Source organism: Mycolicibacterium tusciae, from assembly GCF_002086795.1.
Lineage (GTDB): Bacteria > Actinomycetota > Actinomycetes > Mycobacteriales > Mycobacteriaceae > Mycobacterium > Mycobacterium tusciae.
Genome location: NZ_MVIM01000022.1, coordinates 1 through 56,980, shown reverse-complemented (window position 1 = coordinate 56,980; position 56,980 = coordinate 1). Strand labels below are relative to the sequence as shown.

54 protein-coding genes and 1 pseudogene (1 of these 55 cut by a window edge) are annotated in these 56,980 nt (G+C 66.4%); 35 read left to right on the top strand and 20 right to left on the bottom strand.

Annotated features, from left to right (window positions below):
- Together BST47_RS27195 and BST47_RS27190 are read left to right on the top strand one after the other, a co-directional pair.
- Window positions 1–104: the 3' end of a type II toxin-antitoxin system Rv0910 family toxin gene (locus BST47_RS27195; RefSeq protein WP_083128937.1), read on the top strand. Its footprint begins 328 nt before the window's first position; the window shows 104 of its 432 coding nt (coding positions 329–432); its start codon lies off the left edge, out of view; its stop codon occupies window positions 102–104.
- Window positions 105–324: 220 nt separating this feature from the next.
- Window positions 325–588, top strand: a complete 264-nt coding sequence (locus BST47_RS27190) for a hypothetical protein (protein WP_234809891.1) — start codon at window positions 325–327, stop codon at window positions 586–588.
- Here BST47_RS27190 and BST47_RS27185 read toward each other — a convergent pair.
- The gene (locus BST47_RS27185) at window positions 585–1,433 is read right to left on the bottom strand and encodes an alpha/beta fold hydrolase (protein ID WP_083128935.1); all 849 of its coding nucleotides are present in this window, start codon (window positions 1,431–1,433) and stop codon (window positions 585–587) included. The genes BST47_RS27190 and BST47_RS27185 overlap by 4 nt on opposite strands.
- A 14-nt stretch (window positions 1,434–1,447) precedes the next feature.
- The gene (locus BST47_RS27180; protein WP_083128934.1) at window positions 1,448–2,095 is read right to left on the bottom strand and encodes a UdgX family uracil-DNA binding protein; all 648 of its coding nucleotides are present in this window, start codon (window positions 2,093–2,095) and stop codon (window positions 1,448–1,450) included.
- 212 nt (window positions 2,096–2,307) lie between these two features.
- Between BST47_RS27180 and BST47_RS31350 the strand changes: the two genes are divergently transcribed.
- Window positions 2,308–2,754 (top strand): universal stress protein, encoded by a 447-nt coding sequence (locus BST47_RS31350; RefSeq protein ID WP_107529106.1) that lies wholly within the window; start codon window positions 2,308–2,310, stop codon window positions 2,752–2,754.
- Here BST47_RS31350 and lnt read toward each other — a convergent pair.
- Together lnt and BST47_RS27165 are read right to left on the bottom strand one after the other, a co-directional pair.
- Window positions 2,720–4,132 (bottom strand): annotated as a pseudogene (gene lnt, locus BST47_RS27170) (apolipoprotein N-acyltransferase); the annotation flags it as partial. The gene BST47_RS31350 and the pseudogene lnt sit on opposite strands and share 35 nt — an antisense overlap.
- Before the next feature lie 35 nt (window positions 4,133–4,167).
- A complete protein-coding gene (locus BST47_RS27165; RefSeq protein ID WP_083128931.1) occupies window positions 4,168–5,052 on the bottom strand; it encodes a fructose bisphosphate aldolase in 885 nt (294 codons plus the stop codon).
- Between the two features lie 125 nt (window positions 5,053–5,177).
- Here BST47_RS27165 and BST47_RS27160 point away from each other — a divergent pair, with 125 nt between their 5' ends.
- Window positions 5,178–6,485 carry a cytochrome P450 gene (locus BST47_RS27160; RefSeq protein WP_083128930.1) on the top strand — a complete coding sequence of 436 codons (1,308 nt, stop codon included), beginning with the start codon at window positions 5,178–5,180 and terminating at the stop codon, window positions 6,483–6,485.
- Between the two features lie 79 nt (window positions 6,486–6,564).
- On the opposite strand, the gene BST47_RS27155 is transcribed toward BST47_RS27160, so the two are convergent.
- Window positions 6,565–7,236 carry an MBL fold metallo-hydrolase gene (locus tag BST47_RS27155; protein ID WP_083128975.1) on the bottom strand — a complete coding sequence of 224 codons (672 nt, stop codon included), beginning with the start codon at window positions 7,234–7,236 and terminating at the stop codon, window positions 6,565–6,567.
- Between the two features lie 97 nt (window positions 7,237–7,333).
- On the opposite strand from BST47_RS27155, the gene uvrA reads away from it, so the two are divergent.
- Window positions 7,334–10,237: an excinuclease ABC subunit UvrA gene (gene uvrA, locus BST47_RS27150; RefSeq protein ID WP_083128929.1), complete on the top strand. Its 2,904-nt coding sequence runs from the start codon at window positions 7,334–7,336 to the stop codon at window positions 10,235–10,237.
- Here uvrA and BST47_RS27145 read toward each other — a convergent pair.
- Entirely contained in the window at window positions 10,227–11,402 is a 1,176-nt protein-coding gene (locus BST47_RS27145; RefSeq protein ID WP_083128928.1) for a winged helix DNA-binding domain-containing protein, read from the bottom strand. The two genes, uvrA and BST47_RS27145, sit on opposite strands and share 11 nt — an antisense overlap.
- A gap of 116 nt (window positions 11,403–11,518) precedes the next feature.
- On the opposite strand from BST47_RS27145, the gene BST47_RS27140 reads away from it, so the two are divergent.
- From BST47_RS27140 to BST47_RS27130, 3 genes are all read left to right on the top strand, one after another.
- Window positions 11,519–12,004, top strand: a complete 486-nt coding sequence (locus BST47_RS27140) for a lipoprotein LpqH (RefSeq protein WP_083128974.1) — start codon at window positions 11,519–11,521, stop codon at window positions 12,002–12,004.
- 62 nt (window positions 12,005–12,066) lie between these two features.
- Complete coding sequence (locus BST47_RS27135; RefSeq protein WP_083128927.1) at window positions 12,067–13,689, top strand: hypothetical protein; 1,623 nt, start codon at window positions 12,067–12,069, stop codon at window positions 13,687–13,689.
- A complete protein-coding gene (locus tag BST47_RS27130; protein ID WP_083128926.1) occupies window positions 13,671–14,906 on the top strand; it encodes a CHAT domain-containing protein in 1,236 nt (411 codons plus the stop codon). Before BST47_RS27135 ends, BST47_RS27130 begins: the two co-directional genes overlap by 19 nt.
- Here BST47_RS27130 and BST47_RS27125 read toward each other — a convergent pair whose 3' ends face one another.
- Entirely contained in the window at window positions 14,907–15,368 is a 462-nt protein-coding gene (locus tag BST47_RS27125; protein ID WP_083128925.1) for a hypothetical protein, read from the bottom strand.
- A 72-nt stretch (window positions 15,369–15,440) separates the two neighbouring features.
- Between BST47_RS27125 and BST47_RS27120 the strand changes: the two genes are divergently transcribed.
- Together BST47_RS27120 and BST47_RS27115 are read left to right on the top strand one after the other, a co-directional pair.
- Entirely contained in the window at window positions 15,441–16,751 is a 1,311-nt protein-coding gene (locus BST47_RS27120; protein WP_083128924.1) for a hypothetical protein, read from the top strand.
- Window positions 16,748–17,836, top strand: a complete 1,089-nt coding sequence (locus BST47_RS27115; RefSeq protein ID WP_083128923.1) for a hypothetical protein — start codon at window positions 16,748–16,750, stop codon at window positions 17,834–17,836. Before BST47_RS27120 ends, BST47_RS27115 begins: the two co-directional genes overlap by 4 nt.
- On the opposite strand, the gene BST47_RS27110 is transcribed toward BST47_RS27115, so the two are convergent.
- Together BST47_RS27110 and BST47_RS27105 are read right to left on the bottom strand one after the other, a co-directional pair.
- Complete coding sequence (locus BST47_RS27110; protein WP_207568710.1) at window positions 17,830–18,156, bottom strand: hypothetical protein; 327 nt, start codon at window positions 18,154–18,156, stop codon at window positions 17,830–17,832. The two genes, BST47_RS27115 and BST47_RS27110, sit on opposite strands and share 7 nt — an antisense overlap.
- A gap of 17 nt (window positions 18,157–18,173) precedes the next feature.
- Entirely contained in the window at window positions 18,174–19,523 is a 1,350-nt protein-coding gene (locus BST47_RS27105; protein WP_234809889.1) for an alpha/beta hydrolase, read from the bottom strand.
- 99 nt (window positions 19,524–19,622) lie between these two features.
- Here BST47_RS27105 and BST47_RS27100 point away from each other — a divergent pair, with 99 nt between their 5' ends.
- Together BST47_RS27100 and BST47_RS27095 are read left to right on the top strand one after the other, a co-directional pair.
- Complete coding sequence (locus BST47_RS27100) at window positions 19,623–20,279, top strand: response regulator transcription factor (RefSeq protein ID WP_083128921.1); 657 nt, start codon at window positions 19,623–19,625, stop codon at window positions 20,277–20,279.
- The gene (locus BST47_RS27095; protein ID WP_083128920.1) at window positions 20,276–21,439 is read left to right on the top strand and encodes a sensor histidine kinase; all 1,164 of its coding nucleotides are present in this window, start codon (window positions 20,276–20,278) and stop codon (window positions 21,437–21,439) included. The genes BST47_RS27100 and BST47_RS27095 overlap by 4 nt, the downstream gene beginning before the upstream one ends.
- On the opposite strand, the gene BST47_RS27090 is transcribed toward BST47_RS27095, so the two are convergent.
- From BST47_RS27090 to BST47_RS27080, 3 genes are all read right to left on the bottom strand, one after another.
- Complete coding sequence (locus BST47_RS27090) at window positions 21,433–21,798, bottom strand: hemophore-related protein (protein ID WP_083128919.1); 366 nt, start codon at window positions 21,796–21,798, stop codon at window positions 21,433–21,435. The two genes, BST47_RS27095 and BST47_RS27090, sit on opposite strands and share 7 nt — an antisense overlap.
- Before the next feature lie 330 nt (window positions 21,799–22,128).
- Window positions 22,129–25,461: a bifunctional lysylphosphatidylglycerol synthetase/lysine--tRNA ligase LysX gene (lysX, locus tag BST47_RS27085; RefSeq protein ID WP_083128918.1), complete on the bottom strand. Its 3,333-nt coding sequence runs from the start codon at window positions 25,459–25,461 to the stop codon at window positions 22,129–22,131.
- 45 nt (window positions 25,462–25,506) lie between these two features.
- Window positions 25,507–25,869 (bottom strand): DUF1844 domain-containing protein, encoded by a 363-nt coding sequence (locus tag BST47_RS27080; RefSeq protein WP_083128917.1) that lies wholly within the window; start codon window positions 25,867–25,869, stop codon window positions 25,507–25,509.
- Between the two features lie 181 nt (window positions 25,870–26,050).
- Here BST47_RS27080 and infC point away from each other — a divergent pair, with 181 nt between their 5' ends.
- The 4 genes from infC to BST47_RS27060 are packed head-to-tail and all read left to right on the top strand — an operon-like array spanning window position 26,051 to window position 28,118.
- Entirely contained in the window at window positions 26,051–26,692 is a 642-nt protein-coding gene (infC, locus tag BST47_RS27075; RefSeq protein WP_083128916.1) for a translation initiation factor IF-3, read from the top strand.
- An 11-nt stretch (window positions 26,693–26,703) separates the two neighbouring features.
- Window positions 26,704–26,898 carry a 50S ribosomal protein L35 gene (rpmI, locus tag BST47_RS27070; RefSeq protein ID WP_083128915.1) on the top strand — a complete coding sequence of 65 codons (195 nt, stop codon included), beginning with the start codon at window positions 26,704–26,706 and terminating at the stop codon, window positions 26,896–26,898.
- Window positions 26,899–26,949: 51 nt separating this feature from the next.
- Window positions 26,950–27,339 carry a 50S ribosomal protein L20 gene (gene rplT, locus BST47_RS27065; protein WP_083128914.1) on the top strand — a complete coding sequence of 130 codons (390 nt, stop codon included), beginning with the start codon at window positions 26,950–26,952 and terminating at the stop codon, window positions 27,337–27,339.
- Between the two features lie 23 nt (window positions 27,340–27,362).
- The gene (locus tag BST47_RS27060; RefSeq protein WP_083128913.1) at window positions 27,363–28,118 is read left to right on the top strand and encodes a TrmH family RNA methyltransferase; all 756 of its coding nucleotides are present in this window, start codon (window positions 27,363–27,365) and stop codon (window positions 28,116–28,118) included.
- Window positions 28,119–28,171: 53 nt separating this feature from the next.
- On the opposite strand, the gene BST47_RS27055 is transcribed toward BST47_RS27060, so the two are convergent.
- Window positions 28,172–28,951 (bottom strand): SDR family NAD(P)-dependent oxidoreductase, encoded by a 780-nt coding sequence (locus BST47_RS27055; protein ID WP_083128912.1) that lies wholly within the window; start codon window positions 28,949–28,951, stop codon window positions 28,172–28,174.
- Between the two features lie 55 nt (window positions 28,952–29,006).
- On the opposite strand from BST47_RS27055, the gene BST47_RS27050 reads away from it, so the two are divergent.
- Complete coding sequence (locus tag BST47_RS27050; protein ID WP_083128911.1) at window positions 29,007–29,351, top strand: hypothetical protein; 345 nt, start codon at window positions 29,007–29,009, stop codon at window positions 29,349–29,351.
- Here the strand turns inward: BST47_RS27050 and BST47_RS27045 are convergent.
- Together BST47_RS27045 and BST47_RS27040 are read right to left on the bottom strand one after the other, a co-directional pair.
- Complete coding sequence (locus tag BST47_RS27045; protein ID WP_083128910.1) at window positions 29,348–30,589, bottom strand: acyl-CoA dehydrogenase family protein; 1,242 nt, start codon at window positions 30,587–30,589, stop codon at window positions 29,348–29,350. The two genes, BST47_RS27050 and BST47_RS27045, sit on opposite strands and share 4 nt — an antisense overlap.
- A gap of 4 nt (window positions 30,590–30,593) precedes the next feature.
- Window positions 30,594–31,640 carry an oxygenase MpaB family protein gene (locus tag BST47_RS27040; RefSeq protein ID WP_083128909.1) on the bottom strand — a complete coding sequence of 349 codons (1,047 nt, stop codon included), beginning with the start codon at window positions 31,638–31,640 and terminating at the stop codon, window positions 30,594–30,596.
- A 164-nt stretch (window positions 31,641–31,804) separates the two neighbouring features.
- Here BST47_RS27040 and BST47_RS27035 point away from each other — a divergent pair, with 164 nt between their 5' ends.
- The 13 genes from BST47_RS27035 to argH are packed head-to-tail and all read left to right on the top strand — an operon-like array spanning window position 31,805 to window position 45,908.
- Window positions 31,805–32,677, top strand: a complete 873-nt coding sequence (locus tag BST47_RS27035) for an adenylate/guanylate cyclase domain-containing protein (protein ID WP_083128908.1) — start codon at window positions 31,805–31,807, stop codon at window positions 32,675–32,677.
- 28 nt (window positions 32,678–32,705) lie between these two features.
- Window positions 32,706–33,749, top strand: a complete 1,044-nt coding sequence (gene pheS / locus BST47_RS27030) for a phenylalanine--tRNA ligase subunit alpha (RefSeq protein ID WP_083128907.1) — start codon at window positions 32,706–32,708, stop codon at window positions 33,747–33,749.
- On the top strand, window positions 33,749–36,235 hold the full coding sequence (gene pheT / locus BST47_RS27025; protein ID WP_083128906.1) for a phenylalanine--tRNA ligase subunit beta: 2,487 nt from the start codon (window positions 33,749–33,751) through the stop codon (window positions 36,233–36,235). The genes pheS and pheT overlap by 1 nt, the downstream gene beginning before the upstream one ends.
- Window positions 36,236–36,276: 41 nt before the next feature.
- Complete coding sequence (locus tag BST47_RS27020; protein ID WP_083128905.1) at window positions 36,277–36,645, top strand: SpoIIAA family protein; 369 nt, start codon at window positions 36,277–36,279, stop codon at window positions 36,643–36,645.
- Window positions 36,646–36,675: 30 nt separating this feature from the next.
- Entirely contained in the window at window positions 36,676–37,560 is an 885-nt protein-coding gene (locus BST47_RS27015) for a hypothetical protein (RefSeq protein ID WP_083128904.1), read from the top strand.
- An 18-nt stretch (window positions 37,561–37,578) separates the two neighbouring features.
- The gene (gene argC / locus BST47_RS27010; protein WP_083128903.1) at window positions 37,579–38,613 is read left to right on the top strand and encodes an N-acetyl-gamma-glutamyl-phosphate reductase; all 1,035 of its coding nucleotides are present in this window, start codon (window positions 37,579–37,581) and stop codon (window positions 38,611–38,613) included.
- On the top strand, window positions 38,610–39,824 hold the full coding sequence (gene argJ, locus BST47_RS27005) for a bifunctional glutamate N-acetyltransferase/amino-acid acetyltransferase ArgJ (RefSeq protein WP_083128902.1): 1,215 nt from the start codon (window positions 38,610–38,612) through the stop codon (window positions 39,822–39,824). The genes argC and argJ overlap by 4 nt, the downstream gene beginning before the upstream one ends.
- Window positions 39,821–40,693: an acetylglutamate kinase gene (argB, locus tag BST47_RS27000; RefSeq protein WP_083128901.1), complete on the top strand. Its 873-nt coding sequence runs from the start codon at window positions 39,821–39,823 to the stop codon at window positions 40,691–40,693. Before argJ ends, argB begins: the two co-directional genes overlap by 4 nt.
- Window positions 40,690–41,868 (top strand): acetylornithine transaminase, encoded by a 1,179-nt coding sequence (locus BST47_RS26995; protein WP_083128900.1) that lies wholly within the window; start codon window positions 40,690–40,692, stop codon window positions 41,866–41,868. Before argB ends, BST47_RS26995 begins: the two co-directional genes overlap by 4 nt.
- Complete coding sequence (gene argF / locus BST47_RS26990; RefSeq protein WP_083128899.1) at window positions 41,865–42,788, top strand: ornithine carbamoyltransferase; 924 nt, start codon at window positions 41,865–41,867, stop codon at window positions 42,786–42,788. The genes BST47_RS26995 and argF overlap by 4 nt, the downstream gene beginning before the upstream one ends.
- Window positions 42,785–43,276 carry an arginine repressor gene (locus BST47_RS26985; protein ID WP_083128898.1) on the top strand — a complete coding sequence of 164 codons (492 nt, stop codon included), beginning with the start codon at window positions 42,785–42,787 and terminating at the stop codon, window positions 43,274–43,276. The genes argF and BST47_RS26985 overlap by 4 nt, the downstream gene beginning before the upstream one ends.
- A 2-nt stretch (window positions 43,277–43,278) precedes the next feature.
- On the top strand, window positions 43,279–44,493 hold the full coding sequence (locus BST47_RS26980; RefSeq protein WP_083128897.1) for an argininosuccinate synthase: 1,215 nt from the start codon (window positions 43,279–43,281) through the stop codon (window positions 44,491–44,493).
- 2 nt (window positions 44,494–44,495) lie between these two features.
- Entirely contained in the window at window positions 44,496–45,908 is a 1,413-nt protein-coding gene (gene argH, locus BST47_RS26975) for an argininosuccinate lyase (RefSeq protein WP_083128896.1), read from the top strand.
- Here the strand turns inward: argH and BST47_RS26970 are convergent.
- Window positions 45,905–47,653, bottom strand: a complete 1,749-nt coding sequence (locus tag BST47_RS26970; protein WP_083128895.1) for an ABC-F family ATP-binding cassette domain-containing protein — start codon at window positions 47,651–47,653, stop codon at window positions 45,905–45,907. The two genes, argH and BST47_RS26970, sit on opposite strands and share 4 nt — an antisense overlap.
- A gap of 136 nt (window positions 47,654–47,789) precedes the next feature.
- On the opposite strand from BST47_RS26970, the gene BST47_RS26965 reads away from it, so the two are divergent.
- From BST47_RS26965 to BST47_RS26955, 3 genes are all read left to right on the top strand, one after another.
- Window positions 47,790–50,753, top strand: coding sequence for an acyl-CoA synthetase (locus BST47_RS26965; protein WP_207568709.1), 2,964 nt, complete (start codon window positions 47,790–47,792; stop codon window positions 50,751–50,753).
- A gap of 101 nt (window positions 50,754–50,854) precedes the next feature.
- Complete coding sequence (locus tag BST47_RS26960) at window positions 50,855–51,427, top strand: hypothetical protein (RefSeq protein WP_083128972.1); 573 nt, start codon at window positions 50,855–50,857, stop codon at window positions 51,425–51,427.
- Window positions 51,428–51,436: 9 nt separating this feature from the next.
- Entirely contained in the window at window positions 51,437–51,652 is a 216-nt protein-coding gene (locus tag BST47_RS26955; protein ID WP_083128893.1) for a Trm112 family protein, read from the top strand.
- On the opposite strand, the gene BST47_RS26950 is transcribed toward BST47_RS26955, so the two are convergent.
- The 3 genes from BST47_RS26950 to BST47_RS26940 are packed head-to-tail and all read right to left on the bottom strand — an operon-like array spanning window position 51,635 to window position 53,780.
- On the bottom strand, window positions 51,635–52,249 hold the full coding sequence (locus BST47_RS26950; RefSeq protein WP_083128892.1) for a TetR/AcrR family transcriptional regulator: 615 nt from the start codon (window positions 52,247–52,249) through the stop codon (window positions 51,635–51,637). The genes BST47_RS26955 and BST47_RS26950 overlap by 18 nt on opposite strands.
- A 5-nt stretch (window positions 52,250–52,254) precedes the next feature.
- Window positions 52,255–53,082, bottom strand: coding sequence for an ABC transporter permease (locus BST47_RS26945; RefSeq protein ID WP_083128891.1), 828 nt, complete (start codon window positions 53,080–53,082; stop codon window positions 52,255–52,257).
- Complete coding sequence (locus tag BST47_RS26940) at window positions 53,025–53,780, bottom strand: ABC transporter ATP-binding protein (protein WP_083128890.1); 756 nt, start codon at window positions 53,778–53,780, stop codon at window positions 53,025–53,027. The genes BST47_RS26945 and BST47_RS26940 overlap by 58 nt, the downstream gene beginning before the upstream one ends.
- 23 nt (window positions 53,781–53,803) lie before the next feature.
- On the opposite strand from BST47_RS26940, the gene BST47_RS26935 reads away from it, so the two are divergent.
- Complete coding sequence (locus BST47_RS26935; protein ID WP_083128889.1) at window positions 53,804–54,451, top strand: DNA-3-methyladenine glycosylase; 648 nt, start codon at window positions 53,804–53,806, stop codon at window positions 54,449–54,451.
- A 10-nt stretch (window positions 54,452–54,461) separates the two neighbouring features.
- Here BST47_RS26935 and BST47_RS26930 read toward each other — a convergent pair whose 3' ends face one another.
- Window positions 54,462–55,142, bottom strand: coding sequence for a class I SAM-dependent methyltransferase (locus BST47_RS26930; protein ID WP_083128888.1), 681 nt, complete (start codon window positions 55,140–55,142; stop codon window positions 54,462–54,464).
- Between the two features lie 157 nt (window positions 55,143–55,299).
- Here BST47_RS26930 and tyrS point away from each other — a divergent pair, with 157 nt between their 5' ends.
- The gene (gene tyrS / locus BST47_RS26925; protein ID WP_083128971.1) at window positions 55,300–56,586 is read left to right on the top strand and encodes a tyrosine--tRNA ligase; all 1,287 of its coding nucleotides are present in this window, start codon (window positions 55,300–55,302) and stop codon (window positions 56,584–56,586) included.
- Window positions 56,587–56,980 lie beyond the last annotated feature (394 nt).

The window sequence follows — 56,980 nt, the reverse complement described above, 5'->3', positions numbered from 1 at the left end:
TGGGCGGTGCGCCGCTGTTCGGGCCCATCGGAATGGCGGCGGTGCGGGCGGTGAAGGGCGACCTCGAACGGTCGATACGCAAGTTCGAATCGCTGTACGCCTGAATCTTTGCAGAAAGAATTTACCGCCCCGTCGCTCGCAAACCTGCTCAACCAATAACGCTGCGGCAGAATCACGTTCAGCGTACTCGGTAACACGGCGCCTCACGATTTGCTGAAAGTTTCGGCAGGCGGGGACCGACAGGGGCACCCGAACGGCAATCCGTACAGCGGTTAAGATCGTGTCGGGTCGGATAGCTGATAATGCAGAGGTTTGATCGTGAAGATGAAGAAGATCGGCGCCAGTGTGGCGTTCGTCGGGGCAATGGGGTTCACAGCAGCGGGGCTGAGTGCCGCCGTCGCCAATGCCGAACCGGCGGTACCGAATTCGTCGGGAATCACGTTGAAAATCGACAAGCCGCGCTGGCACGACCGACGCGACGATTACCGCGAATGGCGTGACGCACGATGGGACGGTCCTCACTACTACGGACCCTGCGGATGGGTACCACCGAACGTTTCGGGATGGGTGCCGCCCGCCGTCTGCTAGCGACGCAGCGAGTCGAATATCTCCCGGTAGTGCAGGTGTGCGACGAAGTGTCCGCCGTCGCGAATGTTCAGGGTCGCGTTCGGGATTCGTGATGCGAGGCGCTGCGGCCAACTCGGGTTGACCAGTTCGTCGTCAGTGCCCGCCCAGATGTCGACGGGTACGTCGAGGTCTTCGGGTGCAAACCCCCAGGGTCGCATCCATGCGCGGTACTCCTCGACGGCGCCTGCCGGTTGGCACATCGCTTCGCGCGACATTCTCGAGAATGTCCGGAACCCCTCGCCGCGGATGACGGCGCCGTCGGCCTGCCCCAAGTCGTGCGCGGCGAGGCGTCCGTACAGCACGGGGGCGAGCCGTGGCGCAAGCCCCATGATTCGAAACCACTGTCGCGCCAGCCACGGCGCACGCTCAGACATGCGGGTGAGGTATCGGTCCATCGCGGGCAGCTGGTCGAACACGCCGGATCCGGTCAGCGGCAGTGCCCCTGCGATGATCGCCACCCGGGTCACCCGGTGACGCAGGGCGTGTCCGACCGCCGCCGCGTACTGTCCGCCCATCGACCAGCCCATCACGGCGAACCGCTCCACCCCGAGTCGGTCGACCAATTCTTCGACATCGGATGCCCAGCTCAATGTGGTGCGCCCGGGATCGGGATCTGAGCGCCCGACACCGGGCCGGTCCGGTGAGATCAGCCGAATCCCGGCCGCTGCGGCGATGTCATCTGCCGATTCGACGTCGAGGCGGCAGGCAAGGCCACCGTGTGCGTTGACGACCGGGAAACCGTCGTGGATCCCGTACTCGGCGTAGGCCAGCAACCGCCCGTCCCGCAGCCGAGCCGTGGTCTCCATGCACTGATGATGTCCTAGGAGGCCAGCAGGTCGGCTGCGAATCGCAGATCCGACACCAGCGCGTCGAACGCCTCCTCGCGGTCCTCGGGACGGCCGCGCAGCACCGACGACGGGTGTGCGGTCGCCACGATCTGCGGATCGAACGCGACATCGTCGGAGTCGGGTAGGTGCAACACTTCGCCGCGATGGGCGGTGAGTCGAAATCCGCTGCCCATCAGCGATTGTGCGGCCGTCGCGCCGAGCAGCATCAGCACCTTGGGCTGCACGGCCATCAGCTCGGCGACCAGCCACGGCCGGCAGGCCACCACCTCGGTTCGACTCGGTGTCTTGTGGATGCGTCGCTTGCCCCGCTCGGGGAGCGTGAATTTGAAGTGTTTCACCGCATTCGTGACGTACAACCGATCTCGCTCCACGCCAGCCGCCGCCAGCGCCTTGTCGAGCAGCCTGCCTGCAGGCCCGACGAATGGCTCGCCTGCCCTGTCCTCCTGATCGCCGGGCTGTTCGCCGACCAGCATGAGATCCGCTGTCGCCGACCCGGCGCCGAACACCGTCTGGGTCGCGTCCAGGTACAGGTCGCAGCCCTTACAGCTGTGCGCGGCGTCCGCGAGTTCGTCCAACTTGAGGCTGTCGGGAACGAATTCGGCCGCGGTGTGCCCTGCCATGGCAAGCGATTACCCGCCCGTCGGTGCCGTAACCGTGCGGACCCCTTCGCATGTAGGCGGGGTCACGTCGGGACGACATCAGTGATGTTGCTTCCGCTCAAATGGCGAAAGACCAGGCTGATGCCACTCATGTGTGGTGATTCGCACCCATGTTCGCCGGAGGACGGGTTACTGTCTCGGGTGGCGCTGCAACCTACCTTGGGAGGGCACGAATGAGCGGCTACACGACCATCGTGGTCGGCACGGACGGATCGGATTCGTCGCTGCGCGCGGTGGAGAAAGCCGGCCAGATCGCCGCCGGGTCAGGCGCGACTGTCGTCGTGGCGACGGCGTACTTCCCCCAGAGCGAAGACCAGCGCGCGGCCGACGTGCTCAAGGACGAGGGCTACAAGATGTCGGGCAACGCCCCCATCTACGCGATTCTGCGCGAGGCGAAGGAGCGTGCGCATCAGGCGGGCGCCAAGAACGTCGAGGAGAAGGCGATCGTCGGCGCACCCGTCGACGCCTTGGTCGATCTCGCCGAAGAGGTCAAGGCCGATCTTCTGGTCGTCGGTAACGTCGGACTCTCCACGATCGCGGGCCGCCTGCTCGGCTCCGTGCCGGCCAACGTCGCTCGCCGGTCCAAGACCGACGTGCTGATCGTGCACACCACGCCGTAAGGATCAACACCGCCGCCACCACGATCGGCCAATGACCGAGCCGATCGTAGATGGTGACGCGCGAGTCCAACGGCACATCGACCACCAGTACACCTTGGTCGGACGCGGGCAACCGCCCGAGTTCACGGCCCCGCGCGTCGAATGCCGTACTGACACCGGATGTTCCGGCATGCAGGGCGGGATGACCGGTTTCGGCGGCGTGGACGGCGGCCATGCTCGCCAATTGCGGTTGCGCCCAGCTGCCTTGATAACTCGACGTCGAACTCTGATACGTCAAAAGCTCGGCGCCAAGGCGCACTACACGCCGCGGCAGATCCGAAAAGGTGGTCTCGAAGCTGATCAACGGCCCGACGGCCAGCTCCCCGGCGTGCAGTACCACCGGGCCGTCGCCGCGCCGGCGATCCTCACCGGCCGCCTTGGTATGACGGGTCGCCCAGCCGAATAGCGTTCGTAGCGGCACATATTCGCCGAACGGCACCAGCCGCGTTTTCGCATACGAGCCACGTGGTCCGTCGGACCCGATGAGCACCGACGATTTGTAGATCCCGCCGTCGGGAGCACGTGCGTCGACGTTCACCAACACGTCCGCGCCGACCCGGCGTCGCAGTTCGACGAGGCGCGCTGTGGCGTCCGGGTCGCTCGTCAGATCGACGCCCACACTGCTTTCACCCCAGACCACGAGATCGAGCTGCCTGCCGCGCAATTCCTCGGTCAATCGCTCGCTCGCCGCCTGACGTGCCGCGGCGTCGTCGATATCGCCCGGCTGGACGAGTGCTACCCGCACCGTCGGCCCCGCGCCGGGCGCCGGACCCAACCAGAACCACGTCGGGCCGAGGGCGAGGAGGGCAACCGGCAATGCTGCCGCACGCCAGGAGCGCAGCAGGATCGCCGCAACAATCGCGGTGTTGACGGCGACCACCAGGAAGCTGACGAGCCATACGCCGCCCACCGAGGCGGGTGCCAGCATCGCCGGCTGATTCCACTGTGACGCGCCGAGCGGCGCCCACGGTCCGCCGAACTGATGCCACGACCGCACCGCCTCGGCGAGCACCCAGGCAGAGGGGAGTACGACGACCGCGGCAAGCACCCGTCGCACCGCGGCCTCACCGGAAAGCAGCCGCTGCGCCGCGCAGCCCCACGGAAACCACAGCACGCCGACGACGAGCGCGACCACGACCACCAGCGGGCCTGCGCTCGGAAACAGCCAGTACTGGTTTGTCAGCACGAAACCGGCCATGCCGAACCAGGCACGTCCGCCGCCTTGTAGTGCGGATGGCGCCGCACGGACGATGAACAGCAGCGGGATCAGCCCGACCCACGCCAGCCACCACCACGACACTGCGGGGAAGGCGAGGGCGGGTAACGCGCCGGCGACCAGGGCCGCCGCGAGCCCGCGAGTCAGTTCAGGTGGCCTCAGTTAGCGGATGCCTTCGCGATGCTCGCGATCGCCTGATCCAGGGTTGCGTTGAATTCCTCGTCGCTCTGCTGCGCGGTCAGACCCTCGGTCAGCGCGCGCGAGAAGCTCGCGATGACGCCGGTGTTGCGGGCCAGCTTCTCGCAGGCCTCATCACGGGCGTAGCCGCCGGACAGCGCCACGACACGTAGCACCTTGGGGTGATCGACGAGCTCCCTGTAAAGGTTGTCGGTGTCGGGCAGCGTCAGTTTGAGCATGACCTTCTGGTCGTCGCTGAGCGCGTTCACGCCGGCCAACAGGGCGGCCTTGAGCTGCTCCTCGGCTTCGGCCTTCTTCGGGCTCTTGATGTCGACCTCGGGCTCGATGATCGGCACCAGGCCCTTCGCGAGGACCTGCCGGCCCACCTCGAACTGCTGGGCGACGACGGCGTCCAGGCCCGCGCCGGGCAGCTTGATGACCGAACGCTCCTTGGTGCCGAAGACGCCGTTGGCGACGGCGCGGTCCAGCAGATCATCGAGGCCGGGCATCGGCTTCATGGTCTGCGCGCCGTCCTGCTCGTCGTTCAGACCCTTGTCGATCTTGAGGAACGGAACGATGTTCTTGACGTTCCACAGGTAGTCGGCGGTCGGGCGGCCCTCGATCTGGCGGTCCATGGTCATCTCGAACAGGATCGCGCCCATGATGCGGTCGCCGTCGAAGGCCGGACTGGTGATGATGCGGGTCCGCATCTCGTGCACCAGGTCGAACATCTGCTCGTCGCCGGAGTACGCGTCCTCGCTGACGCCGTAGAGCTTCAGGGCCTTCGGGGTGCTGCCACCACTCTGATCCAATGCCGCGATGAACCCGGCGCCGCTCTGCGCCTTCTTTAGCTGTTCGCTGTTCATGTCTGCCCTTTCTGCTTCACAGGCAAATCTAGCGGGGGCCGGACCGCCGATCGTCAGCTGCCTCGCCGAAACTGGGGTCGATCCCAGTTCCGGGTGCCACACTCGAATTGGCGGAAGGGTCAATTATGACTGTGACGACGCATCCGGTTCGTATCGAGCGGCGCGAGAACGGCGTCCCACCGCCGCATGTACCGCTCGCCGATGTCGACCTCGGGTCACTGCAGTTCTGGGAGCGCGACGACGACCTACGCGACGGCGCGTTCGCGACGTTGCGAAGGGAGTCGCCGATCACCTTCTTCGATGTCCCCGAGGTCGCCGGGTTCGCGCCTGGGGCGGGGCACTGGGCACTGACGACCCATGACGACGTCCATTTCGCGAGCCGTCACCCGGAGATCTTCAGCTCCATCCCGACCAGCACGGCGCTGAACGATGTGCCGGCCGAGATCGCCGAGTTCGTCGGCTCCATGATCAGTCTCGACGACCCCCGTCATCTCCGGCTGCGCAAGATCGTCAATCGCGCGTTCACGCCGAAAGTGGTGGCCCGCATCGAGGACAGCGTGCGCGCGCGAGCCCGCACGCTGGTGGCGGATATGATCGCGAACCATTCCGACGCGCGCGCCGACTTCGTCGCCGAGGTCTCGGGTCCCCTTCCGCTGCAGATCATCTGCGACATGATGGGAATCCCCGAACAGGACGAGCAGAAGGTCTTCCACTGGACGAATGTGATGCTCGGCGTCGGGGACGACGAGGCGTCCGGAGAGTTCGACGAAGTGGTCGCGATCATCACCGAGATCGCCGAGTACGGCATGGCGCTGGCCGAGGAACGTCGCGCCCGACCCCAACATGACCTGACCACCAATCTGGTGCAGGCCGAGGTCGACGGCGAGCGTCTGACGTCGACCGAGATCGCGTCGTTCTTCATCCTGTTGTCGGCCGCGGGCAACGAGACCACTCGCAACGCGATCAGCCACGGCATGGTGGCGCTGACCCGTTACCCCGAGCAGCGTGACATCTGGTGGAACGACTTCGACGGCGTCGCCGCCACCGCGGTCGAGGAGATCGTCCGGTGGGCGTCGCCGGTTATCTTCATGCGGCGCAACCTGACTCGCGATATCGAGATGCGGGGCATTCCGATGAAAGCCGGAGCCAAGGTCTCGATGTGGTACAACTCCGCCAACCGTGACGAATCGAAGTTCGCCAATCCGTGGCTGTTCGACGTCACCCGCGACCCCAATCCGCATTTCGGTTACGGCGGCGGTGGCGCGCATTTCTGCCTGGGTGCAAACCTGGCCCGTCGGGAGATCCGGGTGCTGTTCGAAGAGTTGCACCGGCAGGTGCCCGATGTGGTCGCGGTCGAGGAGCCGGCGATCCTGCATTCCGCGTTCATCCACGGCATCAAACGGTTACCGGTCGCTTGGACGCCGCGAACCTGATCACAGCGTCGATTCGGCCCATTTCTGGTGGCCTTCATATTCCAGATCTGTCGCCGGCTCACGGTCTCGTGGATATTGCCTACCAACCCCGCTCGCGCCACTCGCCGAGATGCGGCCGCTCCGTACCGAGCGTGGTGTCGTCGCCGTGACCCGGATAGACCACCGTCGAGTCGTCGTAGACATCGAAAACGCGCCTGGTCACGTCGCCGAGCAGCTTCTCGAAGTCGCCTTCCTGCCAGGTCTTGCCGACACCGCCGGGGAACAGACAGTCGCCGGTGAACAGGTGCGTCTTGTCGTCGGCGCCGACGAGCGCCAGCGCCACCGATCCCGGGGTGTGACCCTGCAGGTGGATGACGTCGAAGGTGAGGCCGCCGACCTTGACGGTGTCGCCCTGGGCCAGGATCCGGTCGGGCTTGACCGGCAGCGCCTCGGCGTCGAGTTGATGGGCTGCGGTCGGCGCGCCGGTGCTCTTGGCCACCTGCTCGAGCGCCTGCACGTGGTCGAAATGCTGGTGGCTGGTGACGATCAGGGACAGCCTCGGCGCGAACCGCTCGATGAGTTCGAGCAGGATTTCGGGGTCGTTGGCCGCGTCGATGAGTAGCGTCTCGCCGGTCTGGGAACACGTCACCAGGTATGCGTTGTTATCCATCGGGCCCACCGAAACCTTGACGATCGATGCACCCGGAAGGGTGCGTCGAGCTGCGGTCTGCGCTTCGACATGTCCGGTGTAGTTGTCTTGGACGACGGTCATGGTCCTCACGGTATCGGGCTTGGCCAGGACTTGGCCGGGAGTTGTCGGAGGGGGCACATAGCATGGGCTTCAACTATGTCTTCGGGAGGAATACCGGGTGGCTGACCGCCTCGTTGTGAAGGGTGCGCGCGAGCACAACCTGCGTAGCGTCGACCTTGATTTACCGCGTGACGCGCTGATCGTCTTCACCGGTCTGTCCGGTTCGGGCAAATCGTCGCTGGCGTTCGACACGATCTTCGCGGAGGGCCAGCGCCGCTACGTCGAGTCGCTGTCCGCCTACGCGCGCCAGTTCCTCGGCCAGATGGATAAACCCGACGTCGACTTCATCGAAGGTCTCTCGCCGGCGGTGTCCATCGACCAGAAGTCGACCAACCGCAACCCGAGGTCGACCGTGGGCACGATCACCGAGGTGTACGACTACCTGCGTCTGCTGTACGCGCGCGCCGGCACGCCGCACTGTCCGGTGTGCGGTGAGCGCATCGCTCGCCAGACGCCGCAGCAGATCGTCGACCAGGTCCTCGCCATGGACGAGGGCCTGCGCTTCCAGGTGCTCGCACCCGTAGTGCGCACCCGCAAGGGCGAGTTCGTCGACCTGTTCGACAAGCTGAACACCCAGGGCTACAGCCGCGTCCGGGTCGACGGTGTGGTGTATCCGCTGACCGAGCCGCCAACGCTGAAGAAGCAGGAAAAGCACGACATCGAGGTCGTCGTCGACCGGTTGACGGTCAAGGCGAGCGCCAAACAACGGCTGACGGACTCGGTGGAGACGGCGCTGAACCTGGCCGACGGCATCGTGGTGTTGGAGTTCGTCGACCGGGAAGACGACCACCCGCACCGCGAGCAGAGGTTCTCCGAGAAGCTGGCATGCCCGAACGGGCACCCGCTCGCTGTCGATGACCTCGAGCCACGGTCGTTCTCCTTCAACTCTCCGTACGGCGCCTGCCCGGAGTGCACGGGGCTGGGCATCCGCAAGGAGGTCGACCCCGAACTCGTCGTCCCCGATCCGGACCTGACGCTCGCCGAGGGCGCGATCGCACCGTGGTCCATGGGGCAGACGGCCGACTACTTCACCCGGATGCTGTCCGGCCTCGGTGACCAGATCGGCTTCGACGTCGACACGCCGTGGAAGAAGCTGCCCGCCAAGGCGCGTAGAGCGATCCTCGAAGGCTGCGACGAGCAGGTGCATGTGCGGTACAAGAACCGCTACGGCCGAACCCGTTCGTATTACGCCGATTTCGAAGGCGTGATGGCGTTCCTGCAACGTCGTATGGAGCAGACCGACTCCGAGCAGATGAAGGAACGTTACGAGGGCTTCATGCGTGACATACCGTGCCCGGAGTGCGAGGGCACCAGGCTCAAGCCGGAGATCCTGGCGGTGACGATGACGGCGGGGGAGTACGGGCCGAAATCGATCGCCGAGGTCGCCGAACTGTCGATCGCGGACTGCTCACAGTTCCTCAACGCGTTGACACTCGGCTCGCGTGAGCAGGCCATCGCGGGCCAGGTGCTCAAGGAGATCCAGTCGCGGCTCGGGTTCCTGCTCGACGTGGGGCTCGATTATCTGTCGTTGTCGCGGGCCGCGGGCACGCTGTCCGGCGGTGAGGCGCAACGCATTCGGTTGGCCACGCAGATCGGCTCCGGGCTCGTCGGGGTGTTGTACGTCCTCGATGAGCCGTCGATCGGGCTGCATCAGCGTGACAACCGGCGGCTCATCGAAACGCTGATCCGGTTGCGGGACCTGGGCAACACGCTGATCGTCGTCGAGCACGACCTCGACACCATCGCCCACGCCGACTGGGTCGTCGACATCGGTCCTGCGGCGGGTGAACACGGCGGTCAGATCGTGCACAGCGGCACGTACGAAGATCTGCTGACGAACTCGAATTCGATTACCGGCGCCTACCTTTCGGGTAAGGAAGAGATCGAGGTCCCGGCGATTCGCCGGCCCGCCGACCGCAAGCGGCAGCTGACCGTCGTCGGCGCGCGCGAGCACAATCTCCGCGAGATCGACGTTTCGTTCCCGCTGGGCGTGCTGACGTCGGTCACCGGCGTCTCCGGTTCGGGTAAGTCGACCCTGGTCAACGACATTCTGGCGTCGGTGCTGGCGAACAAGCTCAACGGCGCACGGCAGGTGCCGGGTCGGCACACCCGCGTGACGGGGCTGGACAAGCTGGACAAGCTCGTGCGCGTCGACCAGTCGCCCATCGGCCGGACACCGCGGTCGAACCCGGCCACCTATACCGGTGTGTTCGACAAGATCCGCACGCTGTTCGCGGCCACCACGGAGGCGAAAGTCCGTGGCTATCAACCCGGCCGGTTCTCGTTCAACGTCAAAGGTGGTCGCTGCGAAGCGTGTTCGGGTGACGGCACCATCAAGATCGAAATGAACTTTCTGCCGGACGTGTACGTGCCGTGCGAGGTGTGTCAGGGCGCCCGCTACAACCGCGAGACCCTCGAGGTGCATTACAAGGGCAAGACCATCGCCGAGGTGCTCGACATGTCGATCGAGGAGGCGGCGGAGTTCTTCAAGCCGATCACGTCGATCCATCGATACCTGGCGACGCTGGTCGACGTGGGACTCGGCTACGTCCGGTTGGGACAGCCCGCCCCGACGCTGTCCGGTGGTGAGGCGCAGCGCGTCAAGCTGGCGTCCGAACTGCAGAAACGGTCCACCGGCCGCACCATCTACATTTTGGACGAGCCGACCACGGGCCTGCACTTCGAGGACATCCGCAAGTTGCTCGCCGTCATCAACGGCCTTGTCGACAAAGGCAATACGGTCATCGTCATCGAGCACAACCTCGACGTGATCAAGACGTCGGACTGGATCGTCGACATGGGTCCCGAGGGCGGAGCGGGCGGCGGAGGGGTCGTCGCGTCCGGCACCCCGGAGGACGTCGCCGCCAACCCCGACAGCTACACGGGCCACTTCCTGGCCGAGGCGCTGGGTGTCGCGCGGCCGGCACCGAAGAAGCGCAAGCGCAGCAAGGTCAGCGCCTAGCCAACGCACCCTTTGACAGCGGGGAGGGGAAGCGCGGGTTGATCCGTACCCCGGCGAGCCAGTCGGTCAGCTCGTCGGCCCGCAGCTGAAGAGCCTGCCGTGCTTTACGGCCGACATCCTCGAGGAGTCGCAGCTCGACCCGCCCGTCGGCGTCCTGACCCCATGCCCCGACGATGCGACCGTCACACCATGCCGTCGGACCGCCGTTTCCATTCGAGTCGAACACCTGCGCGCGGTGCCCGCCGAGATGCCAGTCCCGGTCGAACCACCCCATCGTCGTGACGTCGAGCCCGGGCAGCAGCGCACACCACGGTTCGGCATCCGGTTCGACGTCCAGATCGTCGGGGAGTACGAACCCGGGTGTGCCGTCGAGGTCCACTGCGACCGCCTCGAGGTCGACAAGGGCCTGACGCGCCCACGTCAGCGTGTTGCCGAACCACCATTTGATGTCGGTGACGGTCGCCGGGCCGAACGCGCGCAGCCACCGTCGCACCAGTTCGGTGCGCGCGACGTCCGGTGACACCTGGTTCGGCATCGACGGCAGCCAGCCGGCCATCGGCGCCCACCGCGGTCGCGACACCGTCCACGATCCGTCGTTCGGTCCTCGGACGATGTCACCCCGCACCGACAGCAACGTCAGAATCCTTGGTGCCAGCGGTGTTTCGCCGCCCCACCGCTTGCCGGGCGCGGGATCGTGATGGCCCGCCAACTCCGGCAGCGCGACACGCAGGTCCTTGGCGCTGGTCGGACCGTGCTTGCCGAGGTGTTTCAGTACGGCCCTGGACGCGGCTGCCAGCCACGCATCGCCGTCGCCGCACACGCCGGCCTTCTGCGCGTCGGCAACGAGCTTGCGTCGTTCGTTGTCGGCCACCCGGTCACTGGCGCCCGTTTGGATGTGGGGCAGGTCGTCGGCGCGAACCACCCACAGCGTTCGCCGCATCGCCAGGTGCTTCACCAGCGTCCGGCGGTCGTAGAGTTCGGAGTCCAGGTCGGCGATGGTGAAGCCGGGCACCCGCGACCACAGCGAGAGATAGGGCGTGGCCGGATCGGTCGCATGCAGGCCGACGACATCGCCTGCGACCTGAGCCGGGTCCTGTGCGGGCGCGCTGAGAAAGTGCCTGCGCGCGAGCCGGGCCCGCCGCTCGGCAACCGTGAATGACCGCATCGCCTGCGAACGCTACCTGCGAATACCGACAAACTTTGGGATCGGTAGCCGCGTCCGCCGCCTTGACTGAGCTCACGACGACGCCAGTGGGGCGGCGTATGACGAAGGAGAGATCGATGAATCGAGTTGTCGCGGGTGTGGTTGCACTGGGTCTGGGCGCGGCCGTCCTGGTGGGCTGTTCGGACGACAAGCCGTCGGCCGCACCAAGCAGCGAGGCATCCGGAGACGCGCAGGTGAGCACGAGTGGTTCGACCGAGGTCAAGGTCGGCGGCAGTGACCTGTCCGGTCTGGACCTGAACTCGGTGACCTGCGTCAAGCAGGGCGGAAAGATCAACGTCGCCAGCGCGGCGATCAACGGCCAATCCGGCCTCGCCGTCGTGATGACCGACGAGGCGATCCCGACCGTGGAGTCGCTGGCGATGTCGGTGGACGGCAACGCGCTCGGCGTCACCAACACGATGGGCGCGAAGACCGGCTCGGCCGAGGTGAAGGTCGACGGCAGCACCTACACCATCACCGGTGAAGCCACCGGCGCCGACATGGCGAATCCGATGGCCGGCATGGTCACCAAGCCCTTCACCATCAAGGTGAACTGCACCTGATCGGGCGCCTACCGGAAGCGGCGGACGTATCCTCCATGTCCGCCGCTTCCTATGATTCAGAAATGACGATCGTGGCCGACCTCGAGCGGGCACGCCAGTTGTCGTTGGCCGCCAAAGAGGAGGCGGCCAAGGACCTGCTGCTGTCACTGGTTCCCGCGATCGAGGCGGCCGACCGCGACGATTGGCTGCTCGAGGTGTACGCACAGCTGGGCGAGCTCTATCTCGTTCGCACCGCGTACGACGGGACCGACGAGTCTGTGCGCCGCATCCGCGAATGCCTCGCGACCTACCAGCAGGTCCGGGCGGGCAACCGGCCCGATTTGGCGGAGCAGGTGACCATGTCGGACGCCGAGATCGACCACATGACCTGCCGGTACTCGCGCCGCGCGCAGTTCCTCCAGACGGGTCTGGCGGCCGCGCACGGTGACCACGAAGCCGCCGAGGCGGCGCTGCTGGTGTTGACCGAGGACACGACCGACCATCCGGATCTCGCCGACGAACACCGGCGCCTCATCACCTTCGCGCGCATCCTCTGCGCCAACGCGCTTTGTGAGGACGATCTGCACGTGCAGTCGGTTGCCCTGTGGGAGAAGGTGATCGACGCGATCGAAGGTACAGACGGCAGCGATGAATTCGACGACTACCTCCTTGTCAACGGCGCGACGTCGTACGGCAGGTTCTGCATCGAGACAGGTCGGCTGCCGCAGGCCGAACCATGGCTGCGACGGGCAGGTGCCCGCGCCGAAGCGCGGAATTGGGCATTAGGCACGGCGAGAACGCAATTCGAACGTGCGACGGCGGCATGGGCGCTGGGCGACCGCGCCAAGGCGCAGGACTTGGCGCACGCGTCGTATCCGGCGATCGCCGAGGGGTTGCGGGCGCACGATGTCTCGCGGTGCTGGCTCTACTTCGGCCTGATCTCGCTCTCCATCCATGAGCTCGACGACGCCGACGAGCGGTTCGGCCACGCCGAGCGGCACTGGCGCGAAATCGAGAAACCACTACACATCCACCGCATTCTGTTGCAGCGCAGCTGGGTTGACATCTTCCGGGGCGACTTCGACGCGGCACGCCGGCGGACCGAAGAGGCGCGCGAACTCCTCGATTCATGGCCGCGGCACAGCTGGCTGCAATATGCCCGCCTGCATGACCACATCGGCAGCATCTGGCGCGCGGACGCACTGGCCGACCCCGATAACGCGGCGGCCAAGCTCGAGAAGGCGGCCGAACTGAAGGTGCCCGCTGCACTGGCGGTCGACTCGGTGCGTCACCTGATCACCGATGCCGACGCCCGAATGCGCTGGGCCACCCATGTGTCGGCCCGCATGCTCGCCGGGGCCTTCGCCGTGGCCTGGGAGTGGGGCAACACCGACCTCGTCAGCCAGTTGGTCGAGTATCACAGTGCACGAGGGACATTCAGCGCCGAACCCGATCAGGAGCCCACTGAATGGACGGGGACCGCGACAGCTGCGGTGCCGCTGGAGACCATCGACGAGTACGCGCTGGTTGCGGCGGGCGAGTCGCTGTCTGTCGCGGGTGCGGGGCTGACGCGGCTGGGTCCGCTGCCGGCGCTGCAGATGGACCCGACCTCAGGTCAGATTTTGACTCGGTATCGCAGCCTGGCGCGCGAAAGGTATGGCCGCGACGTGACCGCCGCCGGCGCGACATGGGCGACGTGGCCGTGACCCCAGGGGGATCCCAGCCCGAAACCGCCACGCTGGTCCTGCGATTCGCCGACGTCGGAATCGCCACGTATGTCAGCCTGCGTGTCGTAGGTGAGCCGTCGAGGACCGTGACGTGGGTCCTCGAGGAGGTGGCGTTACAGGCCGCGCTTGACGAGTTGACCGCCGCGTTGCCGGATCCGATCGACACCGAGACCCGACGCGACGCCCTCGAACGCGCAATCACCAAGGGCGCCTTCGCGTCGTCCGCGACCGAAATGTCGATCGCCCGCACTCTCGGCACCCAGCTGATCGCCCCCGACGCCTGGCAGTTACTTCTCGACTCTGTCGCGTCACCCCGCGCCGTGTTGTTCGTGTCGCCCAGCGCGCGGCTGGCCCGGGTCCCGTGGGGTCTCGTCGCGATGCCCGGTGACGACGGACACCGACTCATCGAGCTGGTCGACGTCCTGATGGCGGCTCCGCCGAACATCGTGCACTCGCCGCGCGACCCCGCCGGCTGGGCCTGCCGGCAGGGCAGACCGCCGGTGCTGGTGCTCGATCCCCGGGTGCCCGGTCAGCGGCCGGATTCGGCGTTGGGGTCCGTACTCGGGCGTCCGTCACCGGATACGTTGTTGGCCAAGCACTTCGGCGAGCTGATGGACGGTCGGAAGGTCCTTCCCGATGTCGCGGCATCGGTCGACCTGTTCCGGCGTGCCGACGCGGACCGCGCCTGGCTCGAGGATCTGCTCGCACAGCAGCCCAGTCGTCTGCTGTACGTCGGCCACGCGACCGCGGCCGATGGCGACGTCGGACACGCTGACCGGGCCGCGCTTCACCTGGCCGACGAACGACCGCTCACCGCATCGGATCTCATGGCGCTGAGGCTTCCCGTTCCGCCACGCGTCGGCCTGCTGGCCTGTGCGTCCGGCGGTGACTATCGGTTCGACGAGGCGACTGGGCTGGTCGCGGCGATGATCCTCGGCGGCGCGGAGCTGGTGACGGCCACGCTGTGGTCGCTGCCGACGGCTGCGGGCTACCGGCTGTTCGCGCCGACGAATGATGCCGACCCGATGTCTGACGCGATCCTGGCCGTCGACCGCGCGCACGAGGCCGAGGATGCCGGCCGTGCGGTCAACAGCTGGCAACGGGAACGGATGCGCCGCTGGACCGACGGTGATGTGACCGCGAGCCCGCTGTACTGGGCCGCGTTGGCGACTTTCGCGGTCGACGGTGCCCGGTGATCAGGCCGGCGATACACAGACGGCGACCGCGGACTCGTCCTCGGAGCGGTAGTACGTGTCGACGACGCTGCCAGGCGAGACCTTTGTGATCGCCGTTTCGGGAATGAGTGCCATCTCGTGAGCCGCGAACTGTCCGCCGCTGGGCCGATGCACCATCACGTCGAGCTCGACTTCGCGGAAATCCTCCCGCGCGCGCCCGGTGGTCCGCATGCCGGTGATCACCGCGCGGGATTTGGTGCCGTGTCGGATCAGGTCGATCTGACCATCGGTCACCAGGCCTTTCGCAACCAGCATGCGGTCGAACTCGGCTCGAATGGCCACCATGTCGTCGGCGGTGGCAAGGCGCTCGTCGGCTTCGCCGCCTTCAGGGGCGACGACCTCGTCGCGGTCGGGAATCAGGTAGGCCAAAGCCGTGGCGACGAGCAGGAACATGACTAATGCGATCGAATACGCGCTGGACATGCCCCCAGGCTCTGACACTCCGTCGGCTACCGAACCCAACTTTGCCGGGTACCCGACTCTTATCCTGTTGCTATGAGCACTGCTGAGACGGCCATCGCCGTCGCCCATCCGCGGCGCGCGGTGATCGACCGCGCGTGGCGCGCGATCGGGCCCGGTGTGGAGGTGCTCAGCGGTGACGACGGCGGCCCGTTGCGGCGCACCGTGAAGCGCATCATCGACCCGTTGGTGCTGCGGTTGCGCTCCAACACCCAGTTCTCGGCGCCGTTCGTCGCCGCCGACGTCGCCGAGGCCATGCATGATGCGATCGTCGGCCAGGCCGCCCAGATGCGCGCGGCGGCAGCGTGGTTCGAGCTGCTCAAGCGTGAGCGCCGTCGGCTACGGATCACCAGCGGTAACGCCCAGGAGTTGTATTTCCCGGTATGCTACGAGCTTGCTGTGACGAAAGGTGCACCCGCACAGGCTGATTCCGGCGAGGCCGAATCGGTGCTGCGGGAGATCCATGCCGACCGCGACCGCACCGCGATCGAAGTGCTGAACACCTATTCGTCGGACCATCTCGTCATCTCGGAACTGTCGGACCAGCTGCGCTCCAGCTGGAAAGACGTTCGGCCCGGGAACCAGATCACCGGTCCCTTCCTGTCCGGGTTGACCACGGTGCTGGGCCCGGCCGATTCGCACGGCGCCGCAGCGGCGCGGCAGCGGGTGTGGCAGGCGCTGATCGCCGATGTCACGCCATACAACCTCGGCGCCGCCGCGCATGAACGCGGGTCACAGCTGCCGTGGTCGATCGTCGCGCTCGGCCTGAGCTCCGCGGAACCGCAGGGTCCGCCGGAGGTCATCGGTGGGTACGACGGCGAACGGCCGCTCAATCGGTCGGTGATCGACCGGGTACGCGCAACCCTTCGTCGTGCGATGGATCGCGAAGAACTGCCAGAGGTTCCGATGCTGTGCGAGGAAGAGGTCGACCGGTGCTGCGCGCCATGGGGGCTGATGGGCGAGGACAAGCAGGCGACGCTGGTCGCCGGCATCGAGGTCGCCGTCGACCTGGCGCCGCTGTCCGAAACCGCGATGACCCGGTATGACCTCGCCCGTCAGATCCAGGCCCGGCTGCGCAAGGAGGCGTACGTGCTGCACGCGCGTCGCTATCTCGCCGACAGCGGGCCGATCCACCCTCGCCAGCAGCAGGTGATCGACGACCTCGCCGCGTTCGCCCGACCGTATCTCAGCCGACTGTGGGCGCGCCTGCATGGCCGCGACGTCTGGCAGGAACCCTGTTCCGATGTCGACGACGTCCGCGCGCTGTTGGAAGGCGTCGCGCGGTCGGTGAGTCTCGACCACCGGCAGCGCATCAAGACGATGCTGGAATTGCAGGTGGCCGGATGAAGTTGATGTCCGATTCCGGGCTGTGGAGTACGGGACCCTCCGCGGCACCTTCTCCGCTGCACGCCGTACTCGAGGTCAGCGGTGCGGTGCTGTCGTGGACCGTCGACGATCCGTCCGCTGATCCGCAGATCACGTTCACCGATCCCGCAAGGGCGGACTGGCTGTGGCGCGTGCTGGGCGAAGACGGACATCGGGCGGTCGCGTCCACGGTCGATCACGCTCCACCCGACGATGCGCGGGCGGTGGACCTGGCGGGGGTAGATGTGTTGCCCGGCTCGCTGGACCCGTTGCGGCGGTTGGCGTTCGGCCATTGGTTGCGGCGGTGGTGGCCGGCGAGCCAGCGTGATGGGATCGCGGCACTCGACGCGGCGTTGCTGGATGCGGAGATCGCGATACTCACTGTGGCCGCGGAGGACTTCTTCTCCGACGACACCTTCGACTCGGACGTGGCCGAGGTGTTGCGGTCGCACGTCGCCGCGCTCAACGCCCATGTCCACGAGGGTGACCCGCGCGTCGTCGAGCTGGTGGAGAAGTGCACCGACCTCGCCGACGAGGTGGGCATAGTCTTCGACACGCCTGCGCGATCCGGTCGCAGGGACGATTACGCGCTGGCTGCGGGCGGGGATGGCGGAGGGACGTCGACGGCGACTATTGCAACGGGAGTTGGCTCAGTGCACTGGTCCGCTGTTCCCGCCGGTGTATTCGACGCGGCCGAGAACACCGTCAATTGGAGCGTCGAGTCTGCCGACGACGGGGTGACTGCAACTGTGCGCGTGGAGTTGTCGGGACTGGGCTCGCCCAATGGCGTGCCGGTACGGCTGCGCTCCGGCGCTTTCGGAGGTGACGGAGCACTCGGGGCCGACGGCCGTGCCGCGTTCCCCGTCGTGGGCCCCGATCAGCAGTCGATATCGGAATCGTTGGCGTGGGACCATGATTGGCGCGTGACCACGCTGACGGTCGGCGCCGGCGGCGGCGAGTCGGCGCAGACGCGCGAGCGGATTCGGGACTTAGCGCGGTCGCGGCTGGCCGCACCGGCCGACGACGCCTACCTCGCCGAGATCCTGGCCGCCGAATCCGACTACTGAGACTCAGGTTTGCGCATGGATTCACGGATCTGCGCGAGCCGGTCGGCCGCGGCACGCTGCCGCGCTTCGTACTGCTCCTCGACGGTGCGGCCTTCCGGCGTCTCGGCATCGAGTTCCGCGGCGCCGATCGCCGTGCCGTAGCGGGTCTCGATCTTCTCGCGCACCGAATCGAACGTCGGGACACCGCCTGCGGTGTAGCCCGTGTCCGCGGGTTCTGCGGGGGTTGTCGCCGGACCCGCCGGACCCGCCGGAGGCGCCGGATCGGGCTCGACAACGGCGTCGACGATGGCTTCCGGCTCCTGGGCTGGTTCGTCCGGCATGCGGTCCACGCTACCCGCTACCTGGCGGCCACCTGAATGATCGGCGGAGGTGGAGGTGGTGCGGGCAACGGCACATGCGGAGCGCCGGGGGTGAGGAGTTGACCGGCCATCCAGGGCAGTGCGGTCGCGAAGGCCTGTGATGCGAAGGTCCAGTCGTGCTTACCGGTTTGCACGACGACCGCGCAGCCGACCCCGTTGGCGTTGCCCAGTGAGCACAGCGAGTTCGCTGCCGAACTCTGCGCCGGGGCCGCTTCGCTGTTCACGGCGAACCAGCCGGCCACACCGTCGTAGCGTCCGTGTCGCGTGATGACGGTGGTGGGATCGAAGGACGCGTAGGCCGCGGCGTTCCCGCCGAACAGCCGTGAGATGGTCTCGTCTTTCGTCCCCGAGTTGGGGGCGATGTCGCCGGCGATGTCCTCGAACGCGCCGAACATGTCGGGATGCATGACAGCCAGGTCGACGGCGCACGTACCGCCCATCGACCAGCCCACCACGCCCCAGTTGTCCCGGTGGGCGCTCACACCGAACTTCGAAACCATAAACGGGACAACGTCTTTAGTGAGGTGGTCGGCGACATTGCCGCGGCTGCCGTTGACGCACTCCGTGTCGTTGTTGAACGTGCCGCCTGCGTCGACGAAGACGAGCACCGGCGCACTTCCGCCGTGGGCCGCTGCAAAGTCGTCCGCGACGGTCACCGCGTTGCCGATTCGTACCCAGTCGGCGGGGGTGTTGAACTCGCCGCCGATCATCATGATCGTCGGCATGGGTGGTGGAGGGTCGGTGGCATACCAGGCCGGGGGCAGGTAGACGAGTTCGTCGCGATGCTTGAAACCTGACGCCCCGTCTCCGATCTGAACCGGTACCACGGTGCCTTTCGCGGGAATCTGGTGGTGGTGCTGCAACGCCAGTACGGTCACCTGATCTGTCTGATCAGGCAGCGGACCCGCGGTGAGCTGATTCCACGCTGTCTGGACGGTGGGGAAGTACCCGGTCCACAGGTTGAGCGAAAACGCTGCACACAAGAGGCACAGCGGCACCGCTGAGGCCGCCACCGCACGTCGCCACCACTGCGCACCGCGCCAGCCCGCCACCAGCACGCCGGCCGCGGTTCCCGTCAGCCCGATCCACACCCAGAGCCCGTCGGGTGCGGGATTTCCCGCGAGGCCTTCTGATTCGACATACCAGTAGGCGGCCGCGGTCAGGGCCACCCCGCACAGCACCGCCCACGGCACCCATACGTATCGCCAACGTCGGATACCCCAGCAGATGGCCGCCACCAGTGCGATGCCGGCCAGGACCTGGACCGTTATCGGAATCCAGCCATGCAGCAGCGACAAATGGTGGCGCAGCAGGTCGCGGAGCGTCACGGCCACAAGAGTGACTGCCAATCCTTGTGCTCCGCTGTGAGCAAGCTGCGGGCATGCACCTAACAGCGACCTAACGCGTCTGACGTGCACCATATTGGTATGCGCGTTCTGGTTGTCGAGGATGAGCAGCTGCTGGCCGACGCCATCGCGGCTGGGCTGCGCCGCCACGCGATCGCTGTGGATGTGGCCTACGACGGTGACGCCGCTCTCGAACGGGCGGCAGTCAACGACTATGACGTCATCGTGTTGGATCGCGATCTTCCGACCGTCTCCGGCGATTTCGTATGTGCTCAACTGACCGATTCTGGCGCGACGGCCAGAATCCTGATGCTGACGGCGGCCACGGCTGTCGTTGAGCGGGTTAGGGGCCTACAGCTCGGCGCCGACGACTACCTCACCAAACCCTTCGAGTTCGCTGAACTCGTGGCACGCGTTCATGCCCTGTGTCGGCGGTCGCGGCCCGCGGTCTCTCCGGTGCTGGAACGAGCCGGTATCCGACTAGATCCGCATCGGCGCACAGTGTCGCGCGAGGAGAGACCGATTTCGTTGACACCCAAGGAGTTTGCGGTGCTAGCTGAGTTGTTGCGTGCTGAGGGAGGCGTGGTATCTGCCGAGCATCTGTTGGAAAAAGCGTGGGACGAACATATCGATCCGTTTACCGGCGTCGTCCGCTACACGATCATGATGGTGCGCCGAAAGCTTGGCGAGCCGCACGTGATCGAAACCGAGGCCGGTGTGGGGTATCGCATCCCATGACCATCAGGGTGCGCCTCACAGTGCTGTACGCGACGGCCTTCTTCATCGCCGGAGCGGTGCTGATCGCGCTGATGTACTTCTACCTGGACCAGTCGATGGACCGTCGCCCTGGAGCCGGTGCACAGAATTTGGTGAAGCAGTTTCTGGCCGAACGCGGGCTCCGGGAGTTTCCTGTTGCCGAGAATCTGGTGTCCGCCTTCGCCGCGCAGGCGGAACAACAACGCGAGGACATCAAACGCGGAATGCTGACGTGGTCCTTCGTGTCGTTGGGTGTCGTCGGCTTGGCGGCGGGCGGATTCGGGTGGCTGCTGGCCGGTCGCGCACTGCAACCACTGCATCAGATCACCACCACAGCAAGGCGAGTGGCGGATCGCAGCCTGCACGAAAGGATCGGGCTCGACGGGCCCGACGACGAGATCAAAGACCTCGCAGACACGTTCGACGCGATGCTGGAGCGCCTGGATCATGCTTTCGACGGTCAACGTCGCTTCGTCGCCAACGCGTCGCACGAACTGCGGACCCCGCTGACGATCAACCGCACCCTGATCGAGGTGGCCATCGACGACCCCGACGCCCCCGAGTCGACGCGCCGACTGGGAGCTACGTTGCTGGACGTCAATCGCCGTCATGAGCGGCTCATCGACGGCCTGCTGGTGCTGGCGAGCAGTCAGCAACAGCTCGCCCGCCGCGTGCGGGTCGATCTCGCCGACATCGCACGCCGGGCGGTCGCCCTGTCGGAGACCGCCGCGGCGGAGTCGGGCGTCGAGGTCATCACGAGGCTCGCCCCCTCCTATATCAGCGGCGATCCGGATCTGCTTGAGCGCTTGGTGGGGAACCTGATCGACAACGCGATCCGGTACAACCGCGCTGAAGCTGGGTGGGCGATCGTGTCGGTGTCGAACGATGACGGAGTAAGCCGGCTGTCGGTCGAAAACTCGGGATCGGTGATTCCGCAGTCTGCAGTCGACGGGATATTCGAGCCCTTTCATCGCTTGAGCGTCAGCGACCGAACCTCTGACGGCGGCCCGACGAGTCGAGGGGCCGGACTGGGCCTGTCGATCGTGCGGTCGATCGCCACCGCGCACGGCGGTGAGGTACGTGCGGTGGCCCGCCCGGATGGCGGGCTCACCGTCACGTTTGTCGGGTCGAGCGATCAGTAGTTGTGACACGTGTCAGCGATGCGCTGCATCTTCATCAGCTTGTCCTGTCCCTCGGGCGTATTGCGCTTCTGCGCAATCATCGACGCCACATCTGGATTGCGGTCCATGAAGGACTTCACCCGCTGCCGTCGTTGGTCGATCGGCAGCGCCAGGAGTTCCTGGATCTTCGCCTGCGCGTCGGGGCGTTCGGCCAGTCGCCCCGATGCCTCGGGTGCCTCGACCTGCAGGGCTGCCTCGATCTGCGTGTAGCTACAAGTGGTTTCGATGAGCGGCCCGGCGGCCTGCGCCAAGGCAGGCCCCGCCGTCATCAGCGATAGGGCGCCCGCTAGCCCGAGCACGCCGAGAATCACGCGTGGCATCAGAACACCCCCGGTCCTGGTGCTCCGAAGCCAAGTCCGGGTAGCAGTCCGAGTCCGGACGCCGGCCCGCCCAAGCCTCCGCGACCCGGACCGGGTAGGAGGCCGGGGCCTGGTGCACCCCAACCGATTCCGGGATCTGCGGTGGCGGTAGCCGTGCCGAAAAGTAGAGGCGCACATGTCAGTACGGCCATCGTGGCGAGGCTGGCTGCTGCTCTTCGTGGGATCATCTGTTCTCCAATCAGTTGGGCGCGCGATTGCGCGATTTCCGACCCGAGAACAGTTGATCAATCCGGCTGTTGGGCTGGCGTTAGGAGCCGAGTCACCGGTTGACTAACGCGGTTTGGCCAAGGGGAACGGCAGAGTTTCGCGAATGCTGCGGCCCGTGATCAGCATGACGACGCGGTCCACACCCATGCCGAGGCCACCGGTCGGCGGCATCGCGTATTCCATCGCCTGCAGGAAGTCTTCGTCGAGTTCCATGGCCTCGGGGTCGCCGCCCGAGGCCAGCAGCGACTGCTCCTGCAGCCGGCGCCGCTGCTCGACGGGATCGGTCAACTCGCTGTATGCCGTGCCCAATTCGACGCCCCACGCCACCAGGTCCCATCGTTCTGCCACGCCGGGGATGCTGCGGTGCGGCCTCGTCAGCGGCGACACCGATGTGGGGAAGTCCTTGTAGAACGTGGGCGCTTCGGTGTGGTCCTCGACCAGGTGCTCGTACAGTTCGAGCACCACCGCACCGGCGTCCCAGTGGGTCAGATAGGGAATCCTTGCGCCGTCGCACAGCTTGCGTAGCGTCGTCAGGTCCGTCTCGGGCCCGATCTGTTCGCCCAGCGCCTCCGACACCGCCTCGTGCACGGTCTTGACCGTCCACTCACCTGAAATATCAACGGGTTCCAGCGTGCCGTTTTCGCGGGGACGCATGAACACCTGCGCTCCGTTGGCGGCCTGAGCGGCGTTCTGGATCAACTGCCGGCAACCGTCAATCCACACGTTGTAGTCGGCGTGCGCCTGATAGGCCTCCAGCAGCGTGAACTCCGGATTGTGGCTGAAGTCGACGCCCTCGTTGCGGAATGCCCGGCCCAGCTCGAAGACGCGCTCGACACCACCCACGCACAGACGCTTGAGGTAGAGCTCGGGAGCGATCCGCAGATACAGATCGAGGTCATAGGCGTTGATGTGCGTCAGGAACGGCCTGGCGTTGGCGCCGCCGTGAATCTGTTGGAGTATCGGTGTCTCGACCTCCAAAAATCCCTTGTCGAAGAGGTTTTCGCGGATCGCGTGCAGAACACCGCTGCGCGCCCGGATCAGGTCGCGGGCCTCGGTGTTGATGGCCAGGTCGACGTAGCGGGCGCGCACCCGCGCCTCCTGGTCGGTCAGCCCTTTCCATTTGTCGGGCAGTGGGCGCAGGCATTTACCGATCAACCGCCAGCTGAGCACGATCAGCGACCGCGTGCCCTTCTTGCTGTAACCCATCGTGCCCGTCACCTGGATCAGGTCGCCCAGATCGATGGCATGCGTGAAATCGGCCGTCGTTCCGTCGCCGAGCTGCGAGTTGTCAAGCAGCAGTTGTACTTCCCCCGACCAGTCGCGCAGCTGCGCAAACAGCACGCCGCCGTAGTCCCGAATGCGTAGCACGCGGCCCGCGACGGTCAGTGTGCTCGCACCCTCGGACTCGATCGCGGCAAGGATCGTGTGGCTGGGTTGCTCGCCGACCGGGTAGGCGTCGACGCCGTTGTCCTGCAATGTCTTGAGCTTGGCCATCCGGACCCGGACCTGTTCGGGCAGACGGGACTGTTCCTCCTCGTCCAGTCCGACTTCCAGTTCGTCGACGTCGGGGGCGGTGCCGTCATGGTGCAACAGACCGCGGTCGATGATGCTTTGCGGCACCGCGATGTGGTGACCGGTGTGCGGTTGCTCGTGCCTGCGTGAGAACGGAAGCACCAGGAAGCCTTCGGCGATCACCGACGCCACCCCGACTCGGGGGACCAGTCGCGCGTCCTCGTAGCACGCATAGCGCGGCACCCATTCGGGCTGATACTTCATGTTCGAGCGGTACAGCGTCTCCAGCTGCCACCAGCGAGAGAAGAACACCAGCAGCGCCCGCCACAGCCGTGCGACCGGGCCCGCACCCAGCTGGGCGCCTTGTTCGAACGCCGAGCGGAACATCGCAAAGTTCAGCGAAACACGCGTCACCCCAATGCCTTCGGCCTGCATGCACAGCTCGCTGACCATGAGTTCGATGGTGCCGTTGGGGGATTGCGGTGACCGGCGCATGAGGTCCAGCGAGGCCCCATTGGCGCCCCACGGCACGAGGGAGAGCATCGCGACGACCTGTTCACCGTCGACCCCGGGCTGAATCGCCTCCACGAGTAGGCAGTCACCGTCGGCCGGATCGCCCAGCCGGCCCAACGCCATGGAGAACCCGCGCTCGTCTTCGGTATCGCGCCAGGTGTCGGCCCGCTCGACCACCTTGGCCATCTCGTCGGCGTCGAGATCGCGATGTCGGCGGATCCGCACCGAGGCACCGGCGCGCCGCGCACGCGTCACCGCCTGCCGCACCGCGCGCATGTCCGGGCCCGACAAGCGGAAGTTGTCCGGATACAGAATCGCCTCGTCGCCGAGTTGCAGAGCATTGAGACCAGCCGCGCGAAACGCCTCAGCACCAGTCGAACTCGCTCCCATCACCCCCGGTGCCCACCCGTAGGCCTGACACAGCACCAGCCACGCCTCGATCGCCTGCGGCCACGCTTTGGGGTCGCCGACGGGATCGCCGCTGGCAAGGCAGACACCGACTTCGACGCGGTAGGTGACGGCGGCGCGGCCGGACGGTGCGAACACCACGGCCTTGTCGCGGCGGGTCGCGAAATAGCCCAGAGAGTCGTTCTTGCCGTACAACTCGAGCAGTCCGCGGATCGCCGACTCGTCTTCGCCGGTGAGTGCGTTCTCCGCGCGCTGCGACTGGAACAACACGATCGCCGCGACCATCAGCGCCAGTGCGCCGAAGAGACCCAGCAGGGCATTGATGAACACGTGTGGGTGACCGGTGAACGAGTCCGAGCTGGCACCCGCAAAAGCGCCTACCCGATTCAGTGCGTAGAAGAAGCGGTCCTCGCGGGCGAGTGATCCAGGGAAGAGCTCGATCAGACCCCAACCGATCAGGGTGCCGACGGCCAGCCCCGCGACCAGTGTTGCCGCCGCCTTGATCAGGGCGCCACGGCGTACCTTGGCCCAGAACTCCTTGCGGGCCAGCACGAGGAACGCGATGGCGGCGAGGTGGAAAGCCAGGCCGACGACCTCACCGCTTTCCTGGAGCCACGTTTCGTCACCCGAGACGAGGTCGCCGACGTTCCAGCCGAGGGCCGCGACCATGTATCCGACGAGAATCCACCACGCGATGCTCTTGCGGGCCGCGAGCGCGGCGGCCAGCAGCGCCAGCACGAACGCCCACGCGAAGCTGGTGTCGGGGAAGTTGAAGATGTAGTCGTTGACGAACTCGCGTGGCACCTTGATCAGCGCGCGCACGAACGGCGACACACTCGCCAGCAGCGACAGGGTGGCGATGATGCCGACCGTCCAGCCGGCCGCGGCGGGCACCCACCTGAAGGCGGAGGTACGGCGCGCCTTTGCGATGCTCGCAGAGCTGGCCGGACTAGTCACCGTCATAAAGCGCGAGGATATGCGCTCGACCCGCGAAATTGGTGGTACTGGCTACCAGACGGGGCCGGTGTATTTCTCCCCGGGACCGTGACCCGGTTCCTCCGGCGCGGCACTCGCTTCGCGGAACGCGAGCTGCAGGCTCTTCAGACCGTCGCGCACCGGTCCGGCGTGGGGGCCGAGGTACTCGGCGGACGCCGTCACCAGCCCCGCGAGCGCGGTGATCAGCCGGCGCGCCTCGTCGAGGTCGCGGTGCGGGCTCTCATCGGGGTCCTCGGCCGACAACCCGAGCTTCTCGGCGGCGGCGCTCATCAACATGACCGCCGACCGGGTGATCACCTCGACGGCGGGAATATCGGCCAGCTCGCGGGTCGGCAGCTCGGCGGCCGGTTCCGGCGATGCGGGATCCTGGGTCATGCCTGCTAGACTTGCACGCGCGACCGTCCCGGCGTACGCCAGGGACAGCAAGTGGAGTCCCACTCCCACCGCTGACCATACCGGTACAGCGGTCCGGTCACAGGCATCCGATGCCTGTCCTGGTCGGCTTTGGGCCCTGCTTTGAGCAGGGCTTTTCTGTTCTTTGAACAGATGCTGATGGGTGGGGTTCCTAGACGACAACATAGGAGGCCCCATCAGCACTGAGACCCGCGTCAACGAGCGCATCCGCGTACCTGAAGTCCGTCTCATCGGACCAGGCGGCGAGCAGGTAGGCATAGTGCGCATCGAAGACGCTCTCCGCGTCGCCGCGGATGCCGATCTCGACCTTGTCGAAGTAGCCCCGGACGCCAAACCACCGGTTTGCAAGATCATGGACTACGGCAAGTTCAAATACGAGACGGCCCAGAAGGCACGCGAGTCTCGCAAGAACCAGCAGCAGACCGTCGTAAAGGAACAGAAGCTGCGTCCCAAGATCGACCCGCACGACTACGAGACCAAAAAGGGACACGTGGTCCGCTTCCTGCAAGCGGGATCCAAGGTCAAGGTGACCATCATGTTCCGCGGACGCGAGCAGTCGAGGCCCGAGCTGGGCTACCGACTCCTGCAGCGGCTGGGCGCCGACGTCGCCGATTACGGCTTCGTCGAGACGTCGGCCAAGCAGGACGGCCGCAACATGACGATGGTGCTGGCACCGCATCGCGGCGCGAAGACTCGCGCCAAGGCGGCGCACGATGCCGACGCTCCGGCTGCGCAACGCGCACAGCCCGCCGAGAGCGCACCGACCGAAACACCACCGAACTGAACTGAGGACACATGCCAAAGGCGAAGACCCACAGCGGCGCTTCCAAGCGGTTCCGGACCACCGGATCCGGAAAGATCGTGCGCCAGAAGGCCAACAAGCGGCACTTGCTCGAGCACAAGTCGAGCCGCCGCACCCGCCGGCTCGAGGGCCGCACCGAGGTGGCGGCCAACGACGTCAAGCGCGTGAAGAAGCTGCTCAACGGCTGACAGGCCCCCCTGTCCGGACCTGAACGAACCTGAACGAAGAGGAAAACCCCCATGGCACGCGTAAAGCGCGCAGTAAACGCGCAGAAGAAGCGCCGCACCATACTCAAGGCATCCAAGGGCTACCGCGGTCAGCGGTCGCGGCTGTATCGCAAAGCCAAAGAGCAGCAGCTGCATTCGTTGACCTATGCCTACCGTGACCGGCGTGCCCGCAAGGGCGAGTTCCGCAAGCTGTGGATCTCCCGGATCAACGCGGCGGCCCGCGCCAACGACATCACCTACAACCGGTTGATCCAGGGCCTGAAGGCCGCCGGAGTCGAGGTGGACCGCAAGAACCTGGCCGAGATCGCCGTCAGCGATCCCGCCGCCTTCACCGCGCTGGTGGAGGTCGCCAAGGCTGCGCTGCCCAGCGATGTCAATGCGCCGTCGGGCGAGGCTGCCTGACGCTCACCGAACGCGCAGACCGGGTGGCGGCAGCGATCAAGCTGCACCGCCACGTCGGACGACGTCGCGCCGCACGTTTTCTCGCTGAGGGACCCAACCTCGTGGAGGCCGCGATGCGGCGCGGACTCGTCTCCGAGGTCTTCGTCACCGAAGCCGCGCAGGCCCGCTTCGCATCGCTGCTGAGCGATGCCGACGTGTATGTGGTGACGGAGCGAGCCGCGAAAGCGTTGTCGGACACGGTTACTCCGGTCGGCCTGGTCGCGGTGTGCTCGGTACCCGAGACCTTGCTTTCCGACGTCCTCGCCGATGCCCCACGGCTGCTGGCGGTCGCGGCGGAGATCTCCGAGCCCGGTAACGCGGGCACCCTGATTCGCATCGCCGACGCGATGGGAGCCGACGCCGTTGTACTCGCCGGCCAGAGCGTCGATCCATACAACGGCAAGTGTCTGCGTGCCTCGGCCGGAAGTATCTTCTCGATTCCCGTCGTATCCGAGCCGGATGCCACCACGGCGGTGTCGTCGATCGCTGCAGCCGGACTTGCAGTGCTCGCCACCACTGTCGACGGCGAAGTATCGCTAGACAGCCCAGATTTGCAAGCCGATCTCGCGAGTCCCACGGCATGGCTGTTCGGACCGGAGGCGCATGGCTTGGCGACCGAACTGGCCGAGATGGCCACGCAACGGGTGCGAATCCCCATGCCTGGCAACGCCGAAAGCCTCAACGTGGCATCGGCGGCGGCGATCTGTCTGTATCAGAGCGCCCGGGCACACCGTCTGTAACGGCATGGCGAAGAATGCGCCCGAATCCCGCCGTGGCGTTACATCCGATGCCGCTAGTTGGCTTTCAGGAGCTGCTCGGAGATCTGCACCATCAGCCTGCGAGGCGTGACCCGGTAACCGTTGGCGAGCAGAAGGTTTCGCCAACCCGAGACCACGGTCGGAGTGGACTTGTCCAGCGCCGCCATCGCGGTGTCGACGACCTGTTTAGCGGTCTGCCTGCCGTCGGTGAGGAATTCCTCTCCGGTCCGCGCGAAGAACTCCGTCTCCGTCGCACCCGGGCAGAGTGCGAAAACGCGCACGCCGGTTCCCTTGCACTCTTGCCAGAGCGCCTCGGAAAACGACAGCACGAAGGCCTTCGTGGCGCCATAGACCGCCATGCCCGGCGTCGGCTGGAACGCGGCGGTCGATGCCACGTTGATGACGATGCCGCGCCCTGCTGCCGTCATGGCCGGGAGATAGGCCGCCGTCAGGTCGACCAGGGTGCCGCAATTCAGCTGGATCTGCGCCGCATTGGCGGCGGTGTCCTGCCCGACGAACTTGCCGTGCAGACCGACGCCGGCGTTGTTCACGAGGATGTCGATGGTCTTGCCCAGGTCGCTGACCTTCGACGCCAGGTCGGGACCGGAGCCTGGGACGGCGAGATCGGCGGTGATCACGTCGACCGTCAGGCCGGGATGTTGCTCGGTCAGCTTTGTGCGTAGCTCAGCGAGCTTTTCGGCGCGACGTGCGACCAGCACGAGGTTCACCCCGCGCTTCGCGAACTGAACGGCGAACTCCTCGCCGATTCCACCGCTGGATCCGGTGATCAACGCTGTCTTGTTCTTCAGGTCCACATGATCAGGCTAGTCGGCGAAGCGACATGTCGTACCTCCGTGCCATTGTCGGCGCATGACCGACTCGCTGGAGGTGAGGGGGACCGATCTTCGGTACCTGCTCACGGCGTACTTGTTCGACCATGGTCCCGCGACAATCGACGAACTGGTCGACGCGCTGGCGTATCACGGCTTCCGACCGGTTGGGCGCGCGTCGAAGTCGGTGTCGGAAGCGTTGCGCTGGGAAATCTTCCAAGGCCGGGCCGTGCGGTTGCGCCGCGGTCGGTACCGTCCGGGGACGATGCCGCATACGACCGCACAGCGGATCTACCAACGCGTGCGGGCTCTGCACGACGAGGTCGCTACGTCGTCTTTCAGCCACCGGCAACTGCGGACCCCTCCGATTCCGCCGGCCGCCTAAGCGTTGTTCAGCAGACCCCGCGCCACGTGGGTGATTTGAACCTCATTGCTGCCCGCGTAGATCATCAGTGACTTCGCGTCGCGGGCCAGTTGCTCCACCCGGTACTCGGTCATGTACCCGTTGCCGCCGAATACCTGCACCGCCTCCATCGCCACGTCGGTGGCGGCCTGCGAGCAGTACCACTTGATCGCCGACGCCTCTGGCAGCGAGATCGGCTGACCCTTCTCCGCCGACTCGATCACCCGGAACAGGATGTTGCGCACGTTCATTCGCGCCACCTCCATATTCGCGAGCTTCAGCTGAATCAACTGGAACTGCCCGATTTCCTGACCCCACAGCTTTCGGGTCTTCGCATAGTCGACACACAGCCGCAGGCATTCCTCGATGACCCCTAGCGACATTGCGGCGACGCCGATCCGCTCGGCGGAGAAGTTCGACCGTGCACTGGCCCGCCCGTCGCCGGCTGAACTGTCTTCGGTTTCACCGAGCAACCTGTCCCGGCCCAGGCGCACATTGTTGAAGAACAATTCGCCTGTGCGGGAACTGTGAATACCCATCTTGCTGAACGGCTTTGACTGGACGAAGCCCTCCATGCCGCGATCGAGCACGAACGTCAGGACCTTGCGGTCACGCTTGTCGGCGCCGTCGCCCTCGTCAAGCTTCGCGTACACCACGACCACATCGGCGTCAGGACCGTTGGTGATGAACGTCTTCTGACCGTTGAGGATGTAGTCGTCCCCGTCACGCACTACGTAGGACTTCATGCCGCCGAACGCATCCGAGCCCGAATCGGGTTCGGTGATCGCCCAGGCGCCGATCTTGTCGTAGGTGACCAGATCCGGCAGCCAGCGTTCCTGCTGGGCCAGCGTGCCGCGGCCCTGGATCGTCGGCACCGTCAGCCCGAGGCTGACCCCCATACCGGTGACGATGCCCATCGATACCTTGCATAGCTCGCTGACCACCACGAAGCCCATGCCGCCGGAACCGCCGCCGAACATGCCGCCGCCGCCCGAGGATTTGCCGGACGACTCGCCGCCGTCGCGAAGCTTGGCCAGCCGCTTGTTCAGCGACTCACGCGCCATGTCGGCGATGCCGAACGTCGCGAACAGCTTGCGGATAATCGGGTAGGGCTCCATGTCGCCGCTTTCGAGATCGTCGACATGGGGTCGTATCTCTTTGTCTACGAACTCCCGTACGGCGTCGCGCACGGCAAGGTCAACGTCTGTCCATTCGAGCATGCCCCTAGGCTGCCTTATCGCGCCCGCGCGCCGGACGCAGCCCCGCCAACGAGAACGTCGTGTGCACCAAAGACCCTGCTCTGTCCAGCAGGGACTTGCGCGGCGGCACGTAATGCATCGGCAGGCCGTGGCGATCGCGTGGCGGCGCCATGAAGCTGGGCGCCTCGACCAACGGCGCGTCTTCGGCGAGCTTGCCCTCGGCGCGACGATAGGCGGCCAGCGCGCGTGGATGGAGCCGTATCTCGTCGGGCACCGCGACGAACGCCAACTCGACGAGCTTGCCGAAGATGCGCAGCAACACTTCGTCGCCCGGCGTCCAGCGCATGCCGGCCTTCTCGCGTACGGCGGGATCGAAGAGGCCCGCGGCGATCCAGCGCTGCGCGCCGACCATCGGCTTGAAGAGTTGATCCCAGATCGGCGTCGGCATCAACACGAACCACGGCTTGGGAATTCGGATGGAGAAGATGTCGAGTGTCGCGCGGTTGAGTTCCAACTCGTCGCGACACTTGGCGTCCCAGTACTCGCAGAAGTCCTCCCACGTGTCGGGGACCGGCCGCATGCTCATGCCGTACATCCGGTACCACTGCACGTGTTCGTCGAACAGCTGGCGCTTCTCGGCGTCGGTGAGCCCGCCGCAGAAGTACTCGGCGGTCTTGATGATCAACATGAAGAACGTCGCGTGCGCCCAATAGAACGTCTCGGGGTTCAACGCGTGGTAGCGCCGGCCTTCGGCGTCGACGCCCTTGATCGTGTTGTGGTAGCTCTTGATCTGCTGCCCGGTCTGCGCGGCGCGGTCACCGTCGTAGACGACGCCCATGATCGGGTACACCGATCGCGCGACGCGCTGCAGTGGCTCCCGCAGCAGGATCGAATGGTCTTCGACGCCCGCGCCCAGTTCGGGATACATGTTCTGGATCGCCCCGATCCAGACGCCGAGCATGCCGGTCCGCAGGTCGCCGAAGTACTTCCACGTCAGCGAATCTGGGCCGAGCGGGTCTCTGTCGGCAAGCCGTGTGGTGCCGCTTGCCGTCGAAGTCGATTTCAGGGCCATCGGTTTCCTCCGCCGTTAGACCCTCACGATAAACTTGACAACGCACGTTGTCTACGATTTGCCGGGCGTGGCGGCCGCAGTGTTATTCACCCTCCACGCGCGCTCCACTAGCCTGTGACCAGCCGGTTTATTCGCGTTTCGGCGCTCAAACTAGGCTTGTGCCCGTGGATGAGGTCGAGTCGATCGACGAACGATCTGGCAGGCAGTCATCCGGGCCTGTTTCGTGGCTGAAGAGCACCAACCACAGCCCGTCCGTCATCGCCTTCCTGCGCCGCGCCCGGCGCGCGCTTCCCGGGGACCCCGAGTTCGGAGATCCACTCTCGGCGTCCGGTGAAGGCGGCCCCAGAGCCGCCGCCCGCGCGGCCGATCGGCTGCTGCACCGCGAGGCGGCGTCACGCGAGGTAAGCCTCGGCGCGCTGCAGGTGTGGCAGGCGCTGACCGAGCGGGTGTCGGGCAAGCCCGCTTACCAGGAGGCGACGATCGTCTTCACGGACCTGGTGGGATTCTCCGCGTGGTCGCTGAGCGCGGGCGACGACGCCACCCTCAAGCTCCTGCGCCGCGTCTCGCAGGTCGTCGAGCCGCCGTTGCTGGAAGCCGGTGGTCAGATCGTCAAGCGCATGGGCGACGGCATCATGGCGGTCTTCCTGCGGCCGACGACGGCGGTCGCCGCCGCGGTCAAGGCGCGGGATGCGGTGAAATCCCTTGACGTGGACGGCTACACCCCGCGGATGCGCGTCGGGATCCACACCGGCCGGCCGCAGCGAATCGGCTCGGACTGGCTGGGCATCGACGTCAACATCGCTGCGCGAGTGATGGAGCGGGCGACCAGGGGAGAGTTGGTGGTGTCCCAGGCGACGCTGGACGGTCTTTCGGCTGAGGACCTCGACGCGTTGGGGGTCGACGCCAAGCGGCTGCGCAAGCAGGTCTTTGCGCCCAAGCAGGACGGGGTGCCCGCCGATTTCGTCATGTACCGGCTGAAATCGCGCAGGCCGTCACCGGGTGACGCCGACCTGGACGGCTACCCCTCGGGCGAGTAGCCCCAGCTGCCACGCATATGATCGCCGGGTGGCTGATCAGCCAATAGACCTGTCTGAAGAAGCGTTGACGAAGGCTGTCAGCGCGGCTCGGCATGCCTTCGACGCGGCGAATGACCTCGACTCTCTTGCCCGCGCCAAGACCGAGCAGCTGGGTGACCGTTCGCCGATTGCGCTCGCGCGCCAGGCGCTCGGCTCGTTGCCCAAGGCCGACCGCGCCGATGCGGGCAAGCGGGTCAACGTGGCGCGTACCGAGGCGCAGCAGGCCTACGACGAGCGCCTCGCGGCGCTGCGGGCCGAGCGCGACGCCGCCGTGCTGATCGCTGAGCGCATCGACGTGACTCTGCCGTCGACCCGGCAGCCGGTCGGGGCCCGCCATCCGATCACGATCCTGGCCGAGCATGTCGCCGACACCTTCGTCGCGATGGGCTGGGAACTCGCCGAGGGGCCCGAGGTCGAGACCGAGCAGTTCAACTTCGACGCGCTCAACTTTCCGCCCGACCATCCGGCCCGCAGCGAGCAGGACACCTTCCACGTCGCGCCCGACGGTTCGCGGCAGGTACTGCGCACCCACACCTCACCGGTCCAGATCCGGGCGCTGCTCGAGCGCGAGCTGCCGGTCTACATCATCTCGATCGGCCGCACCTTCCGCACCGACGAGCTGGACGCCACCCACACCCCGGTCTTCCATCAGGTGGAGGGGCTGGCCGTCGACAAGGGGCTGACGATGGCCCACCTGCGCGGAACGCTCGACGCGTTCGCCCGTTCCGAATTCGGACCCGAGGGTCGTACGCGATTCCGTCCGCACTTCTTCCCGTTCACCGAACCGTCGGCCGAGGTCGACATCTGGTTCCCGAACAAGAAGGGCGGTCCCGGCTGGGTGGAATGGGGCGGCTGCGGCATGGTCAATCCGAATGTGTTGCGCGCCTGCGGTATCGACCCAGAGGTCTATAGCGGATTCGCGTTCGGCATGGGATTGGAGCGCACCCTGCAGTTCCGCAACGGTATCCCCGACATGCGTGACATGGTCGAGGGCGACGTGCGCTTCTCCCTGCCGTTCGGGGTTGGAGCCTGATGCGCCTGCCCTACAGCTGGCTGCGCGACGTCGTCCAAGCCGGTGCTCCCGGCTGGGACGTGTCAGCCGAGGAACTGGAACAGACCCTGATCCGCATCGGTCATGAGGTCGAAGAGGTCCTTCCGGTCGGGCCGGTCACGGGACCCTTGACGGTCGGCCGGGTCGTCGAGATCGAGGAACTGACCGAGTTCAAGAAGCCAATCCGCGCGGTCAAAGTCGATGTGGGTGAAGCCGAGCCACGTGACATCGTTTGCGGGGCAACCAACTTCGCGGTCGGCGACCTTGTCGTGGTGGCACTGCCCGGTTCCGTGCTGCCGGGTGACTTTGCCATCGCCACCCGCAAGACATACGGCCGCACCAGTGACGGCATGATCTGTTCGACCGCGGAACTCAACCTCGGCTCCGATCATTCCGGCATCCTGGTGCTGCCCGAAGGCACGGCAGAGCCCGGCGCGCCCGCCGCCGACGTCCTCGGCCTCGACGACATCGTGTTCAATCTGGCGATCACCCCGGACCGCGGCTACTGCCTGTCGGTGCGCGGCATGGCCCGCGAGATCGCCAACGCCTACGACCTCGACTACGTCGACCCGGCCGATATCGCGCCCCTGCCCGCCGAAGGTGAGGCACTGCCGCTGACAATCGACGAGGGCACCGGGGTGCTGCGCTTCGGCCTGCGTCCGGTCACCGGCATCGATCCAAAAGCGGTGTCGCCGTGGTGGATGCAACGACGGCTGTTGCTGTCGGGCATCCGGGCCATCTCACCGGCCGTCGACGTGACCAACTACGTGATGCTCGAGATCGGGCATCCGATGCACGCACACGATCGCAGCCTGATCACCGGCGGCTTCCGGGTCCGGTTCGCTGAACCGGGGGAAACCGTCGTCACGCTCGACGACATCGAACGTCGCCTCGACCCTGCCGACGTGCTCATCGTCGACGATGTCGCCACCGCGGCGATCGGCGGCGTGATGGGCGCGGGCACCACCGAGGTTCGCGACAGCACCACCGATGTGTTGCTCGAGGCCGCGGTATGGGACCCCGCCGCGGTGTCGCGCACGCAGCGGCGTCTGCACCTCAACAGTGAGGCTGGCCGTCGCTATGAACGCACCGTCGATCCGGCGATCTCCGTCGCCGCATTGAATCGCTGCAGCACGCTGCTGGCCGAGATCGCCGGGGGCACAGTCGAACCGACGTTGACCGACTGGCGTGGCGATCCACCTCGTGACGACTGGTCGCCTGCGCCGGTCAGCATGGCGGTCGACCTACCCGACCGCATCGCCGGTGTGGAGTACGCGGCCGGCACCACCCAGAAGCGCCTCACTCAGATCGGCGCCGATGTCGTCGTGCGCGACGGTCAGGTGACCGCGACACCACCGAGCTGGCGCCCCGACCTCCGTCAGCCCGCGGACCTCGTCGAGGAGGTCTTGCGGCTGGAGGGCCTCGAGGTCATCCCATCGGTGCTACCGCTCGCACCACCGGGCCGCGGTCTGAGCCCCGCGCAGAAACGGCGCCGCGCGATCGGAAAGTCGCTGGCGCTGAGCGGCTATGTCGAGATCCTGCCGACCCCGTTCCTGCCCGCGGGAGTCTTCGACCAGTGGGGTTTGCCTGCCGACGACCCGCGCCGGTCCACGACGCAGGTGCTGAATCCGTTGGAAGCCGATCGGCCCCGGCTGGCCACCACTCTGCTGCCGGGACTGTTGGAAGCCTTGGGCCGCAATGTGTCCCGCGGAGCGGTCGATGCCGCGTTGTTCGCGATCGCTCAGGTGGTCGAGCCGACGACGGAAACCCGCGCGGTGGAACGTATTTCGACCGACCGTCGGCCCACCTCCGACGAGATCGCGGCGCTCGATGCCTCGCTGCCGCATCAGCCGCAACACGTCGGCGCGGTCTTGACGGGGCTGCGCGAGCCCGCGGGCCCGTGGGGGCGGGGCAGGCCCGTGCACGCCAGCGACGCGTTCGAGGCGGTGCGCGTCATCGGTCGTGCCGCAGGCGTAGCGCTCACACTGCGATCCGCCCAGCACCTGCCCTGGCATCCGGGCCGATGCGCCGAGGTGGTCATCGGCGATGCCGTCGTCGGATATGCGGGCCAGTTGCACCCCGCCGTCATCGAGCGGTCGGGTCTGCCCGCGGGCACCTGTGCCGTCGAACTGGACCTCGATGCGATCCCGCTCACCGAAACGCTTCCCGCGCCCGCCGTATCGCCGTTTCCAGCGGTGTTCCAGGACGTCGCGCTGATCGTCGGCGAGGACGTCTCCGCGCAGAATGTGATCGATGCCGTCCGCGAGGGTGCGGGTGAACTGCTGGAGGAGGTCCACCTGTTCGACGTCTATACCGGGCCGCAGATCGGTGAAGGACGCAAGTCGCTGGCGCTGGCGCTGCGGTTCCGGGCCACCGACCGCACGCTCACCGAGGACGAGGCCAGTGCCGCCCGCGACGCCGCGGTTCAGGCGGCAGCCGATCGCGTCGGAGCCGAGCAGCGCCGCTGATTTCGCAGTAGTGCCGCCGATTCCGGAGTAGGAACGTAGCCATGATCGAGGTACTGCAGGACATGCCCGCCGGCGTTGCGGGAATTCGCGTTTCGGGCAAGGTGACCGGCGAGGAGATGATCGAGTTCAAGCCCGAACTGGAGAAGCTGCTCGGCGGCGAGGAAGTCCGGATCGTCGAGGTCATCGCGCCCGACTATGAGGGCTTCGGACGGGGAGGGCTGGTCGAGGACCTCAAGCAGGGCTTCGGCACCCTCATCAACCATCGGTCGGCGTTCAAGCGCATCGCGATCGTCACCGACAAAGAGTGGGTCGCGCACACCGTGCATGTGGTGGGCTGGATGGTGCCCGGTGAACTCGAAGTGTTCGGCCTCGATGACCTCGAACGAGCCAAGGAATGGGCCGCCGGCTGATTCCGTCGGCGTCGCGGAGGAAAGGCCGGCATGGGGGAGACGGGGGAGCAGCCGCGCACTTCGGTAGACGGCATCGCGATACTCGCGATGTTTCTGATGGTGGTCGCCTTCACCTACAACGACGAAATCGTCGAGCTCGCCTACGCCGGTGCGGGCGACTATATCTCGTATTCGCGGTGGATCGTCTTCCTGGTCGATTCGGCAATCGTGTTGTGTGCCGCCGGTCTGAAATGGCGGATGGAGGCCCGGGAGCAACTGGGCCAGACGATGTCGTGGCAGGAGTTCGTGCCGAGGTTGCTGCACGGCCCATGGCCGGTCGGGGCGGCGCTGATGGTGGTGCTTCACATCGCGATGGCGTTCCTACCGCTCAATCTCGGGGTGGACATCGCGCTGTCGATGTTGTTCACGGTGTCGATGAGCCTCGTGCTGGTGGCCGTCCTGGATGTCGGGTCGTCCGGCGGGCGCGGTCTCGGACGCAGGGACTGGATCGTGCCGCTGCTTGTCGGCACGTTGGTCGTTCAGGTCGCATCCGCGCTGTGGTTTCCGGTTCTCAACGTCGCAGGCGAGTGCGCAGATACCGTTTCGACCGACTTCTTCGCGCAGATGGTGCAGGTCATTCCCATGCTGCTGGTGACCCTCGGCATCGAGTTGGGTTTCCTGCGGCGGTCGTCGCCCCTGCGCACCCTGGGCCAGCGAGCGGCGCCGATCCTGACCATCGTGATGCTGTGCGTCGCGGAGATGATGAGCTTTTCCATGCTCGTCGTATCCGATCGCACCGCCTGCGGGGTGGCAGCGACGATGCACGAGTTTGCGGCCTTCGTGCTCAGCGTCCAGGCGACCGCGATCGCCCTGGTGACGCTGGTCTGGCTGCTGCTGAAGGACCGCAATCAAATGAATTTGCATGAGGATGCATAACCATGCAGAATCGCGTGCATGACTTCCGTCGCAGTGGCCGGTGCCAGCGGATACGCAGGTGGGGAGATTCTGCGATTGCTGCTGGGGCACCCCGCGTACGCCGGCGGGCGGCTGACGATCGGCGCCCTCACCGCGGCGGCGAGTGCCGGCACCCTTCTCGGTGAGCATCACCCGCACCTGCTGCCGCTGGCTGACCGCGCACTCGAGGCCACCGACGCCGACACCCTGAAGGGCCACGATGTGGTTTTTCTGGGGCTTCCGCACGGTCATTCCGCAGCCCTGGCCGACCAACTCGGCAGCGACACCGTCATCGTCGACTGCGGCGCCGACTTCCGCCTCACCGATGCCGGGGCCTGGGAACGGTTCTACGGGTCGTCACACGCGGGCAGCTGGCCGTACGGCTTGCCCGAGCTGCCCGGCGCCCGTGACCGGTTGCGCGGCGCCACCCGGATCGCCGTTCCGGGTTGTTATCCGACCGCGGCCCTGCTCGCGCTGTGGCCCGCGATCGCCGAGGGACTCGTCGAGCCCGCGGTCACCATCGTCGCCGTCAGCGGCACCTCGGGTGCCGGGCGCGCCGCCAAGACAGATCTGCTCGGCTCCGAGGTCATCGGATCCGCGCGTGCCTACAACGTCGGCGGCAAGCACCGACACACCCCGGAAATCGCACAGGGCCTCAAAGCCGTCACCGACAAGGACGTCACGGTGTCGTTCACCCCGGTGCTCATCCCGACGTCGCGCGGCATTCTGGCCACCTGCACCGCGAAGACCACCACACCGCTGTCGCAGATCCGCGGCGCCTACGAGAAGGCTTATGACGCTGAGCCTTTCATTCATCTGCTGCCTGAGGGCCAGTTGCCCAAGACCGGCGCGGTGATCGGGAGCAACGCCGCTCAGCTCGCGGTCGCCGTCGACGAGGACGCCTCGACGTTCATCGGCATCGCCGCGATCGACAACCTCGTCAAGGGCACCGGTGGGGCCGCCGTGCAATCGATGAACCTTGCGCTGGGCTGGCCGGAGACGGAAGGACTTTCGATCGTGGGCGTGGCGCCGTGACTGAGTTATCCGACACCGCGCGGCTCATCCGCACCCAGGGTGTGACCGCGCCCGCCGGCTTCCGCGCCACCGGAATCGCGGCGGGCATCAAGGCTTCCGGCGCGCTCGACCTCGCGCTGGTCTTCAACGAGGGACCCGACCACGCCGCTGCGGCCGTGTTCACCCGCAACAAGGTGAAGGCCGCGCCGGTGCTGTGGACGCAGCAGGTGCTCACCACCGGGCGGCTGCGTGCGGTGGTGCTCAACTCCGGTGGCGCGAACGCCTGCACCGGGCCGTTGGGCTTTCAGGACACCCACGCCACCGCAGAGGCCGTCGCCACGGCGCTTTCCGACTGGGGCACCGAGACCGGGGCGATCGAGGTCGCCGTATGTTCCACCGGGCTCATCGGCGACCGACTGCCGATGGACAAGGTGCTGGCGGGCGTCACCGAGATCGTCCACGAGATGGCCGGCGGACTGACCGGCGGCGAAGAGGCCGCGCGGGCGATCATGACCACCGACACCGTGCCGAAACAGGTTTCGCTGCATCACAGTGACAACTGGACGGTGGGTGGCATGGCCAAAGGTGCAGGGATGCTGGCGCCGTCGCTGGCGACCATGTTGTGCGTCATCACCACCGACGCCGTCGCCAGTTCGGATGCCCTCGACCAGGCGCTACGCACGGCGACCGCCATGACGTTCGACCGCCTCGATGTCGACGGTAGCTGTTCAACCAACGACACGGTTCTGCTGCTTGCCTCCGGCGCCAGCGAGATCGCCCCCCGCCAAAGCGATCTCGACGACGCGGTCCTGCGGGTCTGCGACGACCTGTGCGCACAGCTGCAGGCCGATGCCGAGGGCGTCACCAAACGTGTCGTCGTCAGCGTCACGGGAGCCGCATCGGAGGAAGACGCGCTGACGGCGGCTCGGGTCGTGGCTCGCGACAGCCTGGTCAAGACGGCGCTCTTCGGGTCCGATCCCAACTGGGGCCGCGTACTGGCCGCGGTGGGCATGGCGCCGGTCGTGCTGGACGCCGAGCGGATCGGCGTGTCGTTCAACGGCTCTGCCGTGTGCGTCGACGGTGTCGGAGCACCGGGTGCCCGTGACGTGGACCTGTCCGGCGAAGAGATCGACGTCACCATCGATCTTGGCGTCGGCAATGACCGAGCGTCGATCCGGACCACCGACCTGTCCCACGGTTACGTCGAAGAGAACTCGGCCTACAGCTCATGACACTCGCGACGCCGGTCAAGGCGCAGATACTCGCCGCCGCCCTGCCGTGGCTCAAGCAGTTGCACGACAAGATCGTCGTGGTGAAGTACGGCGGCAACGCGATGACCGACGACACCCTCAAGACCGCGTTCGCCGCCGACATGGTCTTCCTGCGCAACTGCGGCATCCACCCCGTCGTCGTCCACGGCGGCGGCCCGCAGATCAGTGCGATGCTCAAAAAGCTCGGTATCGCAGGTGATTTCAAGGGCGGCTTCCGCGTCACCACACCCGAGGTGCTCGACGTGGCCCGGATGGTGCTTTTCGGACAGGTCGGCCGCGAACTGGTGAACCTGATCAATGCACACGGTCCGTACGCCGTGGGCGTGACAGGCGAAGACGCGCACCTTTTCACCGCAGTGCGGCGCGACGTGACCGTCGATGGGGTGGCGACCGACATCGGCCTCGTCGGTGACGTCGAAAAGGTGGACGCGGATTCGCTGCTCGATCTCATCGACGCAGGGCGCATCCCGGTGGTCTCGACTATCGCACCCGACGCCGAAGGTGTGGTGCACAACATCAACGCCGACACCGCGGCGGCCGCGCTGGCGGAGGCCCTGGGAGCTGAGAAGCTGGTGATGCTCACCGACGTGGAGGGCCTCTACACCGACTGGCCCGATCGAGGTTCGCTGGTAAGCGAGATCGACACGGCCGCATTGACTCAGCTGCTACCCAAACTGGAAACCGGCATGGTGCCCAAGATCGAGGCCTGCCTACGTGCCGTATCGGGAGGCGTGCCGAGCGCACACGTCATCGACGGCCGCGTCGAGCACTGTGTGCTGGCTGAGCTGTTCACCGATGAGGGGACGGGGACCAAGGTGGTGAGCGCATGACCCTCGCGCAGCGCTGGGAAGCCGTGATGATGGACAACTACGGAACGCCGCCGCTGGCTTTGGTCAGCGGAGACGGTGCCGTGGTGACCGACGCGGACGGCAAGTCGTATCTCGATCTGGTGGGCGGTATCGCGGTCAACATCCTCGGTCATCGGCATCCCGCTGTCATCGAGGCCGTCACCCGCCAGCTCAACACGCTGGGGCACACGTCGAATCTCTATGCCACCGAGCCCGGCATCGCACTGGCCGAAGCGCTGGTCGGTCTGCTGGGCGTCGACGATGCGCGGGTGTTCTTCTGCAACTCGGGCGCGGAGGCCAACGAGGTTGCGTTCAAGATCTCGCGGCTCACCGGACGCACGAAACTCGTTGCCGCACAGGGCGCGTTCCATGGCCGGACGATGGGATCACTGGCTTTGACCGGCCAGCCGTCGAAGCAGAAGCCGTTCGCTCCGCTGCCCGGCGACGTCACCCATGTGCCGTACGGCGACGTCGAAGCGCTCGACGCCGCGGTCGACGACCAGACGGCGGCAGTGTTCCTCGAGCCGATCATGGGCGAGGGCGGCGTCGTGACTCCACCCGCCGGATACCTGGTGGCGGCCCGCGAGATCACCGCCGCACACGGCGCATTGCTGGTGCTCGACGAGGTGCAGACCGGAATGGGCCGCACCGGAGCGTTTTTCGCGCATCAGCACGACGGCATCACGCCCGACGTCGTCACGCTCGCGAAGGGTCTCGGTGGTGGACTGCCGATCGGTGCCTGCATCGCGACCGGTGAGGCCGCCGGGCTGCTGACCGCGGGCATGCACGGCAGCACGTTCGGCGGCAATCCGGTCTGCACGGCGGCGGCACTCGCGGTGTTGCGGGTGCTGGCCGACGACGACCTTGTCGGGCGCTCAGGCGTTCTCGGGAAGTCGCTGCACCACGGAATCGAGTCGCTGGGTCATCCGGCCGTCGACCACGTGCGCGGTCGCGGGCTCATGCTCGGCGTCGTCCTCACCTCCGATGTGGCCAAGCCGGTCGAGGTTGCGGCACGGGAGGCCGGGTTCCTCGTCAACGCCCCCGCCGCGAACGTGATTCGTCTCGTCCCACCGCTGATCCTCACCGATGCGCAGGTCGACGACTTCCTCGGTGCGCTTCCCGGTGTGCTCGACACAGTCGCGGGGTGTGCGCAATGATCCGCCACTTCCTTCGCGACGATGACCTCACACCCGACGAGCAGGCCGAGGTGCTGGCGCTGGCTGCGGAGCTGAAGAAGGCGCCATTCAGCCGCCGCCCGCTCGACGGTCCGCGCGGCGTCGCGGTGATCTTCGACAAGAACTCGACGCGCACGCGGTTCTCGTTCGAGATGGGCATCGCTCAACTCGGCGGTCACGCGGTGGTGGTGGACGGCCGCAGCACGCAGCTCGGTCGCGACGAGACACTGGAGGACACCGGCCGGGTCCTGTCACGGTACGTCGAGGCGATCGTCTGGCGCACGTTTGGACAGGATCGGTTGACCGCCATGGCTTCTGGGGCGACCGTGCCGATAGTCAATGCGCTGTCCGACGAGTTTCATCCCTGCCAGGTGCTTGCCGATCTACAGACGCTCGACGAACGCGTGGGCACCCTCAACGGATTGCGGCTGACCTATCTCGGCGACGGTGCCAACAACATGGCTCACTCGTTGATGCTGGGCGGGGTCACCGCAGGCGTCCATGTCACCGTCGCCGCTCCATCCGGTTTCGAGCCGGACCCGCGATTTGTCACGGCGGCCAACGAACGGGCCGTCGATACCGGCGCCTCGGTGACGGTGACGGCCGATCCGGAAGCCGCCGCCGACGGTGCCGACGTGCTCGTCACCGACACGTGGACGTCGATGGGTCAGGAGAACGACGGCCTGGACCGGGTGGGACCGTTTCGACCCTTCCAGATAAACACCGGTCTCGTCGAACGTGCGCAGCCGAATGTGATTGTTCTGCACTGCCTTCCGGCGCACCGGGGAGACGAGATCACCGATGACGTGATCGACGGCGTGCACAGCGCGGTTTGGGATGAAGCCGAGAACCGGCTGCACGCCCAGAAGGCCCTGCTGGTGTGGTTGATGGAGCGGTCGTGACTTCCGCGGCTACCCGCGCAGGTCGGCAGGCTCGCATCGTGTCGATCCTGTCGTCGCAGTCGATCCACAGCCAGAGTGAGCTGGCGACGATACTCGCCGACGAGGGGATCGACGTCACCCAGGCGACGCTGTCGCGGGACCTGGAGGAACTCGGTGCGGTCAAGCTGCGCGGCGCCGACGGTGGTGTCGGGGTGTACGTCGTGCCCGAGGACGGCAGCCCGGTTCGCGGCGTCTCCGGTGGCACCGAACGAATGTCGCGACTGCTTGCCGATCTGCTGGTTTCCACGGATGCCAGCGCCAACCTCGCGGTGCTGCGAACACCGCCGGGAGCCGCGCACTACCTTGCCAGCGCGATGGATCGCGCTGCGCTGCCGTACGTTGTGGGCACAGTGGCCGGCGACGACACCATCTTGGTGATCGCACGTGAGCCGATGACCGGTGCCGAACTCGCGGCGAAACTCGAAAGCATTCAACACAGAGGAGATTAGGTATGCCAAAACCGGGGTCCGAGCGCGTCATCCTGGCGTATTCCGGTGGTCTGGACACCTCGGTCGCGATCAGCTGGATCGGTAAGGAGACCGGCAAAGAGGTGGTTGCGGTGGCCATCGACCTCGGCCAGGGCGGCGAGGACATGGAGGTGGTCCGGCAGCGGGCCGTCGATTGCGGCGCGGTCGAGGCGGTCGTCGTCGACGCCAGGGACGAATTCGCCGAGCAGTACTGTCTTCCCGCAATCCAGTCCAATGCGCTGTACATGGACCGCTACCCGCTGGTGTCGGCACTGAGCCGCCCCCTGATCGTCAAGCATCTCGTGGCGGCCGCACGCGAGCACGGCGGCGGTATCGTCGCGCACGGTTGCACCGGCAAGGGCAACGACCAGGTGCGCTTCGAGGTGGGATTCGCCTCGCTGGCACCGGATCTCGAGGTACTCGCCCCGGTCCGCGATTACGCCTGGACCCGCGAGAAGGCCATCGCGTTCGCCGAGGAGAACGCCATCCCGATCAACGTCACCAAGCGCTCGCCGTTCTCGATCGACCAGAACGTCTGGGGCCGCGCCGTGGAGACCGGCTTCCTCGAGCACCTGTGGAACGCGCCGACCAAGGACGTCTACGACTACACCGAGGACCCGACGGTCAACTGGAACACCCCTGACGAGGTCATCGTCGGATTCGAACGCGGCGTTCCGGTTTCGATCGACGGCCGCGACGTCAGCGTGCTGCAGGCCATCGAGGAACTGAACCACCGCGCAGGAGAGCAGGGCGTCGGCCGGCTCGACGTCGTCGAGGACCGCTTGGTCGGCATCAAGAGCCGGGAGATCTACGAGGCCCCGGGTGCCATGGTGCTGATCACCGCGCACACCGAACTCGAGCACGTCACGCTGGAGCGCGAACTCGGCCGGTTCAAGCGCGGCACCGACCGCAAGTGGGGGGAGCTGGTGTACGACGGTCTCTGGTACTCGCCATTGAAGGCGGCGCTCGAGTCGTTCGTCGCCAAGACCCAGGAGCACGTGTCCGGTGAGATCCGGATGGTGTTGCACGGCGGGCACATTGCGGTCAACGGCAGGCGCAGTGCCGAGTCGCTGTACGACTTCAACCTCGCGACCTACGACGAGGGCGACACCTTCGACCAGTCGTCGGCCAAGGGCTTCGTGCATGTGCACGGACTCTCGTCGAAGATCTCCGCGCAACGGGACCTGGCAGGCCGGTAGGCATGAGCACCAACGAGGGCTCACTGTGGGGCGGCCGGTTCGCCGACGGTCCATCGGACGCCCTTGCGGCGCTGAGCAAGTCGACGCACTTCGACTGGGTGCTGGCGCCCTATGACATCGCGGCTTCGAAGGCGCATGCGCGGGTGCTCTACCGGGCCGGGCTGCTGACCGAGGAGCAGCGCGACGGCCTGCTGGTCGGCCTGGACAACCTGGCCTCCGATGTCGCGGACGGCAGCTTCGGACCGCTGGTGACCGACGAAGACGTCCACGGTGCCCTGGAGCGTGGTCTGATCGACCGGGTCGGCGAGGACCTGGGCGGACGGCTGCGCGCGGGACGGTCGCGAAACGATCAGGTGGCCACCCAGTTCCGGATGTGGCTGCGCGACGCCGTCAGGCGCGTCGCCGACGGGGCACTCGAGGTGGTCTCCGCGCTGGCGACTCAGGCCGCGGCGCATCCCACGGCGATCATGCCGGGAAAGACGCATCTGCAGTCGGCGCAGCCGATTCTGTTGGCGCATCATCTGCTCGCGCACGCGCATCCGCTGCTGCGCGACGTCGACCGCATCGCCGACTTCGACAAGCGAGCCGCAGTGTCGCCGTACGGATCCGGCGCCCTGGCCGGATCGTCGCTCGGGCTGGATCCCGACGCGATCGCCGAGGAACTCGGCTTCGACGCTGCGGCCGACAATTCGGTCGACGCCACGGCGTCGCGTGATTTCGCCGCCGAGGCGGCATTCGTGTTCTCGATGATCGCCGTCGACCTGTCCCGCCTCGCTGAGGACATCATCCTTTGGAGCACAACCGAATTCGGTTACGTCACGCTGCATGACTCCTGGTCCACCGGCAGCTCGATCATGCCCCAGAAGAAGAACCCCGACATCGCAGAGCTGGCCCGCGGAAAATCAGGCCGCCTGATCGGCAACCTCACCGGGCTGTTGGCGACGCTGAAGGCGCAGCCGCTGGCGTACAACCGGGACCTGCAGGAGGACAAGGAGCCGGTGTTCGACTCCGTTCTCCAACTCGAGCTGCTGTTGCCTGCGATGGCGGGCCTGGTCGCGACGCTGCGGTTCGACGTCGACCGGATGGCCGAACTGGCCCCGCTCGGCTACACGCTGGCCACCGACGTTGCCGAATGGCTGGTGCAGCGGGGAGTGCCGTTCCGGGTTGCGCACGAGGCCGCAGGCGCCGCGGTGCGTGCCGCCGAAGCTCGCGGCGTCGGCCTCGAGGATCTCGAGGACGCCGAGCTGACGGGCATTCACCCGGAGCTGACGCCTCGGGTTCGTGAGGTGCTCACCATCGACGGGTCGGTGAATTCCCGGGACGCCAGGGGAGGTACCGCGCCCATCCAGGTCGCCAAACAGCTCGGTGCCGTCCGCGCGACCAGCGACCGGCTGCGGCTGCGGCTGCGGCGTTAGTCGTCGGCGGCGGCCAGCCAAGCCTCTTCGAGAGATTCCTTGCGCGCCAGCATTTCCTGCAACTCGGCATTGAGTTCACCCGCCCGCACGTGATCGGCGGCCGCCTCGGCCATCGATTCGTGCACCGCGACGATCCGCTCGTCGAGCTTGGCGAGTTGACCCTCGATGCGCGCCATCTCCTTGCCCGCCCGCCGTTCCCGCGCCGACGCCGATTCATTTCGCTGCGGTTCGGCGCGCACCGGTTCGGGGGATACCGCGGCCGCCCGCTCCACGAGGTACTGCTCGACACCGCCGGGCAGCAGATCACACCGCCCACCGCCGGTCAGCGCGTACGTGACATCGGAGACCCGCTCGAGAAAGTACCTATCGTGCGTCACGACGATCAGCGTCCCCGGCCAGCCGTCGAGATAGTCCTCGATCACGGTCAGGGTGTCGATGTCCAAATCGTTGGTCGGCTCGTCGAGCAGCAGCACGTTGGGTTCGTCGAGCAGCAACCGCAGGAACTGGAACCGCCGCCGCTCACCGCCCGACAGGTCCCCCAACCGTGTCGTCAACTTGTCCCCGGTGAACCCGAAGTCCTCGAGCAGTGACGACGCACTGACCTCGCGGCCACCCGCCAGTTCCGCAGAACGGCGGGACCTTTCGACCGCATCGAGCACGCGATCGGTGGGGTCCAACTCGATCAGAGCCTGACTCAGGTAGCCGATCTTGAGTGTCTTTCCCTGCTTGAAGGTTCCGGCGGTGGGGGTGAGCTCGCCGGCCAAGAGCTTCAGCACGGTCGTCTTACCGGTGCCGTTCACGCCGACGAGACCGATGCGAGCACCAGGCCCGATGGACCAGTCCAGCTTGTCGAGGATCACTTTGTCGCCGGCCTCGAGGCGCACACGGTGCAGATCGAAGACGTCCTTACCCAGTCTGGCCGTCGCGAAGCGTTGCAGGGCAAGGGAATCCCGCGGCTCCGGTTCGTTCGCGATGAGGTCGTTGGCCGCCTGGATGCGGAATTTCGGCTTCGACGTCCGCGCCGGCGGTCCACGCCGCAGCCACGCCAGCTCCTTGCGCATCAGATTCTGGCGGCGCGCCTCGACCCCGGCCGCCAACCGCGCACGCTCGGCGCGGGCCAGGACATACGCCGCGTATCCGCCGTCATAGGCGTCGACGGTGCCGTCGTGCACCTCCCACGTCTTGGTGCACACCGCGTCGAGGAACCACCGGTCGTGGCTCACCACCACCAACGCCTTGGCGCGGCGCGCCTTCAGGTGATCCGCCAGCCAACCGATGACCTCGACGTCCAGATGGTTCGTCGGCTCATCGAGCACGATGACGTCATGGCCGGCGATGAGTTCGGCCGCCAGCGTGACCCGTCGCCGCTCACCGCCGGACAGCCCGCCGACCTCGCGGTCCAGGTCGACGTCCGTGAGCAGATGGGACACGACGTCGCGGGTGCGAGATTCGGCGGCCCAGACATGGTCGGGCCGGCCGCCGACGATCACGTCCCTGATGGTCGCGCCGCTGAAGTCGTCGCTCTGGCGCAGGTAGCCCACCGACAGCCCGGAGGTGTGGGTCACCCGGCCGGAGTCGGGCGCGCGGGTGCCCGTCAGCACCTGCAGCAGCGTCGACTTGCCGTCGCCGTTTCGTCCCACGACCCCGATCGCGTCGCCCTCGTCGACTCCGAGGCTGACGGCGTCGAGCAGCGTGCGGGTGCCGTACCCGACGCTCGCGCGTTCCACATTGATCAGATTCGCCATCGCGCCCGATGATAGGTGGCCCGCTGTGCGCCGAAGCCGTCGCGCGAGGGCAACCGTCGAACCTGACGGTCATCAACTCGCGCTATGCCATGATCATGGCAGCAGTCGGGGGATTGGCGAGCTAGGGGAGCGTGCGTTGGTGGACCTGTCCGGATTGACCCGACCAGTGGAACGACTGGTCGCGACCGCGCAAAACGGGTTGGAAGTCCTGCGTTACGGCGGCCTGGAGACCGGAGCCGTGCCGTCGCCGTTTCAGATCATCCAGAGCGTGCCCATGTACCGGCTGCGGCGGTATTTCCCACCGGACGCCAGGCCGGGAGCAAAGCAACCCGGGCCGCCCGTGCTGATGGTGCACCCCATGATGATGTCGGCCGATATGTGGGACGTCACCCGCGATGAAGGCGCCGTCGGCATCCTGCACAAGGCGGGCATCGACCCGTGGGTCATCGACTTCGGATCGCCCGACAAGGTCGAGGGTGGGATGGACCGCAACCTGGCCGACCACGTCGTCGCGCTGAGCGAGGCCATCGACGCCGTCAAAGAGGTGACCGGTCGTGACGTCCACCTGACCGGCTACTCCCAGGGCGGCATGTTCGCCTACCAGACGGCCGCCTACCGGCGGTCCAAGGACCTCGCCAGCATCGTCGCTTTCGGCTCACCGGTGGACACCCTCGCCGCGCTGCCGATGAACCTGCCGGCCAGCCTGGCGCCCGCCGCCGCGGACTTCATGGCCGACCATGTCTTCAGCCGCATGGATATCCCGGGCTGGCTCGCCCGCACCGGTTTCCAGATGCTCGACCCCATCAAGACCGCGCAGTCCCGTATCGACTTCCTCCGTCAGTTGCACGACCGCGAGGCGCTGCTGCCCCGCGAACAACAGCGGCGATTCCTGCAATCCGAAGGCTGGATCGCCTGGTCCGGGCCGGCCATCGCGGAACTGCTCAAACAGTTCATCGCCCACAACCGCATGATGAGCGGCGGCTTCTCGATCCATGGTGACCTGGTCACCCTGTCCGACATCGACTGCCCGGTGCTGGCCGTCATCGGTGAGGTCGACGACATCGGTCAGCCGGCGTCGGTGCGCGGGATCAAGCGCGCGGCCCCGAAGGCGGATGTCTACGAATTCCTCATCCGTGCAGGACATTTCGGGCTTGTTGTCGGTTCCAAGGCGTCGACGCAGACCTGGCCCGCGGTCGCTCAGTGGGTCAAGTGGATCGACAGTGCCGGGGATATGCCCGAGGGTGTGACGCCAATGGCGTTGCAGCCTGAGGAGCACAGTGAAACTGGTGTCTCGCTGAGCTCGCGGGTGGCGCACGGCGCGAATGCCGCGACGGAAATGGCGTTCAGCGTGGCCCGGTCGGCCGCCGACGCGCTGGTTGCGGCCAACAAGTCAGCGCGCGCCATAGCTGTCGAGACGTATCGCACCCTGCCCCGCCTAGCTCGGTTGGGTCAGATCAACGAGCACACCCGAATCTCGTTGGGCCGCATCATGTCCGAACAGGCCCGCGACCTCCCCAACGGCGAGGCGTTGCTGTTCGACGGCCGGGTTCACACGTACGAGGCGGTCGATCGCCGCATCAACAATGTGGTCCGCGGTCTGATCGGGGTGGGAGTTCGGCAGGGTGTACACGTCGGCGTGCTGATGGAGACTCGGCCGAGCGCGCTGGTCGCGATCGCCGCGCTTTCGCGCCTGGGCGCGGTAGCGGTGCTGATGCCGCCCGACGCCGACCTGCCGACCGCCGCCCGGTTGGGTTCGGTGTCCGAAATCATCACCGACCCCGGCAACCTCGAGGCCGCGCAAAGGCTCGACATGCGCGTGCTGGTGCTGGGCGGCGGTGAGGTGCGCGACCTGGATCTACCCGAAGACGCCGACGTCATCGACATGGAGAAGATCGATCCCGACGCGGTCGATCTGCCCGGCTGGTACCGGCCGAATCCGGGACTCGCGCGGGACCTGGCGTTCATCGGGTTCAGCTCGATCGGCGGCGAATTCGTCGCGCGGCAGATCACCAATTACCGCTGGGCACTGTCGGCGATCGGCACCGCGTCGGCGGCGAACCTCGGACGCGGCGACACGGTGTACTGCCTGACCCCGCTGCACCATCAATCCGGACTGCTGGTCGCGCTCGGGGGCGCGGTGGTAGGCGGATCCCGCATCGCACTGTCTCGGGGTCTGCGTCCAGACCGATTCCTTCAGGAGATCCGCCAGTACGGCGTCACCGTCGTCTCCTACACCTGGGCAATGCTGCGCGACGTCATCGACGACCCGTCATTCTCGCTCACCGGCAGCCACCCGGTCCGGTTGTTCATCGGCTCCGGCATGCCGACCGGCCTGTGGAAGCGGGTGACCGACGTATTCGAACCCGCCCAGATCGTGGAGTTCTTCGCGACCTCGGACGGGCAGGCCGTCTTGGCGAACGTGTCCGGCGCCAAGGTCGGCAGCAAGGGGAGGCCGCTGCCGGGCAGTGGCGAGATCGCCCTGGCCGCCTACGACCCCGACGATGACCTGATCCTCGAGGACGAGCGCGGATTCGTCCGTCGCGCAGAGGTCAACGAGGTGGGGGTGCTGCTTGCCCGTCCGCGGGGTCCGATCGACCCGACGGCGTCGGTCAAGCGCGGGGTGTTCGCACCCGCGGACACGTGGGTGTCCAGCGAATACCTGTTCCGACGCGACGATGACGGCGACTACTGGCTCGTCGAAAGCCGCGGTCAGCTGATCCACACGCTGCGCGGTGTCGTCTACGCCTCGACGGTGAACGACGCCGTCAGCCGCCTCGACGCGGTGGACCTGGCGGTCACCTACGGGGTGGAGACCGACGGCCACTGCCTCGCCGTGACGGCGCTGGCGCTGCGGCCGGGCGGGACCATTCCGTCGGCGGATCTGTCAGAAGCGTTCGCCGATCTGCCGGTCGGCAATGCGCCCGACGTCGTACACGTGGTGCCCGAGATGTCGCTCAGCGCATCGTTCCGGCCGGTGTTGAGTCCGCTGCGCGAAGCCGGAATCCCCAAGCCGTCCCGTAACGCCTGGTATCTGGACACCGATACGAATCGGTACAAGCGGTTGACCGTCGCGGTGCGCGCCGAGATCGCTGGTGGGTGACTGCGACGGCCGTGCCATGCGGTCGACTCGCTGTTAGGCTCCCGCTGGCGGCAAATCGCCACCGGGTCGGGGAATCAGTGGTCTATCGCGCTGGAGGATTGATGGCATCGCAGGCCGGAAATACCGACGTCAAATGGCGTCGCGCCATCGTCGGCGGGGTGCTCGTCGCGGGTCTGATGTCCGGATTCGGGGTCTCCACGGCCTTCGCCCAGCCCGATTCGGGGCCGTCTGACACTCGCGCACCGGGAGAAAGCTGCACGGGAGACGACTGCAAGAAGCCCGTAGAGGGCGAGGCGCAAGCGGCCGGCGAAGAACAACCGACGATGACCGCCGATCAGGCGCTGATGATCATCCACAATGAGTACAACTTGGGTGACGGCGGCGGCCAGTTGTCGAAGCTGATCGACGACGTGCTGAATATGCGCGCTCAAGGGTTCAAACCGTCGAACGCGAACAAGCTGGCGATCCAAGACGCGCTGGAGCACCGGCCGAACCAGACGCCGCTGGTCGAGGCTTTGAAGGCGACGCTTGCTTATCAGCGCAAGCTGCAGGCGCAACAGCAAATTGCTGCTCAGCAGCAGGGGCCGGTAGCCGGACCCGTGCCGGTCCTCCCCGGCGGGTCGTCCGTGCAAGCGCCGGCCGGACCCGGCACCATGACCATCCCGCTGGGCTGACGCGCGGCCGTGCTCGACGAAAAACTCCTGAGCATCCTCGTCTGCCCCGAGGACCGCGGCCCGCTTCTCCTGGTGGGCGACGAATTTCTCTACAACACGCGGTTGCGGCGGGCGTATCGCATCGAGGACGGCGTTCCCGTCCTGCTGATCGACGAAGCCGTCACCATCACCGATGACGCCGAACACAACCGGCTGCTGGAGCGGGCGTCAGGGGAATCCGGGTAGGTCCGCGGTGAGGTAGCGCTGCAGGTTCGGGCCAATGGTCTCGGCGATCTGCTCGACCGGAAGCGATTTGAACGGATCCAACTCCAGGATGTAGCGCGCCATCACCACGCCGACCAATTGCGATGCGACGAATTGCACGCGGATCATCCCGCTTCCGGGCGGATCATCAACGCGGGAGCCGACTTCCTTTGCGATGACCTCCTGCAGGAACGAGCGCACGAGCGAGGTCTCGTTGCCGGCGAGGATCGATCGCAGCGTCGCGAGGAATCCCTTACCCATCTCGGAGTCCCACAGCGGCAACAGGAGTCGTGGAAGCGTGTAACCGATCTCGTCCACCGGAATCTGACGGAGCGGTTCGATGATCTGCATCGGGTCGATTGGGATGTGGATCGCCGCGGCGAACAATTGGGTCTTGGTGCCGTAATAGTGATGCACCAGCGCGGGATCGACGTCGGCATCGGCGGCGATTGCACGGATCGAGGTCTTGTCGATCCCGTTGCGGGCGAACAACTCCCGCGCGCTGGTGAGGATGCGCTCGCGGGTATCGGACGTGCCGGGTGGTCGCCCGGGACGCTTACGTTCTGCGTTGGTGGTCAATCCCGTTACGGTGTCCTTCGTCTTAGCGTCGCCGCGGCCAGGCACAGTGCCACGATCGCGAAGCCGATGACGACGACGATATCCCGCACCGCGATGAACGTCGGCTCCGCGTGCGCACCGACCTGTTGCAACGCCTCCAGAGCGTAGCTGGCGGGCAACACGTTACTGATCCATTGCAGCCAGTCGGGCATCACGTCACGGGGCACAATGATGCCGCACAACAACAGCTGTGGAGCGATCACCAGCGGCATGAACTGCACCGCCTGAAACTCGGTGCGGGCGAATGCACTACACAGCAGACCCAAACCAACCCCCAGGACGGCGTTGATGATCGCGATGATGAACACCAGGATGGGGCTGCCCGCGGTGTCCAGCCCGAGAAACCAGAACGACACGATGCACGCCAGCGTCGCTTGTGCGGCGGCGGCGATCGAGAACGCGGTGCCGTAGGCGGCCAGCAGGTCCACACGGCGCAGGGGGGTCGTCAGGATCCGTTCCAGCGTGCCCGAAACCCGTTCGCGCTGCATGGTGATCGAGGTGATCAGGAACATCACGATGAGCGGGAACACGCCCAGCATGATCAGGCAGGCGTTGTTGAACGGCGACGGTGCACCGGGCGGATGCGGTGCGTTCTGGAACATGAAGTACATCAACGTGATGATGAGGCTCGGCACGACGAGGATCATCGCCACGCTGCGGTGGTCGGCGGCGAGCTGACGCAGGATCCGCGTGGTGGTGGCCAGGTAGGCCTGCGGGCTCAGCCGGCTCGGACTCTTCAGGCTGCGGTGCTGTGCCGGATGACGGACAGGAACGCTTCCTCCAGTGACTGGCATCCTGTGTCCTCTCGTAGCTTCGTGGGTGTGGTGTGTGCGAGGAGATGGCCCTCGCGCATGAGCAGCAGGTCGCCGCAGTGATCGGCTTCGTCCATGACGTGACTGGACACGAGCAGCGTCGTACCGTCGGCGGCGAGCCGGTGGAATTGCTCCCACAGGTCGACCCGCAGCACGGGGTCGAGGCCGACGGTGGGTTCGTCGAGCACCAGCAGATCGGGGTGTGACACCAGTGCGCAGGCGAGTGAGGCGCGAGTGCGTTGGCCACCGGAGAGGTTGCCGCACAACGCAGTTCGATGATCGTCTAGCCCGACGGTGGCGATCGCCTCGTCAGCGCTGGCGGCGTCGACGCCTGTCAATGCCGCGAAGTACCGGACGTTGTCGATGACTCGCAGGTCGTCGTAGATTGTCGGATCCTGGGTGACGTATCCGACCCGGTGCCGGAGCTCGGCCGATCCGGCCGGGTGGCCCAGCACCGTCACGGTGCCTCCTTCGATGATCTGCGTGCCGACGACGCTGCGCATCAGCGTGGTCTTGCCGCATCCGGATGGACCGAGCAGTCCGGTGATGGTGCCGCGCGCGATCCGGACCGTGATGTCCTCCAACGCGACGCGCTTACCCCTGATGACCCGCAGGTTTTCGACGTCGATAACGGCGTCGGCAGCTCCGCCGGGTAATTCACCGTCCGATGAACTCATCATGTGGTGAATAATGCTCCCCGCCGATGGTGGTGTCAAGGGTGCCGGGCAGAATCGCAGCGGTGAGCGTGCGCCGGCTGTCCGTGGACCCGCTGACCGCGGCGCGACGCCTACTCGGAGCGACGCTGGTCGGCCGCGGCGTGAGCGCGATGATCGTGGAGGTCGAGGCCTACGGCGGTCCCGAAGACGGACCATGGCCCGACGCGGCTTCGCATTCGTATCGCGGCATGGGAGGGCGCAACGCGGTCATGTTCGGTCCGGCCGGGCGGCTCTACACCTACCGCAGCCACGGCATCCATGTCTGCGCGAACGTCGTGTGCGCCACCGACCAGGTGGCGGGTGCGGTGCTGCTGCGGGCCACCGCGATCGAATCCGGAGCCGACGTTGCGCAAGGTCGCCGCGGCGAAGCGGTCCGCCCCGCGGCGCTCGCTCGCGGCCCCGGAAATCTGTGCTCGGCGATGGGAATCACGATGGAAGACAACGGGATTGATCTGTTCGATGCGAAGAGTCCGATCCAACTGAAATTGGGGGAGAAGCGCGACGGAGTCGCCGGCCCGCGTGTGGGTGTCAGCAAGGCGGCCGATCGCCCGTGGCGATTGTGGCTGGCCGGACGTCCCGAGGTGTCGCTGTATCGCCGCAGCCCACGGGCACCGGCTCCCGGCGAAAGCGATTAGTCGTCCGGGCCTAGGTCGCCGTGCGAGGTCGTGTGGCACTGAACAGCGCGACCTTGCCGACCATCGTCGTCGTGTACTGCTCGAAGTATGTGTCCAGCGCCTTCTGTAGGCCGGCGAGGTCGTCTGTCTGGTTGTGGAAGGTGCCGGATGCGTTGAACCGGGCCATCGTTCGCCGACCCAGCCGGTTGTGATGAACGCCCTGACCCAGGATCGTGGACCCGAAGAACACGCCATCGGGTGAGAGGACAGCGGCGATGTGTTCAATCGCCAACGATTTGGTGTCCCAGTCGCCAGGAATGCAGTGGAAGACGTAGTTGGCGGCGACGGAGTCGAACTTTTCGTCCGTGGGGATCGGCGAATAGATATCCGCGTTGATCGATACCGGGGACAGCTTGCGCAGGCGCCTGCTCGCCGTCGCGAGGCTGTCCGGGCTCAGGTCAAGCAGGGTGACTCTCGGCTTCCGGCAGGGAAACGCGACGTGCTGCAGATACCAACCCGTGCCAGGCCCGATGTCGAGGTGATTGCAGCGGATGTGCTGATCGTAGTGACGGAGAAGTCGACGTCGGGGACAGCGCCATAGAAATCGATTGTTGAACCTCAAGACGTAGAGGTTGTAGATGAAGAGCCCGCGCGCGTTGTAAAAAGCCGCTCCTTTGCGAATCTCGCCTGGATTGGGCCGCGGCGGAGTCATGCGGTGCCGGCTCTCTTTCATCAGCGAAGGAAGTCGTCCGTGATGCTAGCGGCAGTTCCACGGAATGTGGCACGCGGCGCCCGCTGCTACCGGGCTGCGATGTCGTGTCTGAGCACCGGCTGTGGTCATTGCGCTGCGGTACGGGAAGATCGATTGCGTGACGTCTAAGGACACGCCGAACATCCTCGATGAGCTGGAGTGGCGCGAGCTGATCGCGCAGTCCACCGACCGGGACGCACTCGCGGCGGCCTTGGCTGCGGGTCCCGTCACCGTCTACTCCGGATTTGATCCGACGGCGCCGAGCCTGCATGCCGGCCACCTCATCCCGCTCCTGACGCTGACCCGGTTTCAACGTGCCGGACATCGTCCGATCGTCCTGGCGGGCGGCGCCACCGGCATGATCGGCGATCCGCGCGACGTCGGCGAGCGCACGCTCAACAACGCCGACACCGTCGCCGAGTGGGCCGACCGAATACGTGGCCAGCTCGAACGCTTCGTCGAGTTCGATGATTCGGCCACCGGCGCGGTGGTGGAGAACAACCTCACCTGGACCGCCCAGATGCCCACCATCGAATTCCTCCGCGATGTCGGAAAACATTTCTCCGTCAACGTGATGCTCGACCGTGACACGGTGCGACGACGACTCGACGGTGACGGCATCTCCTACACCGAGTTCAGCTACATGCTTTTGCAAGCCAACGATTACGTGGAGCTACACCAGCGGTACGGCTGCGGACTGCAGATCGGCGGCTCCGATCAGTGGGGCAATATCATCGCCGGCGTCCGGCTGGTCCGCCAGAAGACGGGGGCGACGGTGCACGCGCTGACCACCCCGCTGGTGACGGACTCCGAAGGCCAGAAATTCGGTAAGTCGACCGGCGGTGGCAGCCTCTGGCTCGACCCGGAGATGACCAGCCCGTACGCCTGGTACCAGTACTTCGTGAACACCTCAGACGCGGACGTCGTCCGATACCTGCGATGGTTCACGTTCCTGTCGCCCGAAGAGTTGGCGGAGCTGGAGGAGGCGACTGCCGAACGGCCCCATGAACGTGCAGGTCAGCGCCGATTGGCCCGCGAGCTCACCAATCTGGTCCATGGGGAGGCGGCCACGGCGTCGGTCGAGCACGCCAGCCAGGCCCTGTTCGGGCGTGGCGAGCTCGCGCAGCTCGATGAATCGACGTTGGCCGCGGCCCTGCGCGAGGCGTCGGTCGCCGAGCTGGCGCCGGGCGGACCCGACGCGATCACCGACCTGCTGGTGGCCAGCGGCCTGTCGGCGAGCAAGGGGGCGGCCCGTCGCACCATCGGCGAGGGCGGGGCGTACGTCAACAACGTCCGGATTGAGAGCGAAGAGTGGGTGCCGCAGCCGTCGGACTTCCTGCACGGCCGCTGGTTGGTGCTGCGACGGGGCAAGCGGAATATCGCCGGCGTCCAACGCGTTGGGTAGTTCGTCGGGCGGCGACTGCGGCCCGGCCGAGATTGGTGTCGTCACTCGGGAACAAACTCCGCGGGTGGCGCGTTGAACCCCATGAACAACGAGTCGACGCACTGTTTGTGCGCTCGGTGGACGCGGATCGAAAGACACGCCCCATCAGCCCATTTGACTCAGAGTTATCCCTCACGTAACTTATCGGAGTCGCTGCGACACGGGCCAAAACCCGGCGAGCGCGGCGGCTCCCAGAGGGAAGCCTCAACTTCGGTTGGGTTCCTGATTGTCCGCATACGAGCCCGCGGCTTTTGCCGCGGGTTGGTTGCGCGGTCGAGCGGGTGTGTTGTTTGAGAACTCAATAGTGTGTTTGGTGGTTTTTGTTTGTTGTTGTTTTTTGGTCTGCCTCTTTTTC

Coding starts and splice junctions, on each gene's coding strand:
- BST47_RS27190 (WP_234809891.1), top strand. CDS start 325: ATGAAGAAGATCGGCGCCAGTGTGGCGTTCGTCGGGGCAATGGGGTTC.
- BST47_RS27185 (WP_083128935.1), bottom strand. CDS start 1,433: ATGGAGACCACGGCTCGGCTGCGGGACGGGCGGTTGCTGGCCTACGCC.
- BST47_RS27180 (WP_083128934.1), bottom strand. CDS start 2,095: ATGGCAGGGCACACCGCGGCCGAATTCGTTCCCGACAGCCTCAAGTTG.
- BST47_RS31350 (WP_107529106.1), top strand. CDS start 2,308: ATGAGCGGCTACACGACCATCGTGGTCGGCACGGACGGATCGGATTCG.
- BST47_RS27165 (WP_083128931.1), bottom strand. CDS start 5,052: ATGAACAGCGAACAGCTAAAGAAGGCGCAGAGCGGCGCCGGGTTCATC.
- BST47_RS27160 (WP_083128930.1), top strand. CDS start 5,178: ATGACTGTGACGACGCATCCGGTTCGTATCGAGCGGCGCGAGAACGGC.
- BST47_RS27155 (WP_083128975.1), bottom strand. CDS start 7,236: ATGACCGTCGTCCAAGACAACTACACCGGACATGTCGAAGCGCAGACC.
- BST47_RS27145 (WP_083128928.1), bottom strand. CDS start 11,402: ATGCGGTCATTCACGGTTGCCGAGCGGCGGGCCCGGCTCGCGCGCAGG.
- BST47_RS27140 (WP_083128974.1), top strand. CDS start 11,519: ATGAATCGAGTTGTCGCGGGTGTGGTTGCACTGGGTCTGGGCGCGGCC.
- BST47_RS27135 (WP_083128927.1), top strand. CDS start 12,067: ATGACGATCGTGGCCGACCTCGAGCGGGCACGCCAGTTGTCGTTGGCC.
- BST47_RS27130 (WP_083128926.1), top strand. CDS start 13,671: ATGGGCGACGTGGCCGTGACCCCAGGGGGATCCCAGCCCGAAACCGCC.
- BST47_RS27125 (WP_083128925.1), bottom strand. CDS start 15,368: ATGTCCAGCGCGTATTCGATCGCATTAGTCATGTTCCTGCTCGTCGCC.
- BST47_RS27120 (WP_083128924.1), top strand. CDS start 15,441: ATGAGCACTGCTGAGACGGCCATCGCCGTCGCCCATCCGCGGCGCGCG.
- BST47_RS27115 (WP_083128923.1), top strand. CDS start 16,748: ATGAAGTTGATGTCCGATTCCGGGCTGTGGAGTACGGGACCCTCCGCG.
- BST47_RS27110 (WP_207568710.1), bottom strand. CDS start 18,156: ATGCCGGACGAACCAGCCCAGGAGCCGGAAGCCATCGTCGACGCCGTT.
- BST47_RS27100 (WP_083128921.1), top strand. CDS start 19,623: ATGCGCGTTCTGGTTGTCGAGGATGAGCAGCTGCTGGCCGACGCCATC.
- BST47_RS27095 (WP_083128920.1), top strand. CDS start 20,276: ATGACCATCAGGGTGCGCCTCACAGTGCTGTACGCGACGGCCTTCTTC.
- BST47_RS27090 (WP_083128919.1), bottom strand. CDS start 21,798: ATGCCACGCGTGATTCTCGGCGTGCTCGGGCTAGCGGGCGCCCTATCG.
- lysX (WP_083128918.1), bottom strand. CDS start 25,461: ATGACGGTGACTAGTCCGGCCAGCTCTGCGAGCATCGCAAAGGCGCGC.
- BST47_RS27080 (WP_083128917.1), bottom strand. CDS start 25,869: ATGACCCAGGATCCCGCATCGCCGGAACCGGCCGCCGAGCTGCCGACC.
- rpmI (WP_083128915.1), top strand. CDS start 26,704: ATGCCAAAGGCGAAGACCCACAGCGGCGCTTCCAAGCGGTTCCGGACC.
- rplT (WP_083128914.1), top strand. CDS start 26,950: ATGGCACGCGTAAAGCGCGCAGTAAACGCGCAGAAGAAGCGCCGCACC.
- BST47_RS27050 (WP_083128911.1), top strand. CDS start 29,007: ATGACCGACTCGCTGGAGGTGAGGGGGACCGATCTTCGGTACCTGCTC.
- BST47_RS27045 (WP_083128910.1), bottom strand. CDS start 30,589: ATGCTCGAATGGACAGACGTTGACCTTGCCGTGCGCGACGCCGTACGG.
- BST47_RS27040 (WP_083128909.1), bottom strand. CDS start 31,640: ATGGCCCTGAAATCGACTTCGACGGCAAGCGGCACCACACGGCTTGCC.
- pheT (WP_083128906.1), top strand. CDS start 33,749: ATGCGCCTGCCCTACAGCTGGCTGCGCGACGTCGTCCAAGCCGGTGCT.
- BST47_RS27020 (WP_083128905.1), top strand. CDS start 36,277: ATGATCGAGGTACTGCAGGACATGCCCGCCGGCGTTGCGGGAATTCGC.
- BST47_RS27015 (WP_083128904.1), top strand. CDS start 36,676: ATGGGGGAGACGGGGGAGCAGCCGCGCACTTCGGTAGACGGCATCGCG.
- argC (WP_083128903.1), top strand. CDS start 37,579: ATGACTTCCGTCGCAGTGGCCGGTGCCAGCGGATACGCAGGTGGGGAG.
- argB (WP_083128901.1), top strand. CDS start 39,821: ATGACACTCGCGACGCCGGTCAAGGCGCAGATACTCGCCGCCGCCCTG.
- BST47_RS26995 (WP_083128900.1), top strand. CDS start 40,690: ATGACCCTCGCGCAGCGCTGGGAAGCCGTGATGATGGACAACTACGGA.
- argF (WP_083128899.1), top strand. CDS start 41,865: ATGATCCGCCACTTCCTTCGCGACGATGACCTCACACCCGACGAGCAG.
- BST47_RS26980 (WP_083128897.1), top strand. CDS start 43,279: ATGCCAAAACCGGGGTCCGAGCGCGTCATCCTGGCGTATTCCGGTGGT.
- argH (WP_083128896.1), top strand. CDS start 44,496: ATGAGCACCAACGAGGGCTCACTGTGGGGCGGCCGGTTCGCCGACGGT.
- BST47_RS26970 (WP_083128895.1), bottom strand. CDS start 47,653: ATGGCGAATCTGATCAATGTGGAACGCGCGAGCGTCGGGTACGGCACC.
- BST47_RS26960 (WP_083128972.1), top strand. CDS start 50,855: ATGGCATCGCAGGCCGGAAATACCGACGTCAAATGGCGTCGCGCCATC.
- BST47_RS26945 (WP_083128891.1), bottom strand. CDS start 53,082: ATGCCAGTCACTGGAGGAAGCGTTCCTGTCCGTCATCCGGCACAGCAC.
- BST47_RS26940 (WP_083128890.1), bottom strand. CDS start 53,780: ATGATGAGTTCATCGGACGGTGAATTACCCGGCGGAGCTGCCGACGCC.
- BST47_RS26935 (WP_083128889.1), top strand. CDS start 53,804: ATGGTGGTGTCAAGGGTGCCGGGCAGAATCGCAGCGGTGAGCGTGCGC.
- BST47_RS26930 (WP_083128888.1), bottom strand. CDS start 55,142: ATGACTCCGCCGCGGCCCAATCCAGGCGAGATTCGCAAAGGAGCGGCT.